The following is a 57671-nucleotide window of genomic DNA, read 5'->3' as shown; positions in this document are numbered from 1 at the left end:
ATTAAACTTTAAGGTTATAATAAAATATCATAGCAATTAAAGCGTAATTAATAAAAAGATTTGGGCAAAAGTATAGCTTTTTTTCGATTTATTAGCGGAAGAAGAAAAATAAATGAGTATGTTTTTTGTTTATGAACGAAAAGCCAGCGCCTAAACGGGCTGTTATTTAAATCAAATTCCGATAAACGACAAACATGAAAGAATAATTGATTAACTTTGTAACTTTAAAACGATGACAAAGGATATGATCGAGATCGTAGACTACGTTTCGAAGAAAATGATAACTTATTTTGATATGAGCTTAAAGAAGTGTAAAAAAGATATAACAGATACCGCAGAAAGACGACCGGAACCGAATAAACGCCCGTTCGTCAGCAAAACTATTCAGGCGGAAGTAAAGAAAGCGTGCGAAGTGATGGAGGAGGGAGGTATTATTCTTTACCCCACGGATACGGTTTGGGGCATCGGCTGCGATGCCACGAATGCGGAGGCGGTCAAGAAAATCTACGAATTGAAGCAACGGTCGGATGGTAAAGCCATGCTCATATTAGTCGACAGCGAAGTGAAAGTAAATTTCTATGTGAAAGACGTTCCCGCTGTCGCATGGGACTTGATAGACTACGCCACCCAACCCTTGACCCTTATTTACGACGGAGCGCGTAACTTGGCGGAAAACCTGATTGCCGAAGACGGAAGCGTAGGGATCCGGATTACTAAGGAATTATTTTCGAACGAATTGTGTTATCGTTTTCGGAAAGCGATCGTTTCTACGTCTGCAAATATCAGCGGCGAACCTGCTCCGGCTATCTTTGAAGAGATCAGTGAAGAGGTGAAGAATGCGGTGGACTATATCGTGAATTATCGGCAGAAAGAGAAAGGACGACCGAAACCGTCCGGAATCGTGAAAGTAGGGCAAGGAGGATTGGTAAGAATCATTAGACAGTAAGTAACCGATGGAACCTATTCCGGAAAGACAAAGCCTATTACAGCGCTTTATCCTTTGGCGTGAGAAACATATCAGTGAGAAGCAATTTATATTGTTCCTCAGCATATTAGTCGGGATTCTCACCGCGTTGACAGCCCGCTTCCTGAAAATGTTGATCGAGTGGATAGAACAGCTCTTGACACGGAACTTCGATATCACGGGCGGTAACTTGCTGTACTTGGTCTATCCTGTGATCGGCATCTTCCTGACGAGTTTGTTCATCCGTTATGTGGTAAAGGATGACATCAGTCACGGAGTGACGAAGATTCTGTATGCCATCTCCCGTCGTAAGAGCCGTATCAAACGGCATAACACCTGGTCGTCGCTGATCGCCAGCGCGATAACCATCGGCTTCGGCGGATCCGTCGGCGCCGAGTCGCCGATCGTGTTGACAGGTTCGGCGATAGGTTCCAATTTGGGAAGTTTGTTCAAGTTAGACCGCAAGACGCTGATGATCCTGGTGGGATGCGGTGCGGCGGGAGCCATCGCAGGGATTTACAAAGCGCCTATTGCCGGACTCTTGTTTGTCTTGGAAGTGTTGATGATCGATTTGACGATGAGCTCTCTGTTGCCGTTATTGGTAACGAGCGTAACCGCCGCTATCGTCTCTTATTTATCGATGGGTTCGCAGGCTCTTTTCGAGTTTCATCTGAACGAACCGTTTATATTGAGTCGAATTCCTTCGGTGATCGTCTTGGGGATCGTCTGCGGGCTTATCTCCGTCTATTTCACGAAAATGATGGATCGGTGCGAGAATGTGTTTCGCCGTTATTCCAATCCGTATGCCAAATTCGTTATTGGCAGCGTTACCTTAAGCCTGTTGATTTTCTTTTTTCCCTCGTTATACGGGGAAGGATATGAGACGATAGGCTTGTTGATGAAAGGCAAGTCGGAGGCGGATTGGGATATGGTGATGAATAATTCGCTCTTCTATGGAATCGATCATATACTGCTTATTTATTTAGCTTTGGTCGTGCTTTTGAAAGTTTTTGCTTCCAGTGCGACGAACGGGGCGGGAGGCTGCGGCGGTTTATTCGCTCCGAGCTTATTCTTGGGCGCTATCGCCGGTTTCATCTTCGCGCATTTCTGTAACCAATTCAATATCGGTCCGTTTACGCCGGAACAGAATTATACGTTGTACGGCATGGCGGGGATCATGACCGGCGTGATGCATGCGCCGCTGACCAGCACCTTCCTGATTGCGGAGCTGACCGGGGGTTATGATTTGTTTCTGCCGCTGATGATCGTGTCGGCAACGGCCTATCTGACCAATCGGGCGTTCCAGCCTCAAAGCATCTATGCCATACGCTTGGCCAAAAAGGGTGAACTGCTTACTCATCATAAGGATAAGGCCGTCCTCACCTTAATGAATATAGACAGCGTGGTGGAGACTGATTTCCTGAAAGTTTCGCCCGACATGGATCTCGGGCAGATGGTGCAGGTCATATCGCGGGCGAAGCGGGATCTGTTCCCTGTGGTAGATGCGAATGATAAGTTGTTGGGCATCGTCGTCATGGACGATATCCGGAACATTATGTTCCGACAAGAACTGTATCGCCGCTTCAAGGTAGAGCGATTCATGATTTCGCCGCCCGCGCGGGTCATCGTCAGCGATTCCATGAAGACGGTGATGAAGAAGTTCGATGATACGAAGGCATGGAACTTGCCAGTAGTCAAAGAAGACGGCACCTACGAAGGGTTTGTCTCTAAGTCGGAAGTCTTCGACGCCTATCGGCAAGTGTTGGTCGATTTTTCTGAAGATTGAAAAGATGGAAAAGAAAGCGCTGCGAATCGTTTACATGGGAACTCCCGATTTTGCCGTCGAGGGCTTGCGCCGTTTGGTAGAAGGCGGATATCACATCGTCGGGGTGGTTACGATGCCCGACAAGCCGGTCGGGCGACACGGCAGCATACTTCAGGCGAGCCCCGTCAAACGATATGCGCTCGCCCGAGGACTGAAGGTATTGCAACCCGAAAAGCTGAAAAGCGAAACTTTCATCGCGGTGCTTCGAGCGTTGGAAGCCGACTTGCAGATCGTCGTCGCCTTCCGGATGTTGCCCGAAATCGTCTGGAAGATGCCCCGCTTGGGCACTTTCAACCTGCACGCTTCCCTGTTGCCGCAGTATCGCGGGGCGGCCCCCATCAACTGGGCGATTATCAACGGCGAAAAAGAAACAGGCCTTACTACCTTCTTTTTGAAGCACGAGATCGATACGGGCGAAATCATCCGGCAAGTGCGCGTTCCCATTGCCGACACGGATAATGCGGGAATCGTTCACGACCGATTGATGGTCTTGGGCGGCGAACTGGTCGTGGAAACCGTCGACGCAATCCTCGCCGATACGGCCGTACCCATTCCCCAAATGCAGCCGGGCGTGGCGGAACTGAAACCGGCGCCGAAGCTTTTCAAAGAGACCTGTCGCATCGACTGGAGCGGAGGAGTGAAGCACGTTTACGATTTTATCCGGGGGCTGTCGCCTCATCCTGCCGCCTGGACGGAATGCTGTGCCGGCGATAAACGGCAGGAGTTGAAAATCTTCGAAGTGGAGAAACGCTTTGGCCCCGTCGACGCAGGAGTCGGAACCGTTGAAACCGATAACAAAACCTCCTTGAAAGTCGCTTTGAAAGACGGGTACCTGCACATTCTCTCTCTCCAATTATCAGGAAAGCGCCGGATGGAAATCGGCGATTTCCTTCGGGGATTCCGCCCGGGAGGGCCTCTCCGGATGGAGTAACGGGTGGAAGCGTGCATCTTGCTTGCCGCCTTCTTCCCGAGCCTGCCGAATATCTTTAAATTCCCTGGGCAGACTGTTTAAATTCTCTGCGCAGACAATTTTAATTCCCTGCGCACACAATTTAAATTCTCTGCGCAGACAATTTTTATCCGCTTAGGAGATAATTTCAGTTTTCCCAGATTACGAACCGTCTACATAGCAAGAGCGAAGGGCCTGTCTCAGGAACTTCGCTCTCAAAGTCTTGCATCATTAGTTGATTAGGCATCCATAGCGGTTTATCGAAGACTTTGTCAAGGTGTTTGGGAGGTATTCGGTTTGATATCGATCTTCCTCACCGCCTTTCCCGACGAGGTAGGGTAGGTAAGGAGAAATCCCTTTGTTTTGCTGCCGTACAGGGGCCTCGCGCTGCTGAGAGCGAACGAAGCCCACCTTTGACTCTCTTTGCCGCTCTCGTCTCCGTTGACGTGATGAAAGAGTTCGACGGGCAGGTAACCTTCGGGAGTGAGCACGGCGTCGGGTTTCATCGCCGCGTGAATGTCGTGCGCGACGGCTTTGCCTCCCATGAATCCGGTGTAGATGCTGTAATTGATATTCAGATGATTGGCGCTGACATAGGCGTTGACGATGCCGATCGGATCGTTTCCCAAGTGCCCGCTTTCGGCCGTGACGAGAAATTGCTTGGTAAGCACTTTCTGAATCTCGTAAATATGGATATATTTGCCGTTATGATGTTTGCCGGTGGCATCTATTCGGTAAAGGTAAAGGACGCGTTGCCCTATCGAATCGATCTTCTGTTGAATCAGCATTCGGCTGTTGGCGATATGCGAGGTGCCGTACGTATCCCCCTCGACGGTTATTTCCTTATTCCCGCCGATTGCCGTGATGGTGCCCAATTCGATGAAAGAAGAGCCGTCTGAGGAGTTTCCGCGTCCGTACGTATCGTTCTCGTATTTGCTGCACGAGTGAAACGACAGTCCGCCTATCAAGCAGAGAATGATTCCTATGTGATTGAGGTGCTTCATGATTCTTTTTTTTTAAAAAATTCCCGATCTTTCGAAATACTGCGCGACGGAAAGTTAAAACAGCTTAAAGAAAAAAAGTTTCTTAAGGTGTGCAGTATTTTTGCAAGGCTTACGTTATAATTAAGTGAACGTGTCATTAGTAATGAACGAAATAGAATTGGCAGAACGTTGCGGCAGAGGCGAGAGTCTGGCGCGTAAACAGTTGTACGACCTTTATGCCGGACAGTTGATGGCGATATGCCTCCGTTATGTCGGCGAACGGGAATCGGCGGAAGATGTTTTGCACGATGGGTTTCTGAAAATATTTCGCACGATTCACCATTTCACGTTTCGCGGGAAGGGATCTTTGTTTGCTTGGTTATCGAAAGTGATAGCGAATGAGGCCTTGAGCCATATCCGGAACGAAGCTCGCCTCCAGCAAGAGGAGATGCCCACGAGAGAGTTGCCAGATCTTCCCGACGAAGAGGAGGACCCCGACCAGATACCGAGAGATGTGCTGATGAGCTTTATCCGAGAACTTCCCAACGGCTACCGAACTGTATTCAATCTGTACGTATTCGAGGAGAAAAGCCATAAGGAAATCGCTTCGCTCTTGGGAATCACGGAACATTCGTCGTCTTCCCAATTTTACAGAGCAAGAATATTGTTAATGAAAAGAATAAAAAATTACAAGGGTACAATAAGAACATGAAACAGGATCAATGGACAGAACAATTGCGGAAACGGATGAAAGGTTACTCCGAACCTGTTCCCGAAGAGCTTTGGGATCGGTTGGAAAGAGAGCTGAATACTTCGGATGAGCCCGAATTTGTTCCGTGGTGGAAGCGATGGCAAGCGATTGCTGCCACCGTGGCGGTACTGCTGGTATCGTCGTTGGCTGTCTGGTTCTTCCGTTCTTACGAAGAAAACAGTCGAAAGACAGTTATGATGGAAGAAGCACGTACGGTGACGTCAGAACGAGTCCGTCCGGAGAAAGAATCCTCGCAGCCGCAAGAGGAAGTGACAGCCGCGAGGGAAAAGGCAATCGACCGGTTGGCTGCCGCCTTCCCCGACGATGAAGCCGTGAGGAGGGATGCGATGCGCCGGGACGAAAGTCGGGCGAGAGGAGAATCCTGGTCGGCCTCGGCAACGGATAAGGATTATCCCGTTGCGGCAGGAGGATCGACGGATACGATCGCAACGAATAATCGAGAAGAGGAAACCGCAAGGCGTCCGGCAGTAAAATCGGCCGAGGGTAACCGTACTTATTCGTTCAATCGTTCGAAAAAGACAACCGCTTATTCGAGTCATCCTCGCAGAAGCAGAGGGGGAAGCCATTGGGCGATCGGGATCAGCGCCGCTAACAGGTCGAGTTCTTATTCCTCCGTATCGGACGGATATATGCGTTTCTCCTCGGGGCAAAAGATCCCTGGCGGTCGGCAAGTGGATCCTGTCCATATCGGTTCGATAACCGGGACGGAGGGGGAATTGCCTCCCATAGGTCCCGCCTATTCCGCTACGAGTATGATTTATGCGAATAATCTGGGAACCGAAAAAGTATATTCGAATGTGAAACACAAGATGCCGGTAAGCGTGGGCGTATCTGTTCGTGTAGAATTGAATAGGCTTTGGGCGATCGAATCCGGCATTTTCTATACCATGCTTTCTTCAGAATTGCAATCCGGCAAGGAAACCGTTTACTATGAACAGGAACAACGTTTGCATTACATAGGAATACCTTTGAAGTTTAGCCGAACGATATGGAAGAACCGACATTTCGATGTCTATGCTTCGGTAGGCGGAGCGGTTGAAAAGTGCGCCTCTGGAGAGCTGAAAACCACCTACGTGATGGGGCAGGAGCAACATATAAAAAAGAAGAGCGACGATATTCGTATAAGCGAATTGCAGTGGTCGGTGGATGCAGCTGTGGGAGCGCAGTATAAGCTGACTAAAGAATTGGGCATTTTCGCCGAGCCGGGAATCGCTTACTATTTCGATGACGGGAGCAATGTTCAGACCATTCGGAAAGAACATCCGACGAACTTTCGTCTGCAGTTCGGCCTCCGATTGAATTTGGGAAAATAAAGACGGTATTTGTTCGTTTTTTAGGAAAATAGGGCTATTTTTGCTTTTGGAAACTGAATCCGGCTGATTATGAAACCTCTTATTTCCCCTTCCTTATTGGCTGCTGATTTCGCTAATTTGCAGCGCGATATCGATTCGATCAATCGAAGCGAAGCTGACTGGCTGCACCTTGACGTGATGGATGGCGTATTCGTACCGAACATCTCCTTCGGCTTCCCTGTGATGAAACGTATTGCCGAGCTGTCTCGAAAACCCCTAGACGTCCACTTGATGATTGTGCAACCGGAGAAGTTTATGAACGAAGTGAAAGAAATGAGAGCGATGACGATGAATGTCCATTATGAAGCGTGCATCCATCACCACCGGGTGATACAGCAAATCAAAGAGGCGGGAATGAAAGCGGCCATCACGCTGAACCCGTCTACGCCGGTGGCGATGTTATCGGATATCATTCAAGATCTCGACATGGTTTTGCTCATGAGCGTGAATCCCGGCTTCGGAGGACAGAAATTTATACCACACACTTTGACGAAAGTGAAAGAACTGAAAGACTTGATCGAACGTATGCATTCGAAAGCATTGATTGAAGTAGACGGCGGAGTGAATTTAGAAACCGGTCGCCAATTGGTGCATGCAGGTGCTGACGTCCTCGTGGCGGGAAATGCCATATTTAAAGCTCCGGATATGACGGATATGATTCATCGGCTGAAAAACCTGAAGGCCGAAGAATGAATCTTCTAAGTTCTCATCCCATTCTCCGGTTGACGATTCCTTTGGCGACCGGAATCTTTTTATCCGATATTTTCCTACGTTCTCGGCTATGTTTGCAAGCTCATGGCATTGCGCTGACCTTGCTTTTGGGTTTTCTGATCTACCTGCTGAGAACGAAAGGCTACCGGTATCGATGGCTATTCGGCGGGGTACTCTATACATTCCTGTTGATAACGGGCAGCTTGGTTACGCAGCTGAAATGGAAACAAACCGATTCTCATTGGCCGGATTATCAGGTTTATAAAGGTTTTGTTCTCGAACCCCCGGAAATAAAAGCAAAGACGGTTTCGTGTCTCTTGGAAACCCAGCGCCGAAAAGTATTGCTCCATATTGTGAGAGACAGCGCCTCTCTGTCGTTGAAGACCGGTGATGAAATGCTCTACTGCGCTAAAATAAGAAGGCCGAAGAATGCGGGAAATCCTTATGAATTCGATTATGCCGAATGGTTGTTGAGACAGGGAGTGAGCGGGACGGGATATGTCGTTTCCGGCAAATGGGAAAAGTTGCCTTCTCGTCACGGTTTATCGCTAAAACAACATGCGCTCGTTTTTCGACAAAGAATCGTCGAACTATTTCGAAGTTGGCACTACGAAGACGGCAATTTCGCCGTACTTTCTGCTTTGACAATCGGTTACAAAGAAGCGTTGACAGACGAATTGCGTGAAGATTTCGCTGTGGCCGGAATCAGTCATGTATTGGCCATATCAGGTTTGCATGTCGGAATCTTATGGGCTTTGCTAACCTTTTTATTTCGTCCTCTCGATAAAAGATCGGGCGGGCGGATCGTAAAATGGGCGCTTATCACTTCCATTTTGTGGGGGTATGCTTTCATCGCTGGTTTGGCGGCTTCAATAGTCCGGGCCGTAACGATGTGTATGCTGATAGAGTTGGGACACATTCGAAACAATAGCATATCGCATCTGAACATCCTGGCTGTCACTGCATTCTTCATGCTTCTTTATAATCCGTTTTATTTGTTTGATGTGAGCTTTCAATTGTCTTTCATGGCGGTGCTCTTCATCTTACTGTTTTATCGACCTTTGTTCAATTTGCTGCAGGTGAAGAACCGGTTGCTCCGTTATTTCTGGGGAGTTATTTGCCTATCCGTTACCGCACAATGGGGAATAGTTCCTCTGGTAATGCATTATTTCTCCAATTTTTCCGTTTATTTCCTGTTTACAAACTTGATCGTAGCGCCGTTAATTCCCGTTATTATGTATTTGGCGGCCGCTGCACTTGCCTTCTTCCCCATACCTCTTTTGTCCGATCTTTTCGTGTCGGGATTAAAATATGCCATTCGTTTATTGACCGGAACGGCGGAGTGGGTGAGCGGTTTGCCTTATTCATCCGTTTCGTCCGTTTTTTACACTTCGTTCGGAACGGTGGTGTTATATCTTCTTATTGTCTCTGCTTTCGTTTATATGGTCGATAGGAAAAGGCTCTTGTTCATTCGTTTTTTGGGCGCTGTTTTTATGGCTTCCTCTTTCCTGTTGTTACAGCGCGGGGTGGATGGAGATGCGAAGCGGACCCTCGTATTCTATCATATGAGAAATTGTCCGGCTATCCATCTGATCGAACGTGATGGGTCATCTTATCTGGTCGTAGGTTCTTCCGGTATGCAAAAGGATAGGTTTCGATATATTGCGAAGTCGTATTGGCGGCGGCGACATTTATTGCCTCCGCAGGCGATAACGGCAAACTATCGGGACGAGAATATCTGGACTGTCGACGGACTTATCTCCTGGCATGGAAAACTGATCGGCAGAATCGACGATGATTATTGGAAGAATAAGGAAACGGATTATCCATTGGATTTGGATATTTTATATTTGTGCAAAGGCTTTGAAGAGGATATGGTCTCTTTACGAAAATTATTCGATGCGAAGCAAATTGTCTTGGATGCGTCGATGAATGAATACAGGAGGAAGAGATTGAAGTCCGAATGCATCGAATTGAACTTGCCCGTATTTGATATCGCGGAAAAAGGTTCTTTCCAAATTTACTTATGATTCCCGAAAATATTGTATATTCGCACCTTAAAAACAGATAAAGATGTTATCACGGTTAATTTCAGAAGCAAATGTAAATTGTTTCGCGAGATGGTTGGAGGAAGCGGATCGCTTCGTCGTCGTCGCCCATGTTTCGCCGGACGGCGATGCTATCGGGTCTGCATTGGGATTGCAACATTATTTGGAATCGCAGGAAAAAACGGTGAATGTTATCGTTCCGAATGCTTTTCCCGACTTTCTGCGTTGGATGTCGGGAGCTAAAGATATTATTCGGTATGATAAGTATAAGGAGTTCGCCGACAAGCTGATTGCCGAGGCAGATGTGATATGTTGCCTCGATTTCAATGAGCTTTCCCGGATCGATGCGATGGCAGCGGGCGTAGATGCGGCGCATGCACGTAAGATCATGATTGATCATCATCTGAACCCGGCAGATTTCTGTCAGATCACTGTTTCTCATCCCGGAGCATCTTCGACTTCCGAGCTGGTCTTTCGCCTTATCTGTCGGTTGGGAGGGTTCGACGATATCACGAAAGAGGCGGCGGAATGTATCTATTGCGGGATGATGACGGATACCGGAGGATTTACCTATAATTCCAACGATCCGGAAATCTATTTTATTATCAGCGAATTGCTTTCGAAAGGAATTGACAAAGACGATATTTATCGCAAGGTTTATAATACTTATTCGGAAGGGCGTTTACGTCTGCAAGGGTATGTGCTTTATCATAAGATGCATGTTTTTCCGGGGTTCCGTGCAGCCTTGATCTACTTAGACCGTGCCGAACAAAAGCGTTTCCACTATGCCAAAGGAGATACCGAAGGCTTTGTGAATATTCCCTTGACCATCAAGAATATTGTTTTCTCCGCTTTTATTCGGGAAGATACCGAAAAAGAGGTGATAAAAATATCCCTTCGTTCCGTTGGAACTTTTCCATGCAATAAAGTGGCATCCGAATTTTTTAACGGAGGCGGCCATTTGAATGCCTCGGGAGGAGAATATTACGGGAAATTAGACGATGCGTTGACTTTATTCAAACAGGCTTTAGTAAAATATCAGGATTTATTATTGGCCCAAAAATAGTTATTTAAATATAATTGCACGAAACAGATGAGAGATTGATCGATCTATTTGCTAATTTTGGCAGGATTTAGTTAAAAAGAAAATGAGTAAGTGGAGAATAACATTCGTAATGTTCGTTTTATTGTTGGCAGGACAGGTATTTCAGGCTTGCAATAGGGATAAAACGTATGCGGAGTTGAAAGAGGACGAGCGAAAAGCTATTGACCGTTTCATCGATCTGCAACATATAAAAATCATTTCCGAAGAAGAGTTTTTGGCCAAGGATACGGCTACCGACGTATCGGCGAATGAATTTGTTTTGTTTAAAGGAAGCGGGGCCTATATGCAAATCGTGGAGCGAGGGAACGGCAAATTGATGGATGACGGTCGACATGAAATATTGGCTCGCTATAAATTGTCACGCATTTATAAAAACGGCATCGATTCCTTATATAGCTACAACCTGGCGGACCTGTATCCTGACGAAATGACCGTTCAAAAATCCGGGACGAGCTTTTCGGGGCAATTTACGACAGGCGTGATGCTTGCGCAGTATAGCGAAACGTCGCTTCCCGGAGGCTGGTTGATCCCTTTCAGGTACATTAAAACCGGTCGACTCAAGAGCGATAGAGCCAAAGTTCGGATAATTATTCCGCATACTCAAAACAATCTGATGTTTCAAAATTATGTTTATCCCTGTTATTTGGAAGTAACTTATCAATTAGGACGATGACACTTATAAAATCTATTTCAGGTATCCGCGGCACGATCGGTGGCCAGGTAGGGGAAAGCTTGAACCCCTTGGATATCGTTAAGTTTACCTCAGCTTATGCGACGCTGATGAGGAAGAATACGCACATGACGACGAACAAAATCGTCGTAGGTCGCGATGCCCGCATCTCCGGCGAAATGGTGAAGAACGTCGTATGTGGTACCTTGATGGGTATGGGCTTCGACGTGGTGAATATAGGGCTTGCGACTACTCCGACGACCGAGCTGGCCGTTACCATGGAAGAAGCCTGTGGCGGAATCATTCTTACGGCGAGCCATAATCCCCGACAATGGAACGCCTTGAAACTGTTGAATGAAAAGGGAGAATTTTTGAATCGCGAAGAAGGCGACGAAGTGCTTCGGATTGCCGAAGCGGAAGATTTTGAATTCGCAGATGTCGATCATATCGGGCATTATCGGGAAGACTCCACCTATGATCAGAAGCATATCGACCGCGTCCTTGCTTTAAAGCTCGTGGATGTAGCAGCCATCCGGAAAGCGAATTTTAGGGTGGCGTTGGACACCGTCAATTCGGTGGGAGGCATCATCTTACCTGAATTGCTGGAACGGTTGGGTGTAAAGACCGTCAAGACGCTCTACGGCGAACCTACCGGCGATTTCCGACACAATCCCGAGCCGCTCGAAAAGAATCTAGGCGATATCATGGGCTTAATGACTAAGGGCGGTTATGATGTCGCTTTTGTTTGTGATCCCGATGTGGACCGACTGGCGATTATTTGCGAAGATGGTAAAATGTACGGCGAGGAGTATACGTTGGTTACTGTAGCCGATTATGTGCTTCAGCATACGCCCGGCAATACGGTTTCCAATTTGAGCTCTACGCGCGCGCTGCGCGATGTGACTCGTAAATACGGAGGTGAGTATGCGGCAGCAGCGGTGGGCGAAGTGAACGTGGTGACGAAGATGAAGGAAACTCATGCCGTGATCGGCGGAGAAGGCAACGGAGGAGTGATTTATCCGGAATGTCATTACGGACGCGATGCACTGGTGGGTATCGCACTTTTTCTGAGCTATTTGTCCAAGAAACAGATGAGAGTAAGCGAACTCCGGGCTTCCTATCCGTCGTATTTCATGGCGAAGAACCGAATAGATCTTGCTCCCGGTACGAATGTGGAGGCTATTCTCTCGAAAGTGAAGGCGCTGTATAAACAGGAGGAGATCGACGATACGGACGGCGTAAAGATTGATTTCCCCGATAAATGGGTGCATCTTCGTAAAAGCAATACGGAACCTATTATCCGGATTTATTCAGAAGCGTCGACGGTGGAGGCCGCTGACGAAATCGGACAAGAGATCATGGAGCTCGTCAAAAGTCTGGTCGGGTAAACGACCTCTTTTAAGTCGAAGAATTAATATTCCGATAAAGTAGTTATCCAAACTTATCCGATGGGATCGCCTCCATCAGATAGGTTCGGAATAAAACCGACGCGGTTGTTTATCCCGTCGTTGGCGTCCGATAATCTGCTGACAAGGTTCCAACCTAAACGGCGGAATCTTTGATCTCAACGGAAGTATTTTTGACCTCAACGGTGCGGTTTTTGATTCCATCGGATACGTTTTTTCCCGCTAAAAATACGCCGGAGAGGATCAAGAAGCAACCCAAGAACGAGATAACCGTCATCGGTTCGCTCAAGAAAACGGCGGAAGCGATCATCGTACTGATCGGATTCAGATAAATGTAGTTCGTAGCGCGCAATGCTCCTAACTTTTTAATGATATAGCTCCACACCGCAAAGCAAATAAAGGAAGCGATAAGGCCTAAGAATAAAAAATTGAACAAAACCTGCGGACGGAAGAAACCCGATACGGGAAAATTCCATGGGCGAACGACAAACAGCGGAAGGACGGTGAGGAGACCGTAGAAAAATACTTTTCGGGTAATGAATACGGAACGATAGCGGTCGGAAAGTTTTTTGAGTAACAGACTGTAAACAGCCCAACTCAAGGAAGCGGTCAGAGCCAACGTGTCTCCTATCGGATTCAAGTTCAATACGAAATGTCCGTTGAAGATGACCAATCCTACGCCGATCAACGCCACGATCGAGCCGCCGATCAGCATTGGAGTAGCTTTCATTCCCCGATAAATGCACAAGGCTATTAAGGTGGCGAGCAACGGCGAAGAACAGACGATGAACGACACATTATTGACTAAGGTATACTTCAGAGCGATATTTTCGGTAATAAAATAAAGCGTTCCACCCGTAACACCCAAGAGCAACAGCAAACATTCGTCGCGGAAAGTATCTGCGAAAAGTTTGTGCGGAGAAATCGTCCATATACATGCATAGGCTATCAAAAAGCGGACGAAGAAAATCTCGTGCGCATCCAAACCCTGCTGCAACAAAACCTTCGAACTGATGAAAGTCGTTCCCCACAGTATCACTACAAGGATAGCGATAAGATGATAAATGAAAGTGCGTTCTCGCTTCATACCCGATCCGTATCAAATGCGGATGCAAAGGTACAACAAAATCGACAAATACTGCTTCGAATCCTGCTAAATGCCTGTCGTTTTTACACCTTTTACGTTCGGATGGGCGCGAGCAAATCACAAATCTGAGAGATAAATCGAATTTTCTGATTTAAAATAATTACCTTTGCCACACATAAAAGTATGAAATTCAAACAGCTATATACCAGCTTGTGCGTCGGTCTCTGCAGCCTGATAACGCCTTTCTTCTGGGCATTTGCCGAAGCGAAGGATTTTATTGTCGTCATCGACCCGGGACATGGCGGACACGACCCCGGCGCTATCGGAAAAAGAGGAAAGGAGAAAGATATCAACTTGCAGGTGGCGTTGAAGGTCGGGAAGCTGATCGAAACGAATTGTAAGGAGGTTAAAGTAATCTATACACGAAAGAAGGACGTGTTCGTCACATTGGATGGGCGAGCTGCCGTTGCCAATAAGGCTAAAGCCGACTTGTTCATCTCTGTCCATACTAATTCCGTGGCAAAAGGACGTACGATTCAGGGAGCCGAGACTTACACCTTGGGGCTTCACCGTACGGCCGAAAACCTGGAAGTGGCCAAACGGGAAAACTCCGTTATCCTGATAGAGAACGATTACCAACAGCGTTATGCCGGATTCAATCCAAATTCTGCGGAGAGTTATATCATTTTTGAGTTCGTGCAGGATAAAGACATGAAGAAAAGTGTCCGCTTGGCCACGCTGATCCAGCATCAGTTCCGCCATTCTGCACGTCGTATCGATAAAGGAGTGCACCAGGCAGGCTTCTTAGTCTTGCGTGAAACGTATATGCCCAGCGTTTTGGTTGAGCTCGGATATATCTCTACGCCTGCCGAAGAGGATTATTTGCTGTCGGAGGCAGGGACTTCGGCCATGGCCCACAGTATCTACAAGGCCTTTGTCAACTATAAATGCGAACACGATGCAGAGGCGGCATCTGAGACCGTTGCCGAAAAGCAGAACGTACGACCAGCGAACACGAAACCGACGCCGTCGTCTCGCCAAAGCGCTTCTTCGGATACGGCCAAGCCGGTGTTTAAGATACAGTTCTACGCCTCGTCGACGAAACTTTCTCCTAAGGATGCGAAGTTCAAAGGCCTTTCTCCCGTGAACTGTTATCGAGAAGACGGCCTCTATAAGTATACGTATGGCGAGAACACAGATTATAATAAGGTGTATAAAACATATAAACAAGTACGTGTCAAATTTAAGGATTCGTTCATCATTGCCTTCAGAAACGATGAAAAAATGGATATGCACGAAGCGATGAACGAATTTAAAAAGAATAGAAAATAATCAGTAAGAAGATATGAAAAAAGAAATCAAGATAGGGATCCTCACGATTACCGCATTAGGCATGCTGGTCTTTGGTATCAATTATCTGAAAGGCATTAATTTGTTCAAGTCGACCAATCATTTCTATGTGGCTTTCGACGATGTGGCGGGTGTCGCGCTTTCAAGTCCGGTTTTCGCCAACGGTTACCAGATAGGGTTGGTTCGAGACATTCATTTCGATTATGATCGCTTGGGGAAGATTATCGTGGAAGTGAAGACGGATAAAGCCATGCGCATCCCTAAAGGCAGTTATGCCGAATTGGTTACCGAAATGTTGGGCACGGTCAAAATGAATGTCTGGATGAACGCAGCGAATAAAACGGAGTTCTACGCTACGGGCGATACCCTTGCCGGCGTAGCCAATAAGGGCTTGATGGCCATGGCTTCGGAGGAGATGATCCCTAAGTTGAAGACCACCATGTCGAAACTCGACACGTTATTGACCTCGCTCAATCGACTGCTGTCCGATCCGGCCTTGCCGGCGACATTCGAGAATGCACGTCGACTGACGTCGAATCTGACCCTCACTACGACTAAGATAAATGCCTTGATGGCGAACGATATTCCACGTCTGACTGATCGATTGTCTGCCGTGGCGAATAATTTTGCAGTCATCTCCGATAATTTGAAAGAGGTCGATTACGCAGCTACGCTCCACAAGGTCGATTCTACGTTGTCAAACGTTCGGTTCCTTTCGGAGAAGCTCACCAGACGGGATAACAGCTTAGGCTTGCTCCTGAACGACGATGCCATTTATCAGCATCTCAATCGGACAGCTATTAATGCGGCTTCACTGCTCGAAGATCTGAAAACTCATCCGAAACGATACGTTCACTTTTCACTTTTCGGAAAGAAAGACAAGACAAATAAACTATTAAAATAGAATTTGTCTAAATAACGATGAGGTTTGAATAAGGAAAGAAGCTTTTAATACCAAAGTATTTAAGAAGGTTTTTCGTTCGGCCCGATAAAATGATTTTGGAGGGAGATAAACGGGTTCCTGAAAATGTAAATATCAAAATATCAGCTATTTTGAAGATATTCAATCTTTTTTTTATCCGCTTTTTTATGGTATATCATTAAGTGTTTGAAATTAAACGATTTATCATTCCTCTTTAATTTACAAGGGAAAAAAGATTTTTTTTTCTGAAATAAGATTTCGACATTTGTAGAGTAGAAGTTTCGCTTTATAATAGAAATCAATATGAATGAAAAGGAGCATGTCGTCTTATGGAATCGCTGTCTGAAGTATATGAAAGATAATGTTTCTGAGATGACTTTCAATACATGGTTTAAACCGATCATACCGTTGAAATGCGAAGGGAAGACACTGACGATCGGCGTCCCGAGTCCTTTCTTTATCGAATACTTGGATGATAAGTTCTTGAATCTGTTGCGCAGTTCCTTGTACAAGGAAATCGGAGAAGATGCGAAACTCATGTATCATGTGTTGACGGATAAGACAAACGGGATTACCGTAAATATTCCGGGAAGCGACCGTTCGATAGCCGTATCGACGAAAGCTGTCACAAACGGGAACAAAACTCCGGACCTTTTCAATGCTCCGGTTCCGCAAGATTTGGATCCACATTTGAATCCGAATTATAATTTCGAAAACTTCATTAAAGGAAGCAGCAATGAATTTTCCCGTACCGTCGGCGAGACAGTGGCGCAATATCCCGCCAAGACGTTCAATCCGTTATTTCTGTACGGGCCTACGGGAGTGGGTAAGACCCATCTCGTCAATGCTATCGGCACGAGGATGAAAGAACTGTATCCGGAGAAACGAGTCTTGTACGTCTCTGCCCATTTGTTCCAAATCCAATATACGGATGCCGTACGTACGAACAACGCGAATAATTTCATCAATTTCTACCAGAGTATAGACGTATTGATCCTGGACGATGTGCAGGAATTTGCCGGAAAGACTCAAACGCAAAACACGTTTTTCCATATCTTTAACCACTTGCACCAAAACGGAAAACAATTGGTCATGACTTCCGATCGGACTCCTGCGATGCTTCAGGGCATGGAAGACCGTCTTTTGACCCGCTTTAAATGGGGATTGGTTGCGGAACTGAACAAGCCTGACTTGGAATTGAGAAGAAATATCCTTCGCGACAGGATACGTCGCGACGGGTTAGATATTCCTGAGAATGTGATCCACTATATTGCAGAGAATGTGGAAGAGAGCGTGCGCGAACTGGAGGGAATCCTTAATTCGCTCCTTGCGCAATCCATCATTTTCAAGCGCGATATCGATTTGAGTCTGGCCGAACGGATTGTCCATAAAGCGGTGAAGATGGTGAATAAGGAAATAACCATCGAACAGATCCTTCGAAAAGTATGCAGCCATTACGGAATGGACGAAGCTGTCGTTCACACGAAGAGTCGGAAGCGAGAATTGGTGCAGGTACGCCAGGTGGCCATGTATTTGGCAAAGAAACATACCAATAGCTCTACGGCGAAGATCGGCCTGCTCATAGGGAATAAAGACCATGCGACCGTATTGCATTCCTGTCGGATCGTAGAGAATCAGGCGCAGGTCGATAAAGCTTTTAAAAACGAATTGACGGAAATAGAATCTTCTTTAAAGCAATAACTCCGCTCCTCGCTCTATGCGAGAAAACCTTGCCTCTTCAGCGTGCGGAGCAATTGTTCCGACATGAGTTCGTTGTCCGCTTTCCGGTAACGAATGTCCGTAAAGACTTGCGCTAATGTTTCTTTTCCGTTTTCTTCGATGAATTGATGATTCTCCGGTAAAGTCTCCTTGAAATGATATATCCGGTTTATGTCTTCGGCGGTATAGTCGTGATAAATCTCCTCATGGATAAGTCCCTCCGCCGGTAAACGGTCGGGCTGAACGGGATTTTCATTCGGATAACCCACGGTGATAGTCGCTACAGGAACGACCAAGGGTGGCAATTTCAACAGTTCGATGATCGGATCTGGATTATAGATGGTCGTTCCGATGTAACAAATACCCAACCCATTTGCTTCGGCTAACGTACAGAAGTTCTGAACAACCAATAGCGTATCTGACATGGCGTTCAAGAACGACATGAAGTTATCGTATCCCGGCGCCGCCTTTCGCTCTATGCACCATTTGCTGAAACGGTGAAAATCGGCGCAAAAGGTCATGACGACCGGAGCTTCGGTGATCATCGGCTGATCGAAATGTGCAGGAGCTAGCCTCTTCTTCATCGTCCGATCCCGGGTGATAACGACGCTGTAGAGTTGCATGTTGCCCATCGTAGAAGCTCGGAACGATTCTTCTAATAATCCTTTCAACACGGTCGAAGGAATCTCTTTATCCGTATATTTGCGAATAGAACGGCGGTTTTTTATAAAATCCAAATGTTTCATCTGCTTATCGTTTGATGACAAAGATAACCATAATCGAAAATAAATGGATGGCCGATGCGATAAAAAAGTCTAAAATGAATCGCAGTAAAGCAAGAGAAATGGATAGAAAAGTGCGTCCGGAACAAACGAAGGATGATCGAAAAAGGAAGACGGGACGTTTTACTCGGTTTCCGAAAAAGAAAATTTTGATGTCTATTTGAAAAGTATTCTTGTTTGATTATCAGTATCTTATTATGTTGAAAGAGAAGACTTTTTCAGATTCGGATAATTAATTGTCGATTTATTTTGCAAATAAAAAAAACATCTATAGTTTTGTGCAATCATTCAAAACGACATAAACGAAACTTCTACAAAGCGATTGTTTATGTTTTATTTTCTTTATACATAAAAAAGTGGAAAGACAAACTTATACTTACGAGGAAGCTTTTGAAGCTACCCTCGATTACTTCGAGGGCGATGAATTAGCCGCTCGTGTCTGGGTAAACAAATATGCCATGAAGGACTCTTTCGGACATATCTATGAAAAAACGCCGACGGATATGCATTGGCGTATAGCTAACGAGCTGGCGCGTATCGAACAGAAATATCCTCATGCCCTGAGTGCGCAAGCGCTTTTCGACTCGATGGATCATTTTCGTTATATCGTGCCGCAAGGCAGTCCGATGACCGGTATCGGCAATGATTTTCAGATCGCTTCGCTGTCCAATTGTTTTGTGATCGGTGTCGAGGGAGCTTCTGATTCGTACGGGGCTATCATGCGGATGGACGAAGAACAGGTGCAATTGATGAAACGACGCGGAGGGGTCGGACATGATCTGTCGGACATCCGTCCGAAAGGTTCTCCTGTGAAGAACTCGGCGCTGACGTCTACGGGCTTGGTGCCGTTCATGGAAAGATTCTCCAATTCTACGCGGGAAGTTGCGCAGGACGGGCGACGCGGAGCCTTGATGCTGACCGTATCGATCAAGCACCCGGATTCCGAATCTTTCATCGATGCTAAGATGACGGAAGGAAAGGTAACGGGAGCGAATGTCTCCGTAAAGTTAGACGACGAGTTTATGCAAGCTACCATGAGCGGAAAACCGTATCTGCAGCAGTATCCTATCGACTCTCCGACTCCGAAGTTGACCAAAGAGATCGATGCGGGCGCCTTGTGGCGCAAAATCGTTCACAATGCCTGGAAGTCGGCGGAGCCCGGCGTCCTCTTTTGGGATACGATTATCCGCGAATCGGTTCCCGACTGTTATGCGGATCTGGGATATAAGACCGTTTCGACGAACCCGTGCGGTGAAATTCCTCTCTGTCCGTACGACTCCTGTCGGTTGCTGGCTATCAATCTGTATTCGTACGTGAAAGAGCCTTTCACCCAGGATGCTCGTTTCGACTTCGACCTGTTTAAGCAGCATGTGGCCTTAGCCTTGCGCATGATGGATGATATCATCGACTTGGAAGAAGAGAAAATCGACAAAATTCTCGCCAAGATCGCTGCAGACCCCGAGAGCGACGACGTGAAGGCTACCGAACGTCAGCTGTGGGAAAAGATCAAGAAGAAGACGGCTCAAGGCAGACGTACGGGTGTGGGCATCACTGCCGAAGGCGATATGATCGCCGCTATGGGATTGCGTTACGGTACGGAGGAAGCTACCGACTTCGCCGAGCGCATTCACCGAACGATAGCCGTCGAGACCTATCGCGCCTCGGTCGAAATAGCTAAGGAACGAGGCGCTTTCGCTCTCTACGACAGTAAGAGAGAACAACACAACCCCTTCGTGATGCGGATTAAGAATGCTGACCCTGCGCTTTATGAAGAGATGCTGAAGTACGGCCGACGCAATATCGCCTGCCTGACCATTGCTCCCACAGGAACGACGAGTCTGATGACGCAAACCACATCCGGTATCGAACCCGTCTTCCTGCCGGTTTATAAGCGCAGGAGAAAAGTCAATCCGAATGATGAAAAAGTACATATTGATTTTGTCGACGAAACGGGCGACGCCTTTGAGGAGTACATCGTTTACCATCAGAAATTCCTGAAATGGATGGATGTCCATGGGATCGACAGAAACAAACGCTATACACAGGAAGAACTCGACGATTTGGTGGCGCGCTCGCCGTATTATAAAGCAACGGCCAATGACGTGGACTGGATGGAAAAAGTGAAGATGCAGGGCAGAATTCAGCAATGGGTCGACCATTCCATCAGCGTTACCATCAATTTGCCGGCGACGGTGGACGAAGAACTGGTTAACAACCTTTATATCGAAGCATGGAAATGCGGTTGCAAAGGGTGTACAGTATATCGCGACGGCTCTCGATCGGGTGTCCTGATTTCAACAAAAAGCGACAAAAAAGAACGTTTCCCCGAATGTAAACAACCGGAAGTGGTGGAAGTGCGGCCGAAGTCGCTGGAAGCGGACGTGATCCGTTTTCAGAACAATAAGGAGAAGTGGGTCGCATTTGTCGGCCTGCTCGACGGGCGTCCTTACGAAATCTTCACTGGTTTGCAGGACGACGACGAAGGAATTCTGCTTCCGAAATCGGTCACCAAAGGGCGGATCGTCAAGAATATCGATGAAGACGGTTATAAGCATTACGATTTCCAATTCGAGAACAAGCGCGGCTACAAGACGACCATCGAGGGACTGTCCGAGAAGTTCAATAAAGAGTACTGGAACTACGCCAAACTGATCTCGGGCGTGCTCCGCTGGCGGATGCCGATCGACCGCGTAATTAAATTGGTCGATTCGTTACAATTGGACAGCGAAAACATCAACACGTGGAAGAACGGCGTGGAGCGGGCGCTGAAGAAATATGTGATGGATGGTACGAAAGCCGAAGGGCAACAATGCCCCAATTGTGGATACGAAACCCTGGTCTATCAGGAAGGCTGTCTGATATGCAAACACTGCGGCGCTTCCAAATGCGGGTGATCGCTTGCCGAACTGCGCGGAGAGGAGGCTGTTTCCTTTTTAAGGAGGCAGCCTTTTCGCTTCTGATAAATAATGAATGATAGAGGTGCCGCATCCCTCCGACATACCGATCGGGACGAGTATCGTTCTCTATCCGCTTCGATAACCTATCCTGAACCGGCGAAAGAGGAGGTATTTACTCGGAATCGTTCTGACCTGCGACAGGTTCAATCATTTTCCGAACGGAATTGCCCCGACCTGCGACAGGTTTGATCGTTTTCCGAACGGAATTGCTCCGACCTGCGACAGGTTTGATCGTTTTCCGAACGGAATTGCTCCGACCTGCGACAGGTTTGATCGTTTTCCGAACGGAATTGCTCCGACCTGTGCCAGGTTCGATCGTTCTCTGAACGGATTTCTTTCTGCTAAGTCTGAAAAAGAAATGAGAATACCGTGTAAAAAGAAGAATAAAGTTACCCAAACACTTGGGATTATCGTTCTTTTTCCTCTCTTTTGTGCTCCCGAACCCACGGACGCGTCAACATGTAGTAGAATGGCTCGATAACCTTTGAAAAGGAAGGAAAATATATGAAAGCGATAGCGATGTTTATTGATATGAAAGGACTACGGATCCATGCGCGACATGGCGTGGACCCGCAGGAGCGAAGGGTAGGTGCCGACTTTCTGATCGACCTCCGACTGAAGACGGACTTCGCGCGGGCGGCACAAATCGACGAGTTGGACGGTACGATCGACTACGCGACTGTTTATGAAGCGGTAACCGATGAGATGAGAACGCCCTCGAAGCTGTTGGAAAATGTGTGCGAGCGGATCGCCGCCCGACTGTTTGCTACGTTCGAACGTGTCGAGGAGATCGAACTTCGTCTCCTCAAAGAGAATCCGCCTATGGGGGCCGATTGCAGGGAGGCGGGAGTGGAAGTCCGCTATATCCGGTGAGGTTTATCCGTTGAGCTTCAGTTGAGAGAACCGTTTCTTCCTGCTTATGTAGAACTTGCGGAGTATGCTGAAAGAGGTGTATTCGGGAACCGGTTCGTCCGACGAGGAAATCAAATTCTTCGCCCGTTCGGAAGCGAAGGTGTAGCGGATCTTCTGAAAGTCTTTCCGTGCCTCGAAGACGGCGGCGGCGTTTTTCTTTTGCCCTCTCAAGAAAAAGATGAAGGCGGCGAGCGGATCGAAGACGGCGCGGAAGCGTAGCACCTTTACAAGCTCGCTGTCGGGCAGATTCTTGTACAGCATCAGCAGGTTGTTTCGGAAATTCAGGTAGGTCTTTCTCGGATTTTCTCTCTTCAGGGTGGAAGCCCCCAGATGGTAAACTGTACTTTCCGGAAGGCAGACGATACCTTTCCCCCTATTCCTCAAACGCCAGCACAGGTCGATCTCTTCCATGTGGGCGAAAAAACGGTCGTCCAAGCCGTCTGCCGATCGATAGTCGGCCAGACGAATGAACAGGGAGGCTCCCGAAGCCCAGAGAATCATGGCAGTCATATCGTATTGGCCGCGATCCTTTTCGATGGCATCGAAGATGCGTCCCCGACAGAATGGATAACCGTAACGGTCGAGGTATCCTCCGGCAGCGCCGGCATACTCGAATATTTTTTTCCCTTCCTCTTTGGCCGTTCGGCTCAAGATCTTCGGTTGGCAGGCTGCTACGTTCGGGTGAGTGTCCATATATTTCACCATCGGTTGCAGCCATCGGGGCGTCACCTCCACATCGCTGTTAAGCAGTACGACGTATTCGGCGTTGATCAATTGCAGCGCTTTATTGTATCCTCCGGCAAATCCGTAGTTCTTATCGAACACGATCTGCCGGATCGAGGGAAATTCGTTCTTCAGCAGAGCGAGCGAACCGTCGGTCGAGCCATTGTCGGCCACGCAAATCTCCACATCTCCCTGTTCGATTTCCGAGAACTTGCACACGGAGGGCAGGAACCGGCGGAGCATTGCTTCTCCGTTCCAATTTAAAATGACTACAGATACCTTTTTCATAGTATTTCACCTGATAACGCCGTTTCGGCCGCGTTGAATCTTCCTAAGCGAACCCGAACGAGCCGATTGTCGAGTGTATGGCGATGAGCTATTTCTACGCGGATATAGTTGTCCGTGAATCCGTGCATCGGCCTGCTGACTTTTGCTTTTTCAGCCAGGATGACAGCTTCTTTTCCGATATGTCGCTCGTAAAACGCATGCGTCTTTTCTTCGGAAAGGGCTAATAGTAGCTGGCTTCTTCGATGCTTCTCTTCCGGGGGGACGACGTAATCGATTTTCAGCGCCTGGGTACCCGGCCGTTCCGAATAGCTGAATACATGGAGTTGCGTCACCTCCAGGCTTTCGACGAAGCGGTACGATTCTTCGAAGTGAGCTTCCGTCTCGCCGCGTGTTCCTACCATTACGTCGACGCCGATGAACGCATTGGGTATCCTTTCTTTGATCTTCCGAATCTTATGGGCGAACAGGGCGGTGTCATATCGGCGGTGCATCAATTGCAGCACGTCGTCGCTTCCGCTCTGCAGTGGGAGGTGAAAATGCGGCATGAAAGCGCGCGAGCGGGCTACGAAGTCTATGATTTCGTCGGTCAGTAAATCCGGTTCTATGGAAGAGATGCGGTACCGGTCGATTCCCTTCACCTTATCCAGTGCTTCGATCAGATCGAGGAACGATTCCTGGGTCGTTTTTCCGTAATCGCCGACGTTCACGCCGGTGATTACGATTTCTTTTCCGCCCTCTGCGACGGTCTGTTCCGCTTGGGCGACGAGCGATGCAATCGTTCCGTTACGGCTCCTGCCCCGTGCGAACGGAATAGTGCAATATGTGCAGAAGTAATCGCAGCCGTCCTGTACTTTCAGGAAATAGCGGGTGCGGTCTCCTCGCGAGCAGGAAGGGATGAAGGTGCGGATTTCCTTCAAATCTGAGGTGATGACTTCGCCCACTCGACGTTTTTCCAAGTTATTCAAGTGAGTCAGAATATCTCCTTTCTGATCCGTGCCCAATACGATGTTTACGCCGTCGATATGCGCGACGGTTTGCGGATTCAGCTGTGCGTAACAGCCTGTTACTACGACGAAGGCGCCGGGATGTTCGCGCGTCAGCCTATGGATGGCCTGACGGCATTTCTTGTCGGCCACTTCCGTCACCGAGCAGGTGTTGACCACGACGATATCCGCCTTTTCCCCCTTACGGGCGGTTCGGATGCCTGCAGCCTTCAGCGTGGTTCCTATGGAAGATGTTTCCGAAAAATTAAGTTTACATCCTAAGGTATAATAAACCGCTGTCCTGTCTTGAAATATAGCCGTATCAACCATGCTGCTGAGTTTTACTGCACAAAGTTAAACAAAATATGCCGGAATCTTTTTATAATAGAATAATTATATCTATGTTTGCACATTATTCGTTTATTTGTGCAATGGTTAAGGAGAATTTCATTAAACTATACGAAAACAGCTTTAGAGAGAATTGGGAATTGCCTTGTTATACGGATTACGGCGAAAGTTGCTCTTATACCTACGGACAGGTGGCAGAAGAGATCGCCAGGTTACATTTGATCTTTCAACATTGCAGTCTCAGGCGCGGAGAGAAAATCGCACTGATCGGGAAGAATAACTCGCACTGGTGCATCTCTTATCTGGCGACCGTAACGTATGGGGCTATCATCGTGCCCATACTTCAGGACTTTAAACCGAACGATGTACACCATATTGTCAACCACGCGGAAGCCACTTTCCTCTTCGTCAGCGATACGATCTGGGAAACTCTGGAACAGGAGGCGATGGGAAATCTCCGGGCTGTATATTCTTTGAACGATTTCCGTTGTCTGTACCAGCGCGACGGCGAAACGATTCAAAAATTCATCGATACGCTTCCGCAGGTCATGCAACAGACCTATCCCGACGGCTTTCACAAGGAGAATGTCATCTATACGGAGCTGTCGAATGACAAGGTGATGGAGATCAATTATACTTCCGGAACTACCGGGTTCAGTAAAGGAGTGATGCTGACGGGGAATAATCTGGCGGGGAATACGGTCTTCGGTATGAAAACGAAATTATTGCAGCGGGGAGAAAAGAATTTGGCCTTCCTCCCCCTGGCGCATGCCTACGGTTGCGCATTCGACTTTTTAGTCGCCACTGCCCTCGGGACACATGTCACCCTATTGGGAAAGGCTCCGGCTCCGAAAATCTTATTGAAAGCGTTCGAAGAGATCAAACCGGATCTGATCATTACCGTTCCGCTGGTGTTGGAGAAGGTATATAAGAATATGATCCTTCCGCTGATCAATAAACGGCAGATGAAGTTCGCCCTGAACATCCCGTTGCTGAATCATCAAATCTACGCCCAGATCCGCAAAAGGCTCATAGATGCCTTGGGGGGTAGATTCAAGGAGGTGATAGTGGGCGGAGCAGCCATGAATCCTGAAGTTGCCGCCTTCTTCACGAAAATCAAATTCCCTTATACGATCGGTTACGGGATGACGGAATGTGGCCCGCTCATCAGCTATTCCTGGTGGGAAGATTATGTTCCCGGCTCATCGGGAAAAATTCTGGATCGGATGGAAGTGCGTATCGATTCGAACGACCCTTATCAGGAAACCGGCGAAATTCAAGTGCGTGGCGAGAATGTAATGAAGGGTTATTTCAAAAATGAAGAAGCGACCCGCGACGCCTTCACCGAAGACGGCTGGTTAAGGACCGGAGACTTAGGCACGATAGACAAGGATCATCATATCTTTATCCGCGGTAGAAGCAAGTCGATGATTTTGAGTTCCAACGGGCAGAATATCTTTCCCGAAGAGATCGAAGCGAAGTTGGACAACTTGCCTTTCGTTTTGGAGAGCCTGGTAATCGAGCGTGACAGGAAACTGGTCGCTTTGGTATATCCGGACTATTCGAATCTGGATGCTGTCGGTTTGAACACGCCGGAGGATATCAAGGCCATCATGGATGAGAATCTGAAATCGCTTAACGCCTTGGTAGCTAACTACGAACAGGTAAGCAAAATCAAATTGTATCCCACGGAATTTGAGAAAACACCCAAGCGAAGTATTAAACGTTTTTTATATAATAGTATCACGAATGAGTAGAAGAGATGTTGTCAAACATGTGGCTTTAACATTTTTTATATGATAAAGGCGGAAATAATCAAAAAAAAATGTTCCCGATCGAACAACCTGTCAGAAAAACTATATACCTTTGCACCGTTTTTAAAAACATATGATTATAGGTTTAAAAAGCAAAGGAAATGAAAAAATTGGTATTTATGTTCGTAGCATTCGCAGCTATTTCACTCGCATCGTGCGGAAACAAAGCTGCTAAGAGTGAAGAGAATGCAGATTCTACCAAAATGGTAGAAGAAACGGTTTCAGTGATGGAGGAAGTGGCTGCTCCCGCTGATTCCACTTCAGCTGCCGCTCAATAAGTCGGTATCCATAGCTGAAAATTCGAAGTCTGTTGAGTAAAACTCTGCAGGCTTTTTTGTTATCCTTCGATCCCCATTCTCTTCCCTCGTCTTGCCGAATCTTTCGGCGGATCGGAGAGGGGTGTCTCCTTTTGATTTTTTTGTTCACAGCCGCGCAAATGTTATCCGAAAACTCGTGGAAAGAACGTATTTTTGTCATTATCTTTACGACGTGAAACAAATAACCATTTAAACGTACAACTCATGACAGATATGGAAAAAGGAAAGGTTCTCGTAGCCGACAAAGCGATCGAATATGTAGACGGAGGGGTGGTCTCGAAAGAATTGGTACACACGAAAGCGGGCAGTGTGACCCTCTTCTCCTTCGACCAAGGACAACAGTTATCGGAACACAGTGCGCCTTTCGACGTCCTGTTGAATATCCTCGAAGGCGAACCGGAAGTGATGATCGACGGTACAGCCCATCATCCCAAAGCGGGCGAAATACTCATTATCCCGGCCAATCATCCGCACGCGGTGAAGGCCGTAACCAAATTCAAGATGCAAATTACTATGCTAAGAGGTTGAAATAAAACGAACGACGAATGAAAGAATTAAAGATTAAACGTGCTTATCTGCCTGCGGAAGAGGATGACGGTTATCGGATCCTAATCGACAGGCTGTGGCCGAGAGGTATCTCGAAAGCAGATCTCCGCCTCGATGAATGGAGAAAAGAAGTGACTCCTACGACAAGTCTTCGTAAATGGTTCGCTCATAAGCCGGAGAACCTGCCCGAATTCGCTGCGGAATATGTAGCGGAACTCGATCGCAATCCTTCCGCAGCGGAGTTTGTCCGACATTGCAGAGAACTGCTTGGTTCGGGCAATGTAACGCTCCTATACGGCGCTAAGAGCGAAACGTGCAATCATGCGGTTATTTTGAGAGATTGGATGCTGAGAAAAATGCAATGACCTGGCAGCGCATAAAAATTGTCTGCACAGGAAATTAAAATGTCTTATCAGAGAATTTGGTGGTATTCGACTTTCGGAAAGGGGCTATGCTGCTGGACCCCGAGTGATAGAAAAAGCAACTGTGCCAAAACATTCGTTTCGACACAGCTGTTTATCCTGTATTCGGCGACAGCAGATCAATCTTCTGCCACTACCTTGAACGGTATGTCTACGGTAATATCTCTGTGAAGTTTGACGTGTGCTACATAATCGCCGACTTCCTTTACCGCGTCCTTGATCACAATTTGTTTACGGTCGATCTTGTGCCCCAGCTTTTCTAATTCATCGGCAATTTGGATGTTAGATACAGAGCCGAAGATCGTACCTGTGGAGCTCACCTTTGTGGCAATGGTCAGCGCCACCTCTTTCAACTGTTCGGCTACCGCTTCGGCATCCTTTTTGATCTTTTCCAATTTGTGGGCGCGCTGTCTCAGTTCTTCTTCCAAAACTTTCTTTGCCGAAGGAGAGGCGATGACGGCTTTACCGGTAGGAATAAGATAATTGCGTCCGTAACCGGATTTTACCTTTACGATATCGTTTTTGTAGCCCAAATTAGCTACGTCTTCTTTCAGAATGATTTCCATGCTTATTCCTCCTTTTATTATTTCATCAAATCAGTCACGAATGGGAGTAACGCCAGGTGGCGCGCTCTCTTGACCGCAATGGCTATGCGACGCTGGAACTTCATCGAAGTGCCTGTAAGGCGACGCGGAAGGATCTTTCCCTGCTCGTTCAGAAATTTCTTCAGGAATTCCGGATCCTTGTAGTCGATATACTTGATGCCGTTTTTCTTGAAGCGGCAATATTTCTTTTTCTTCACATCTACCGAAGGCGGAGTTAAATATCTGATTTCCGATTGTACCTGTGCCATAATTATACCTCCTTATTTGATTTTAAACTTCTTCTCTTTACTGCGTATTCTATAGCGTATTTCTCCATACGGATGGTTAAGTAGCGGATTACTCGCTCGTCGCGGCGGTAATTGACTTCTAACTTGGCGATGGTTTCCGGTTTTGCCTGGAACTCTATCAGTTGATAGAATCCGGTGGTTTTGTTCTCGATGGGGTAGGCCAATTTCTTGAGTCCCCAATTTTCTTCGTTGATAATCTCGGCGCCTTCGGAGGTAAGAATACCTTTGAATTTTTCTACCGTCTCCTTCATCTGATCGTCAGACAAAACGGGAGTTAAAATGAAAACGGTTTCGTATTGATTCATTCTACTTTTTAATTAATTGGTGAAATAAAAATTTTTAATAGTGCCTGCAAAGGTAGTTATTTTCTTCCAATGCGCAAATCCTTATCTTGATATTTTTATCGCCTATATCCTTTTTTATTCTTTTGCGGGCAAGGCTGGGAGGCTGTCTTCGATTTTCGCAGAAAGATTGGTGACATTTTCGTTTTTTTCTTCGAATTATTTCATCGATTACAAAATATTGCTTTAATTTGTAACTCGGAATCATTATAATAAATATCATATACACATGAAAAGCTTACTTAAGAATTTAGGTTTGATTATGATTGTAATCGGTGCCCTTATATTGGTCGGCATTTTTATTACGGGCAGTTCCGCTGTTAACGATAACAGTGTTTTAGGCGGTTCTATCGCGTTGATCATCTTGGGTCTGATCGTTTACATCGTTCTCAACAGACGGATTGCTGATTGATAGAGGTAGCAGTTATAAAAGGCCTGGGATCTTGATCTCAGGCCTTTTTATCATGACGGGTATTGACATTTATTCGATTTCGGGCGTAATCAGCTTGTAGCCTTTGCCGTGAATATTGATGATTTCTACCGATTTGTCGGCACGGAGGTGCTTGCGCAGCTTGGTAATGTATACGTCCATGCTTCGGGCATTGAAATAATTGTCGTCGATCCAAATGGTTTTCAGGGCGAAGTCGCGCTGAAGGATTTCGTTTGCGTGGGCGCAAAGCAGGCCTAATAGTTCCGATTCCTTTGTGGTGAGTTTGACGCTCTCTTCTCCGAGGCTCAATAATTGTTTTTGGGTATCGAAGACGAACTGTCCGATTTTATATACGTTACGTTCTTTAGAGCGTTTCCCGCGGACGCGGCGAAAGATCGCTTCGATGCGGAATGTCAACTCTTCCATGCTGAAGGGTTTGGTGATATAGTCGTCGGCTCCTATTTTGAACCCTTCTAAAATATCTTCCTTCAGCGTTTTCGCCGTGAGGAAGATCACTGGAATTTCGGCATTAGCCTGTCGTATTTCCTGTGCCAGGGTGAAGCCGTCTTTTTTGGGCATCATCACATCCAAGATGCACAGATCGTACTTGTTCTTCAGGAATGCTTTGTATCCTGCGTCGCCATCAGGATAGAGGTCAGCCGAGTAGTTCTTTGCTTGCAGATACTCTCTCAACAACATGCCAAGATTCTCATCATCTTCGCACAATAAGATTCGTAATTTCTCGTCCATATTATTCATTTTTTAATAAAGGTATTACTATGATGAATTTTGTTCCTACTCCCAATTCGCTTTCCGTACGGATGGTTCCGTCGTGATCTTTGATAATTTTCTGAACATAGGCCAGCCCTAAGCCGAATCCTTTTACATCGTGCAGATTGCCCGTGTGAACCCGATAGAATTTATCGAATATCTTCTTCAGGTTTTCTTTCTTTACGCCGATGCCATTGTCCTGTATGGAGATATATAGCTTGTTCGATTCGTCCCATGTACGGATGTTCAGTTGCAGGTTGCGATCCGGATTGCGGTATTTGACGGCGTTGTCCAACAAATTGAATATGACATTGGTAAAATGCATCTCGTCTACGAAGATATAAGGATTCGTCGCTGCCAGATTCGTCGCAATTGCCCCGTTATATTTCTCTACCTTTAAGGTAAAGGTATTGACCACCCCTTCGATCAGTTTGTTGGCATCGAGTTCTTTCTTTTTCAGTACGGCTTTCTGACGTTCGAACATCGACATCTGCAATACTTTCTCGACTTGGAAACGCAGTCGTTTCGTCTCGTCGTTGATCACGCCTGAAATATGTTTAAACATGGCCGGCGACTTGCCTATTTCCGTATCCTGTAACATCTGTGCGGCTAACGAAATGGTCGATATCGGGGTTTTGAATTCATGCGTCATGTTGTTGATGAAATCGTTCTTTATCTCCGTCAGTTTTTTCTGTCGGAAGATGATATAGATGGTAAAGATGAAAGTGATCAATAGCACGACGGTAAAGATGATAGAGGGGATCATGAATTTCACCGATCGGAAGATGTATCTGTCCAAATCGGGGAAATGAATGTTGACGAAGCCTATTCTCGCCGGCGGGTCATTCTTGAATAGTTCTTGGGTGAACGTGTTCCGGCTGCCTTCGTTGGTATAATCCAGGCAACGATATACTTCTTGACCGTCGCGGTCGGTAACGGTGAAATGGTATAATATATCGATGCCGTTATTCAGCAATTCCGTCTTCAGGAAAGAGTCCAGCTGTCCGAAGTTGATTCGTTTGTTCAAGGGTTTATTGCTTGCCGTATACAGGATATTGTATATGACTTCGTCCAGTAGCGCCCGTTGATAGACATATCGTTCTTTCAGGATATCCTGCAACGTTTTCGAGGTCTGAGGGATATTTTTTCCCGTCGAAATGATAGCCTTCGGGATCATGGAAGGTCGGTTGGTAATGATATTGAACTCGAAAGAAGAAATGCCGCCTAAGCCGTCGTTCGTCGATACTAAATATTGACGGTGGATGGTGGTCGTATCTTTGGCTACGGAATCGTTGATGATTTTCGACAGGCGCGCCGCCCGTTCGGTCGCATCCACATCGGCTTCCAAGTATTTTTTGGTCTCAACCAATTCAATATTCTTGCAGGCCTGGGCCAAACTGCGTTTGACAGACTCTTCGAATTGTTCCTGACGCATTCTCACTATTTCCTCGATGTAGCTTACTTGTAGGTAAAGCAGTACGAGGAAAGAGAGCCCCATTACAATGCCTAATATTAAAATGGTTGATTTTTTCATGAAGCAAAGGTACCATTGTTACTTCCATTATGCTAAATTATTTCTATAAAAATCCTAATTATTTCTTGTAATTTAACGAAATAAAGTTTTTTGATTGTTAATTCGTTAATTAAACGAGGGGCTGGTTTCTTACGCCTGCCCCTCTCTGCATACAAGTCGTTGCAATTAGAACTTATTCTTCTTTCTCTTCCTGAGCTTCGAATTCTTTAATCAGATGATCCTGAATCTCGCCGGGAACGAGTTCGTAACTTGAGAATTTCATCGTAAAGGAAGCGCGTCCGCCCGTCAATGAACTTAAGGAAGTGGAATAAGACGACATTTCCTTTAACGGGACTTTCGCAACCAATTTTTGATAGCCTTTTTCGCTGCTCATACCCATAATCATGCCACGACGACCTTGCAGGTCGCCCATGACGTCTCCCATGTATTCATTTGGAACGAAGACTTCGACATCGTAAATAGGTTCCAGAATCTTCGGCCCGGCATTCTTGAAGGCATTGCTGAAAGCATGGCGACCTGCCAGCATGAATGAGATTTCGTTCGAATCGACCGGATGCATCTTGCCGTCGTAAACGATTACTCGAACGTCGCGGGCATAAGAACCGGTCAGCGGGCCCTGTTCCATACGGCTCATGATTCCCTTGAGGATGGCGGGCATGAAGCGAGAGTCGATGGCACCACCCACGACACTGTTGATGAAAATCAATTTGCCGCCCCATTCCAACGGGATTTCCTCTTTGTTTTTTACGGCAGTTTTGAACTCTTGCCCGTTGAATTTGTAGAGGGTGGGATCGGGCATGCCCTCGGCGTACGGTTCTACGATCAGGTGGACTTCGCCGAATTGCCCTGCGCCTCCCGACTGTTTCTTATGCCGGTAATCCGCTCGCGCTATTTTCGTAATCGTTTCGCGATAGGGGATGCGCGGCTCCACATATTCGGCCGAGATGCTTTCGTTATTTTCGAGACGCCATTTCAATGTGCGCAGGTGAAATTCTCCCTGCCCGTGAACGATGGTTTGACGCAGTTCTTTCGACTGTTCGACCACCCATGTCGGATCTTCTTCGCGCATCTTGTTCAGCGCCATCATCATCTTTTCCATATCCGCCTCGTTGGTCGGTTTGATTGCGCGGGAGTATTTGGAGTTGGGGTATTTGATAAAATCGAACTGGTAATTGCATCCTTTTTCATTGAGGGTATTGCCTGTCTTTACATCTTTCAGCTTGACGGTGCAACCGATGTCGCCGGCATGCAATTCGGGCACGGGGATGCGAGTGGCGCCTGCGCAGACGAACAGTTGCGCGATGCGTTCCTTCGAACTCCGATCCGTATTCTCCAAGTCGGCTCCCTCCTTGATCGTTCCGCTCATCACCTTGAAATACTGTACGCCGCCGATGTGGGGTTCGATACCCGTTTTGAAAAAGTAGAGAGAAGTCGGCCCGTTCGAGTCGGGTGCTACGGCCTCGCCTTTGGTGTTGGTTACCAGCGGCATGTCCGAAACGAAGGGAACGACGTTTCCTAAGAATTCCATCAACCGGCGGACGCCCATGTCTTTTTTGGCGCAGACGCAGAATACGGGGAACATGCCACGGCTGATCAAGCCTTTGCGGATGCCTTCGCGCAGTTCGTCTTCCGTCAGCTCTTCGGATTCGAAGAACTTCTCCATCAACGATTCGTCGTGTTCGGCGGCGGCCTCGACCAGGGTCTTATGCCATGCGGTCGCCTTCTCCATTTCCGAAGCGGGGATCTCTTCGATGATGGGAGCGCCGCCCTCCGGTTTCCACGAATATTTCTTCATCAGTAGAACGTCGATGAGTTCATGAAAATCGGGCCCTGTCTGAAGGGGATATTGAATCGGTACGATGCCGGGGCCGTAGCTTGTTTTCAGCTGTTCCAATACTTGGTCGTAGTCGCACTTATCGTTGTCTAACTGATTGACCAGGAAGATGACCGGCTTGTTCAGCCGTTCCGTATAGCGGAAATGGTTTTGCGTTCCCACCTCGGGACCGTACTGTCCGTTCAACAGCAGTACGGCGGCATCCGTTACATTCAGTGCGGTAATGGCCGCCCCAACGAAGTCGTCGCTTCCCGGACAGTCGATAATATTTAATTTCTTATTGTTCCATTCGCAATGGAAAACGGTTGAGAAGACGGAATAGCCGTATTCCTGTTCGACAGGGAAATAATCGCTGACGGTATTTTTCGATTCGACGCTTCCGCGACGTTTTATCACGCCACTCTCATAGAGCAATGCTTCTGTGAGGGTGGTCTTTCCCGATCCGTGATTGCCTAAGAGGGCAATGTTTTTGATTTCGTTCGTCTGATAAATTTTCATGATATCTATGGTTTAAATATGATTTATCGGGTATGGTTCGCATCCCGTTTAAAAAGCGGCTCGCAAATTAGGAAATAATATTTATATTCCCAACGAAACGAGTGTATTTTTAAATAGAAAGTCGTTTTGGTTCGGAAAAACCGTTATCGATCATCTGCTTTCGAACGAGAAGTGCTGTCGGTTTTGGCAGAGGCGCTATCGGTTTTGAAAAGAAAGTATGTACGGTTCTAAAAGTAGGACGGCGATTTTTATAAATTTGTCGCAAAATTGGAAACGATGGCAGGCATTTATCTACATATTCCCTTTTGTGCGCGCAGATGTACGTACTGCGACTTTTATTCGACGACGCAGCACGAAAAGAAAACGGCCTATGCGGAAGCTCTCTGTAAGGAGCTGGAGCGAAGGAAAGAGTATCTGCGCTCCGAGCCCGTCGAAACGATCTATTTCGGCGGAGGGACGCCCTCGCAATTGGACGAGGAGCAGCTCTCGCGCGTGTTGAATACTATATATAAGGTATATGCAGTGGTTCCGGATGCCGAGATAACCATCGAGTGCAATCCCGACGATTTGACGCGGGATTATGCGGCCATGCTCCGGAGGCTTCCGTTCAACCGGTTGAGCATGGGTATTCAGACTTTCGACGAGTCGATGCTGCGATGGCTTCGTCGGCGTCATACCGCTTCTCAGGCTGTCGAGGCTTATCGAACGTGCAGGGAGATCGGTTTCGAGCGTATCAGCATCGATTTGATGTACGGTTTACCTCAGGAAACGGAGGCACAATGGGCGAACGATTTGCAGCGTGCCGTCGCGTTGAGACCGGAACATCTTTCGGCCTATCATCTGATTTATGAGCAAGGGACTCCGCTGTGGAAACTTCGGGAACGGTGCCGGGCGGAAGAAATTCCGGAGGAACTCAGCGTGAGGCTCTTCGAAATGCTCTTGGATCGATTGGGTGAGGCTGGATATGAGCATTACGAAATCTCCAATTTCTGTCTTCCGGGCTATGAATCGCGGCATAATTCGGGTTATTGGACGGGCGAGCATTACCTTGGTTGCGGCGCGGCGGCTCATTCCTTCGACGGCATTTCGCGCCAGTGGAATGTGGCTTCCATTGACGCCTATATAAAGGGGACGGAGGAGGGAGAGCTGAACTTCGAACGCGAAGCACTCGACCTCTGTACCCGCTATAACGATTATGTCGTTACCGCCCTCCGAACCCGATGGGGAATGGATCTGAAACGATTGCGCGAAACCTTCGGAGAGGCGCTTTACCGGTACTGCCTGGAAATGGCCGAGCCTCATATCGGGCGACAGGTATTGGCCGTTACGGACGGCGCGCTGCATCTTACCCGCGATGGGCTCTTCGTTTCCGACGGGATTATGAGCGATTTGCTGTGGATGAAGGTTTGACCGGAATAATTACCTTTTATAGTTTATTAACTAAAATAATTAGTGATATAACTAAAACTTATAGTTTATTTGTGGCAGAAATAGATGTCACCATGAAATCGTTAACAGCAAAAGAAGAGGAGGCAATGAACTTTTTTTGGGAGAAAGGTTCGATGTTCGTAAAGGATCTGCTCGAGTGGTATCCCGATCCGAAGCCCCACGTGAATACGGTTTCTACCGTTGTTCGCGGATTGGACGAGAAAGGATTCCTGACGCATAAAACGTATGGCAATACCTACTTGTACGAAGTAGCTATCACGCGGGACGAGTTCCAGAAAGGTACGTTGAAGAACGTGATTCTCAAGTACTTCAATAATTCGTATCTGGGGGCCGTCTCGTCCCTGGTCAAGGAGGAAGCGCTTTCGATAGACGATTTGAAACGGTTGATACGGGAAGTGGAAGAGTCGAACGGAGAAAAGTGACGGCTATGGGAGCATTTTTCGTATACATACTGAAAGCGGCAGTCTGTCTGGCGGCGTTTTATTTGTTTTACAAGCTGTTATTGAGCAGGGAAACCTTCCATCGGTTCAACCGTTTCGCCTTGTTGGGCATCGTTGCGGTGTCGTTTATCGTGCCTTGTGTCGAGTTGACCGCCCATTATTCCACCGAGATAAGCCGTTCGTTCACTTCCTTGGAAAGGTTTATGGAGTATTCGTCCGTGGACGTAGAGGCGGCAGCAGCTGCGGTGCCGGCTTTCCGCCGGCAGGGTCTGATATTGTCCGTGTATGTGCTGGGAGCGCTCTTTTTCGCCGTTCGGCAAGGCTGGTCCATGCATCGGATGTATCGTCTGCTGCATCGGGGCGCGTGCGTGAGAGGGGAAGACGGCGTGAAGATCCTCGTTTATGAGGGAGAAATAGCTCCTTTCAGCTGGATGAATTACATGGTCGTTTCGAGGAGAGATTACGAAGAGCATGCACCGGCCATTCTGGCTCATGAGAAGGCGCACATTCGCAAGAAGCATTCTTATGATATCCTGTTTGTCGATATCTGCATGATACTGCAATGGTTCAATCCGGCGATATGGCTGTTGAAACGGGAATTGCAGAACATTCACGAGTACGAAGCGGACGAAGCGGTGCTCAAACGGGGAATCGACGCCAAGAATTATCAGTTGTTATTAATAAAAAAAGCTGTTGGCACACGGCTCTATTCGATGGCCAACAGCTTCAATCACAGTTCACTTAAAAAACGAATTACTATGATGTGTAAAAAAAGATCGAACGCGTGGGCGCGACTGAAGTACGTGTATGTACTTCCGTTGGCAGCAATTGCTGTCGCTGCTTTTGCCCGCCCGGAAGTTTCGTCCGAGTTGAATGAAATTTCCAGCAGCAAAGTTATGGAATTATCCGAGTTTGTCCAAACGGAAAGTGCTAAAATTGTCGAAGCGAAGAAAGATACCGACGTGGTCTTTCAGGTAGTGGAAGAGATGCCCGAATTTCCCGGAGGTATGGAAGAGCTCTTCAAGTTCATGTCAACGAATCTCAAGTATCCCGTGTCGGCCCAAAAAGCCCGCAAACAGGGACGTGTCGTTATACAGTGCACCGTGGAAAAAGACGGCAGCCTTTCGGAGGTGAAGGTAGTCCGCAGCGTGGATCCGGACTTGGATGCCGAAGCGGTGCGGGTGGTCTCCGCCATGCCGAAGTGGAAGCCCGGCCGACAACGGGGACAGGTCGTCAGGGTGAAATATGCGTTGCCCGTGATTTTTAAATTGTAATGAAAAAACGGATGAGACGGGATAATCCGTATTCTCTTGAATTTTAGCGCAGGAACCGAACGGGGACCTGTCGAAAAGGCGTCTCCGTTTAACTTTCGGTACGTCTGAGAATGCCGAAAGTAAAAAGCCCCTGCCGTCTACGTTCCGGACCTCGCCGGACACGTCGGATAACCCGTCGTCTACGTTCCGGACCCCGCCGTCTACGTCCCGGACCTCGCCGGACACGTCGGATAACCTCAAATTTGACGTTCCGGACCCTGCCGGATACGTGGGATAACCTCGAATTTGACGTTCCGAACGTATCCGGATAGGTTGTACAACCTATCCGACGGGATAAACAACCTCGCCGACGGGATTCGGGACGTATCCAGCTACGTTCCGGACCCCGCCGTCTACGTTCCGGACCCCGCCGTCTACGTTCCGGACCTCGCCGGATACGTGGGATAACCTCAAATTTGACGTTCCGGACCTCGCCGGATATGTGGGATAACCTCGAATTTGACGTTCCGAACGTATCCGGATAGGTTGTACAACCTATCCGACGGGATAAACAACCTCGCCGACGGGGTTCGGGACGTATCCGGCTACGTTGCGGACGTATCCAGCTACGTTATGGGACGTATCCAGACACGTTGTGGGACGTATCCGGCTACGTTATGGGACGTATCCGGATCGGCTTTATTCTTCGTTGGAAATGAGACCGAAGTTTTTCAAGGAGAAGAAAAATAGTCTGTTATTTCTTTTTGCTGATCGGGGTGAAACCAGCGTATATGGGCGTCCCGCTTAAGCCAGGTCATTTGTTTTTTGGCGTAGATGCGGGTATTTCGTTTCATTTTTTCAATGGCGGTTTCCCAGGTCCAGGTACCGTCCAAATAGGCGAAGAGTTCTTTATAACCAACGGTATTCAGGGAATTCAGGTCTTTATAAGGATACATCCGACGGACTTCGTTCAACAGTCCTTGGGCGATCATTCGGTCGACCCGTCGATGGATGCGTTCGAACAATTCCCCCCGTTCTCTTTCGAGGCCTGCTTTTATAATGCGGAAAGGGCGTTGTTTGGTGGCGCCGGTGAGAAAGGAGGAATATGGCCTGCCCGTCATGTAGCAGATTTCCAGGGCATGAATCACCCGTTTCGGATTTTTCCGATCTACTCTTTCGTAATGGATGGGATCGAGAAGTTTCAATGTCTCGCAAAGTTTCTCGAGCCCTTCTTGCTGGTATTTCTTCGTCATCATCCGGCGGGTATCCCCGTCTACCGAGGGTATTTCGTCGATACCTTTGCAAACGGCATCGATATACATCATGGAGCCTCCCGTGAGCAGCACCGTATCTTTCGTTTGAAAGAGCCTTTCGAGCAATTGCAGCACCTCTTCTTCGTATCGGGCGGCGCTGTAATAGTCGGTCAATTCCAATGTACCGACGAAATGGTGCTTTATGCTCGCTAATTGTTCTGCGGTGGGTGCAGCCGTTCCGATCTTCAACTCCTTATAAATCTGTCGGGAATCGGCAGCGATAATCTCGGTCTGAAAATGTTCGGCGAGGGCGAGGCTCAGTTCGGTCTTTCCCACCGCCGTAGGTCCGGTAAGAACAATGAGTTTTTTTATTTTTTGTCTCTTTTAATAGTCGGAATTGGTATATGGATTTCCCTCGCTGATATCGAAGCTTTCCATATCGATATCGTCCTCGTTGAATTCTCTGTCTCCGTAAAGTTCTTCATCCAAATCGTCTCGTATCTGGCTATCGGTCAGGGTTTTGGCCATGATCTCGTCAAAGTCGACGGTCTGTTTCGGAGCATGTCCTTCTTTCCGTGAGCAGACGGGTTTACGCAATGCTTTTCCCGTAATGATTTCCGTCAGTTCTATAAACAGCGAACGATCGGTCAGCGGATCGAATACGTAAATCAGCTTCTGTTTTTCGTCTTCCACCAAGTCGCTGATTTTCGTGTGTTTCATGAGGAAGATGTCTTCATCCCAACCGTGTCCCATATCTTCCAACGTGATTTCTTCCCGTTTTTCCCAATCGTCTTCACAGATGAAGAATGAAGTCAGTTGGTCGTCTTTGTAATCACAGGCTTTCTGTATGGCTTTGTGGAAGTCATAGAAAGTAGCGTCAGCATCTATTTGGATTATTCTGACGAAGTTATCTGTTTCGTCGGAGAGGATTGTAAATTTGTAAATCATACTTTTATGATTAATAGATCGGATACTGTAGCCATTTATTTGATGATGCCTCTTTCGGATTTTTCAATGAACGAGATGATATAGTCGATTTCCGGACTCATCGGTATTTCCCGTCGCACTTCATGCAGGGCGTCGGAGACGTTCATGCCGCTTTGATAGATAAGGCGATAGGCGTTGTGGATGTTCTCGATCAGTTCGTTCGAAAATCTATGACGGCGCAAGCCTATGAGGTTGATGCCGGAATACTCGATGGGTTCTCTTCCGGCGATGATGTAGGGAGGGATGTCTTTGCTGAAACGACATCCGCCCTGTATCATGACAAAACTGCCGATATGGCAGAATTGATGCATCAGCACATTGGCGCTGACAATGGCGTCGTCATCGATAACGACTTCCCCGCCCATCTTGGTGGAATTTCCGATAATGCATCGGTTTCCGACGATCACGTCATGTGCTACGTGAACGCTTTCCATCAACAGATTGTCGTTGCCGACGATAGTTCGACCTTTCGCCGATGTGCCGCGATTGATCGTGACGTTCTCACGGATCCGGTTATTGTTCCCGATTTCGGCCGTCGTCTCTTCCCCGTGAAATTTTAAATCTTGGGGGATGGCGCTGACGACCGTTCCGGGGAAAATGACGTTTCCGTTTCCGATACGGGCGCCGTAAAGGATATTTACGTTAGACATGATGACGTTGTCGTCACCGATGACTACATTTTTGTCTATAAAAGTAAACGGACCAATTTCCACATTTTGTCCGATTTTCGCTTCTGGATCGATATAAGCTAAAGGGCTGATCATCGTTTTTTAAATTTATTTTTTAGTAATTTGGGCTGTGAATGTCGCTTCACAAACAATTTTTTCTCCCACGAATCCGTAACCTTTCATGGAGGAGATGCCATGCCGGATGGGAGCCAGTAACTCCACGCGGAAAATGAGGGTATCGCCGGGAATGACTTTCTGTCGAAACTTGACTTCGTCGATCTTTAGAAAGTAAGTGGAATATCGTTCCGGTTCGTCCAACGAATTTAAAACCAATACGCCGCCGCATTGAGCCATCGCTTCGATCTGCAGTACGCCCGGCATAACCGGTTCGGTAGGGAAGTGCCCTTGGAAAAACGGTTCGTTGGACGTCACGTTCTTCACGCCGACAATATAATTGGCTCCCATCGCGATGATCTTATCGATCAACTGGAACGGATAGCGGTGAGGAAGCAACTGGCGGATGCGATTGACATCCATGAGCGGCGTTTCGTTGCAATTGTAGTTAGGCGCTTGAATCTCGTGGAGGCGGATTTCTTTTCTCATCCGGCGGGCGAACTGATTGTTGATGGTATGTCCGGGACGGGTTGCGATGATCCGGCCGATAATGGGTTTTCCGATCAACGCCATGTCGCCGATGATATCCAGCAGTTTATGGCGGGCGGGTTCGTTATCCCAAACGAGGGGTTTGTTGTTGATATACCCTAGTTTCGTCGCATCCTTATGAGGGACTCCCATCACGTCGGCCAATTTGTCGTAGTTGGCCTGCGTCATTTCACGTTCGTAGATGACGATGGCGTTGTCCAAATCTCCGCCCTTGATGAGGCCGGCATTCAACAGCGGTTCGATTTCACGGACGAATACGAATGTCCTGGCGGCGGCGATTTCAGTGGCGAATTTTCTCATATCCTCCAAGGTGGCGAACTGATTGGACAGGATGCCTGAATCGTACGAGATCAATGCGTTGATGCTGAAACTGTCGTCGGGTAAGACAATGATCGACGAACCTTTTTCTTCGTCTCGAAACTCAATCTTCGATTTGATAATATAGAAGTCCTTGATGGCTCTTTGTTCTTCTAAGCCGACGCGGTTGATATGTTCGATGAAATATTTTGCGCTACCGTCTAAAATGGGGAATTCCGGACCGTTTACCTGAATGAGGCAGTTGTCTACGCCGGAAGCGTATAAAGCCGCCATGGCGTGTTCGATAGTGCTTACTTTAACTCCGTTTTTTTCTAAGACGGTGCCGCGCGTGGTATCCACTACGTTCTCGGCTACCGCATCTATAAGGGGTTGGCCGTCGAGGTCGATTCGCTGGATTTTATATCCGTGGTTGTCCGCTGCCGGATTGAATGTCACCGTCAAGTTCACTCCTGTATGAAGACCTTTTCCGTTGAGAGAGAAGCTTCCTTTTAACGTTTGCTGTTTCAACATCGGGTTTACTTGTTTATTTGCTGTTTTAGTCGTTCTATTTCTTTTTTCAGATCCTTGATTTCCTTTGCCGTTTCAGGAAGATGTTTAAAGTAGATGAATGATTTTACAAAGTTTTTCGAGTCGATGGCGGGAGAACCGATAATCGTTTCTCCGGATTTTACGTTGCCGGTAATGCCGGCTTGTGCACCGCATTTGACTTTGTCTCCTATTTGAATATGGCCGGCTATGCCGACTTGGCCTCCGAACATGCACCACTCTCCGATTTGGGTCGAGCCGGCGATGCCTCCTTGCGCTGCCATCACCGTATTACGGCCGATTTCTACGTTATGGGCGACTTGTATTAAATTGTCTAACTTGGCACCTTGATGAATGATCGTAGCTCCCATGGTGGAACGGTCCACACAGGTGTTGGCCCCGATCTCGACATCGTCCTCGATCAAGGCTATACCTATTTGCGGAATCTTATCGTATCCGTTTTCATTGGGTGCGAATCCGAAGCCGTCCGCACCGATCACGCATCCGGCGTGCAGAATGCAATTGTTTCCTATGCGGCAGTCGTGATAAACGGTTACGTTGGGATACAAAATGGTATTGTTGCCTATGAGGACATGTTCACAGATGGTGACATGAGGGTATACGAGCGTGTTATCTCCGATTTCGGCATATTCTCCGACGGATGCAAAGGGGCCAATGTAGACATCTTTTCCGATCTTCGCCGTAGCGGCAATCGACGCCAGGGGATCGATACCCTTGAGCTTAGGTTTACTCGACTCATAGAGGTTCAGCAATTGTGCTAAACCTTCGTAGGCGTTTTGTACTTTTATCAATGTCGTATGAATCGGCTGTTCGGGCTCAAAGTCTTTGTTGACCAGTACGATGCTTGATTTGGTCTGGTAAATGTAGTGCGTATACTTTGGGTTGGATAAAAAAGATAATGCGCCGGGGATACCTTCTTCTATTTTGGTAAAGGTATGGACCTTTGCATTTTCGTCGCCGATAATAGTTCCTCGAAGATAGGTGGCAATTTGTTTGGCTGTAAACTCCATCATTACGTGAATACTTTAAAATCTCAATCGTATTTGTCTATGCGATAAGACATCATACGTGAATTATGCAAAATAAGTTCTTTTTTTTTATATTACGGTAAGAATCATCAATTATTTAAGCTATTACATCCTTTTATAACGAATTATCCGACGTTTCGACGGTCATACAAGGCGCTTTAATTGTCGCGCCATCTGGGCTTGCACTTCTTTTGCGGCCATGTTTGCCGCTTGGGCGAAGCGAGGAGATCGATCCGCATAGATGATAGCTCTGCTCGAATTGACGATCAATCCGCATTGCTTGTTCATGCCGTAGTGACAAACCTCTTCCAAAGACCCGCCTTGGGCGCCGATTCCCGGAACCAAGAGAAAATGATTGGGAATAATTCGGCGAACGGCTTCAAAAGCACGACCTTGCGTGGCGCCGACCACATACATCATATTCTCGTCACTGCCCCAAGCTTGCGATTTACGCAGTACCTTTTCGAAAAGGTATTCTCCGTTTTTGTCCGCTGTAAGCTGGAAATCGTGCGAACCTTTATTGCTCGTTAAGGCCAACAGGATAACCCATTTCCCCGGATAGGTCAGAAAGGGAGAAACGCTATCTTCGCCCATATAGGGGGCTACGGTCACGGCGTCGATATTCATCTCTTCGAAGAAGCTCTGCGCATACCTGGCGGAAGTATTTCCTATATCTCCGCGTTTGGCATCGGCGATGATGAAATGGGTAGGATATTTATCTTTCAGATAACGGATCGTCTTTTCGAAAGAGATCCACCCTGTTATTCCCCTGCATTCATAAAAAGCCAAATTCGGTTTGTATGCAAGGCAATAGGCTGCCGTTGCATCGATGATTTCTCTGTTGAATGTAAAAACGGGATCCTCATCCTTTAACAAATTTGCAGGGATCTTTTGCATGTCCGTGTCTAATCCGATGCAAAGAAAAGACTCCTTGCGCACGATGTTTTCGTATAACTCTTGTCTGTTCACGGCTCTTTATTTTTATTCTCGCATTAAAGTTCGCTCTCTTTCATCCGTTCCGTATTTTCTGCGACGATTAAACGATCGATGCAATCTTGTATTTCTCCGTCCATGAAAGCATTCAAATGATAGATCGTATAATTGATACGATGATCGGTGACTCTGCCTTGCGGATAATTGTAAGTTCTGATTTTGGCAGATCGGTCGCCTGTAGAAACCATGGTCTTGCGCTTGTTGGCAATATCGTCTATGTATTTTTGATGTTCTCTGTCGTAGATGAGCGTACGCAGTCTGGACAGAGCCCGTTCTTTATTCTTCGGCTGATCGCGCGTCTCGGTACATTCTATTAAGATTTCTTCTACAGTGCCCGTATGGGGATTTTTCCAATTATAGCGCAGGCGTACGCCCGATTCGACTTTGTTCACGTTCTGTCCGCCGGCACCGCCGCTTCGGAAGGTGTCCCAATGTATCTCGCCTTCATTGATAGAGACTTCGAATGGTTCGGCCTCCGGGAGCACGGCCACGGAGGCGGCAGAGGTATGTACCCGCCCCTGTGTTTCGGTCGTAGGGACTCGCTGGACGCGATGCACTCCTGATTCGTACTTTAATGTCCCGTAAACCTTATCTCCGGCGACGGAACAGATGATTTCCTTATAGCCTCCTGCAGCTCCTTCGTTCGCATTGGATATTTCCAACTTCCAGCCTTTCGTTTCGGCATACTTGGCATACATGCGGAACAAATCTCCCGCAAAGAGGGCAGCTTCGTCTCCGCCTGTGCCTGCACGGATTTCGAGGATGGCATTCCGCTCGTCGGTGGGATCTGCAGGGATCAGTTGCAGTTTGATTTCTTCTTCGAGTTGCGGAATACGTTCTTCGCACGTAGCTAACTCGTCGCGTGCTATTTCTTTCATTTCCGGATCTTGTTCTTCAATAAGGATTTGTTTGGCTTCGTTCCATTCTTCGAGACAGTGGATGTATGCTTCTCTCATTTTCATCAGTTTGTCCAAATCCTTGTACTCTTTCGTTAATTTCACATAGCGCGGCTGATTTGCGATGACCGACGAATCCGTAATCAGTGTGGATACTTCTTCGTAACGGGGAAGTAATCCGTTCAGTTTCTCGAGTATGTTCTTGTCGGTTGTCATGGATAGTGGAATTCTCCAAATTCGCTTTTGATAATTAGTTCTTTCCGTTTGCTCTCTTCGATCCGACCGACCACTCGCGCATCGATACGGAAAGAGTTGCTGATTTCGATAACCTTTTCCGCGTAGTCGGGCGAAAGAAACACTTCTAACCGATGCCCCATATTATAGACCTGGTACATTTCGGACCAATCGGTTCCGCTTTGTTCTCGGATCGTCTTGAACAATGGGGGAAGAGGAAAAAGGTTGTCCTTGATTACTTTGCAGTTTTCTCCTACGAAGTGCATGACTTTGGTCTGGGCACCTCCCGAACAATGCACCATTCCGTGAATCTGCGGACGAAGTTCGGTCAATAGTTTCTTGACTACAGGAGCGTAGGTACGAGTGGGAGAGAGCATCAATTTTCCCGCGTTCAGAGGGCTGTCTTCCACTTCGTCGGTGAGTTTCAGTTTGCCGCAGTAAACCAATTCTTCCGGAACGGCGCTATCGTATGTTTCCGGATATTTTCGGGCGATATATTGGGCAAATACGTCGTGTCGGGCGGAGGTTAATCCGTTACTCCCCATTCCGCCGTTGTATGCGCTTTCATACGAGGCTTGTCCGAACGAAGCCAATCCCACGATCACATCTCCTGGACGTATATGGGCATTGTCGATGACCTCGTTCCGTTTCATGCGGCAGGCGACGGTAGAATCCACGATGATGGTCCGCACCAGATCCCCCACGTCGGCCGTTTCGCCTCCTGTTGTGTATACGCCGATACCCCATTTCCGCAGTTCGGCCGCTAATTCGTCGGTGCCGTTTATGATCGCAGCGATCACTTCTCCGGGAATGAGCATTTTGTTCCGTCCGATCGTAGAAGAGACCAGTATGTTGTCGACGGCTCCGACACAGATCAAATCGTCGATATTCATGATCAGCGCATCTTGTGCGATGCCTTTCCATACGCTCAGGTCGCCGGTTTCTCGCCAATATGCATAAGCTAATGCCGACTTCGTTCCGGCTCCGTCGGCGTGCATCACATTACAATACGCTGGGTCGTCGCCTAAGATATCCGGTATGATTTTGCAAAAGGCGTTGGGGAAAATGCCTTTATCTATCTTTTCGATAGCCTGATGCACATCTTTTTTCGAGGCGGACACCCCCCGTCGCATGTATCGTTGGTTACTCATGAGCGTAAATATATCTTTAGGACGCAAAGTTAATCATATTTTTCTTTTCGGCCTTGTGTTTTAGAAAGAATTGCGTCTCGTCATTTCAAGATAGTGCCGACCAATCGCTCTCTCCCTTCCTTGTCAATCAGGTATACCCAATAGAACCCCTCGTGGAGTTGTTGGATATTGAAAGAGTTCGCATAGTCGATTCGCAAGACTTCGTGCCCCGTAGGGGTAGCGATGCGTATGTAACGAACATCCTTTACGTGCGGGAGCGTTACCTGGTCTCCGTCGTTCAGTATGGGCAAGTCGTCTTCCGATGCCTTATTCAGTTCTAAGGGAACGCTCTCGTTGCCGAATCTGTCGGCGGCTGTTACGCACAGGTATCTTTTTAACAGCCAGGGCTGGGAGGGTTTGTATGGATAATGATTCGTCGGCAGGTAAGTTGTTATGAGATTCTTCGGATTTCGTATATCGACGGGATAGGTGTCCGAGCCGTACAAGTGATAGGTTACGGGTTGATTCGAGTTATCGATCGACGGATTCCAGGAGAGCATCAGATGACCCTCTTTCGTTCTCTTTACCGAGGGATGGGTGGGGGCATCCGGAGCGATACGGTCTATCCATGTCATGGGCGGGATTAAGGCCGGATAAGCATAGGTGTTTTCCGTCAACTCGTCCCATATTTGCTTCGTATTATCCAGCACGAAGCGATTCCGGAAATAAGCTTGACCGTCGAGACCGATCTCCCGGATGAAGTTTACCTGCCGGACGATTTCGTCTAACGGCCAGTCTTGTTCGGAAGGAGAAAGAAAATAAACGCCCAACCCCGGAACGATCCACCGGTTGTTCTTGTGTTCTTTCCAGTCGAGGGCAAAGGGGTAGAAATCGTTTTCTTTAAAATACATCATGGGGAAGAGGGCGTCCTGAATCCCTTCTTTCAACCATTGCTGCGCCTCTTGATAAACCGTATGCAGTGCGTTCCACCCTCGGGAAGTGTATCGACGGGTATCCCGATACTTGCCGATGGGCGAACTGCTTACTTTCACCCAGGGCTTTAATGCTTTGACATCTTGGTAAAGGCGTCTTACGATGGTTGTAATATTGTTTCTTCTCCAGGCGGTGAAAGGCATTCCGCGACCATATTTCTTAAAAGTATCTTTATCTGGGAAACTGCTGGCACGTTCCGGATAACGGATGTAATCGAGGTGTACGCCGTCGATATCGTATTTCCCGACCAACTCGCAAACCAACTTGGAGAGATATTCTTGCGTAGATGGGTTTCCCGGATCCAAATACCAGGTCCCTCGGTAATGTTTGCAGAGATCGCGTCGTTTCCGTACGAGCGATTTTTTTCCTGCCGATTCGACTTGCTGATCGTTGCCGATTGGGACGGTAACCATCCACGCGTGGATCTCCATGCCGCGCTTATGGCATTCCTCGATAGCGAAAGCGAGCGGATCGTATCCCGGATCCTTTCCCGCATGGCCGGTGAGGATCTCTGCGAAGGTCTCGATATCGGAAGGGTAGAGCACGTCTCCCCGTATTCGCGTCTGGAGCAGCACCGTATTGAAGTGCGCGGATTGCAATTTGTCCAAGATGCGGCACAGTTCGTTCTGTTGCTTTCTGACGCCTGCAGCATCGATTGCTTTCGCTTGGGGCCAGTCCATCCCGTTTAGGGTGGTGAGCCATATCGCGCGGATCTCGTACTTCGGTTGGGCGGAGAGGGGCAGGACAACCGAGAGAAAGTATATAAAGTATGTGATGAAAACAAAGCAACGTATCATTTTTTCTTTATTTTGGTCACAAAGATAAAAACTTATCATTTAAAATGTTACTTTTGCTGCATTCATTGTGACGAATCAAATAAACGGGAAAATGATCAGTTTTATCCTTTCTTTGGCGGCATTGGTCTGGGGGTATCTGTTCTATGGAAAAATTGTCGAACGGATATTCGGGCCCGACGACCGAATAACACCTGCCGTTTCGAAGGCCGACGGCGTAGATTTCATCGTCCTTCCGAATTGGAAGATTTTCATGATTCAATTTTTAAACATTGCAGGTACGGGGCCTATCTTCGGAGCCATAATGGGAGCTTGGTACGGGCCGTACGCTTATCTGTGGATCGTGCTGGGCTGTATTTTTGCCGGTTCGGTTCACGATTATTTGAGTGGCATGCTTTCCGTGCGCCATGAGGGTGCAGGGCTCCCTCGATTGGTCGGCGATTATTTAGGCCGTGCCACAAAGAACGTTATGTTGGTTTTTTCCATCCTCCTCTTAATGATGGTAGGGGTGGTGTTTGTGTACAGTCCGGCAATCATTTTAGAAGATATCTGGGGCTCCAAACTGTTTTGGATCATCGCGATCTTCGCCTATTATATCGTCGCGACTATGCTCCCTATCGATAAGATTATCGGTAAGATTTATCCGCTGTTCGCGTTTTCTCTCTTGTTCATGGCGATAGCCTTGATGATCGGGCTGTTCGTCAAATGGCCCACAATCCCCGAACTTTGGGACAACGTCGAGGCGATGAATTTGAATATGCCGTCGGAGATGCTGGGTGAGAACTCGTTTATAGAGAAAAACCCGCTCTTTCCCTGTATGTTCATCACGATTGCATGCGGTGCGATAAGCGGTTTTCACGCCACGCAGAGCCCTTTGATGGCGCGATGCATAAAAAGCGAGCGAGTCGGCCGCCCGATCTTCTACGGAGCCATGATTACGGAAGGGATAGTGGCTTTGATTTGGGCTGCCGTGTCCATGTATTTCTTTTACTACGGTGGATGGCGCGAGGTGATCGATGCTCAGACCGTTCAAGAATTCCTGAACCGGTTCCATGCGGAAAGCCCGAAAACCTTGATTCAATCGTTCAGCGCTCCCACGGTGGTCAAGTTGGTTTGCGAAAACTGGTTGGGCGTCGTAGGCGGCATCCTGGCCCTGTTGGGTGTCGTCGCCGCTCCCATTACCAGCGGCGACACGGCATTCCGTAGTGCCCGGCTGATCATTGCCGAGTTCATCCGTTTGGAACAGCACAGCATCGCCAAACGTTTGTATATTTGCATACCGATGTTTGTGGCCGCTATCGCCTTACTGGTTTGGCAGCTGTCGAATCCCAACGGATTCAACGTGATTTGGCAATATTTCGGCTGGGCTAACCAGACGTTGGCGGTATTTACGCTGTGGACCATTACGGTCTATTTGGTACAGCAGCGAAAACCTTTTGTGTTTACACTGCTCCCAGCCTTATTCATGACGTCGGTCTGCTCCACGTTTCTGTTCGTATCCAATCAAGCTTTCGGCTTGGGAACGATGGGGTACGGTTTGGGCGGTGCGGCTTTGCTCCTCGCGGCGGTATGGTTCTTCGGTTGGTATCGGAACTCAATTGCCATGAGGGCTAACGAAAGAAATGGATAGTATTCATTTGCTAAATATACGAGATTATGAAGAGAAAACTGTTTTTGTTGATATGGGCGGTCATGATGACCGTCGCGGCTAATGCTCAATTCGAGAAAGATACTTGGTATCTTGGTGCTTCTTTGACCAGTTTGAATTTATCTCATAGTAAAAACGAAGGTACCCGCTTCGGCGTGGAGGCTCTCGGAGGCGCTTTCGTGTGTGACGGCTTGGCACTTTTAATCAGTTTGAAAGGCGATTGGGTCAAGTACGGCATCGACGAGACGAGTCTCGGCACCCAACTTCGGTACTACTTGCAATCCAACGGTCTTTACGGCGGTGTCGGCCTGAAGTATAAGCATCTCTCTGGCGATATGTCGAAAGAGAAGAATTTGGTGTTTTTAACGCCCGAAGTGGGGTATGCTTTCTTCTTGGGGAGGAATGTCACCGTCGAACCGGCCGTGTATTGCGACGTGTGTACGAAAGACTTTTCGGACTGGAGTAAATACGGGCTGAAGATCGGGTTCGGTTTCTATTTCAAATGACGATCATATTTTCCTTTACCGTAGTCAAAAAATATTAATTCTCTGAACACACGATTGCCGGGGAGCCTGTCGGTAAAGTTTACGTCGTTGCGACGGCGGGCGGATTGCCGTATCAGAAGCAGTACCCCATGCCGAGATTCAGGTAAATGGGATACATGGCGAAGGCGATGGTATCGAAATTTTTCTGAAAGATGTCGTTGAATCCCCACGTGAGGTCGGCAAATAACTTCCAGCGGTTCTTCATCCTCCAATCCGCCCCCGCTTGCGTACCCCATGAGAAGCGACGCAAGTCGTGACTGAAATCGTAGATGGCGATAGCTCCGTTGGTGAAGTTGATCTTATTGCCGGTCGGATTGCCTTCTCTCAAATACCCGTCGTATACCTTTCCGTCGAATTTACCACTGAGCAGGTAGGAAGCGAATAATCCCGCTTTTACTTCGACGTGTCGATTGATTCGATGGGTTGCCAGTAGCGGAAGGGTGATATAGACGTTTTGAATCTTGGTTTGAACACCTCCCGTCCAATTGCCTTTCAACCGATTCCCGTCGTTGCCGATAATCTCCATGCTGTAATTCTTGGTGGTAGCCTTGGCCGCCATGGCTTTGCTTTCTATCCGGAGGCCTGTCGTCAGGCCCCATCGCTGTACTCGGTCCCACCATTTGGTTATATTCGCTTCGATGGTCAGTGCCAGATTCGGGTTATAACTTTCGATACTCCGGATTTCGTTGGGAATAGGCAGGGGCGCCGTTCCTCCGATATTGAATCCGGCTTTGATTTCGTATTCCCATCCGTCGGGCGATACGGTATTGCAAGAAGGTTGCGCGTGGGGCTGTGCGACAAGCTGTAATGACAGCAACCAACAGAGAGGAAGTAAGATATGTTTTGTCATGACAATCAGTTATTATTTACCAGCTCTTCATAGTCGATATGCAGTTCGTCCACCATCAAGGTACTTTCGGGAGCGCCTCGGAACTGATCTCCTTCCTTGCTCGAGGAGAGTATCACGGCGATACTGTATTGACCGTTGAGCAATTTGCTTATGTCGACAGGTTTACCGTAGCTGTCGTAGTCGAACTTCACGCTGAAGCGAGTCCATTCGTTGGTCTCTTTTCTGTCGGCAATTCTGGCCAACGCCATCATATTCTGATGCCGGAAATTATTTTCGGCCAGATGGCCGTTCATGTAGGGCACGGCGTTTGTTTTCTCGAAGAAGATGGCATAGATGTCGAATTCGTCTTTCCGGTCAGTGTATTGGCCGTCGGCGTAGAATCGAGGTCCGGCTTTATATTTGTAATAACCGCTCAATCGAATGGGTTTATAGTAGAAAGTCGTCCCGAAATTCGTTGCACTCAGCGCATCGGATAGGGCGTTCAATATGTCGAACTTTCCCATGAACAGGTTTCCGGCAGCGATGGGTTTGTTTACCATCTGTCCCAGACTTCCGGTACTTCGGGTAACTAATGTTACACAGTTCCCCGATACTCCTCCTTCGCTCAGGAAAGTGGGAAAGTCGGCAGGCTTATTCGCATTGCCGGTTACGGCATAGCCTTGGTTCCCGCTTGCCCACGTCAAGGTGGTATAGCCTTGGGCTTCTTCGAAAAGGATGTGATATTTGTTTTGTACCTCTGCGGTTTCGAAATGGTATTGTGTCGGGATGCTTCTCGTAACGGGGCGGTGGATGATGAGCACGTAAGTGCGGTGCCAGTTGCCGTCTTCGGAAGTGACGGTATAGCGTACCGGTGAGCTGAAGTCGTGTGTCGAACCGCTTTCCGGCGAGATGGTCGCCCCCGGAGTAAGTTCGAAAGAGGGGGATAGAGCGGTCAGATCCGTACCGTTGTTTACCGTTATATAAATGGGATAGGCGTTCAGGCTTTCGTCTAAAGGACGGGTGTAGTCGATATCGGTCGACAGGATGGTTCCTTCGGGCAACGAACATTTTACGATGTCGGCTTCGGCATTGGGCGCTTCGTGCCTGATGCAGGAGGCGAAGAGAAAACTTCCCATCAAGATGGAAACAAATAAATTCTTTAATTTCATGTGGTTGATCTTTTCCAAAACGAGAGCAAAGATATATCTTTTCAGTGGAAAAAAAGCCTTGAAATTTTGTTTATTTTAAAAAATATAGTTATCATTGCCCCGTCATTAACCGAAAAACGCAGATGATCTACGCCGTTCTCACGATATCCGCTTCCCTTTCTCCTCGCCGGGCTGCCCGGGTCGAGGCGGTGAGAAGACGTGTCGCTCCGTTTACCCCCCCCCGTTAATATTTTTTAACTTTATATGTTTCCTGCGGGCCGTGGGCCCCTGGAGGTTCTGCTTCCCGCCTGTGCCGTCGTGTGCGGGGATGGGTCGTGCCGTCGTTGCGGAGACGCCAATGTCCGGCGGGGTAGACCGTATTCATCGAGTTCAATCACAACTGTTTTTATAATTTAATTTTTATTTTATGGAAAAGAAGGACAAGTCCCTCAATCTCTGCAGAGCCGCCGAAGGCCAGTACGCGTCTCCTCAAATCGAAGTCATCGAAGTAGAAACCTCTCAGGTGCTTTGCGGAAGCACCAACCCCCTGCCGGGACTGCCGGGAGAAGACTGGTAATGTAAAACCTATTAAAACGTAAAGACCATGAAGATGAAATTGACTTTTGCAGCCCTTGCCCTGATCGCGGCCGGCTGCTCTAACGAAGAACTGACAGAGGCTGTGCAAAACGGCCAGGACAGCAACGCGCGTGTCATCACCCTGCAAGCCGCCATGCCAGAGACTACGGACGAGGCGCCCGCCACCCGTGTCACGTACGAGAGCGACGGCGCCACCGTTTCGGGCGTCGTGATGACGTGGAGGAACACAGACAAGTTGCAGCTCTGCTTCAAGTACGGCGGCAGGTACTACCACAAAGAGGCGGCCATCGTGCCGAGCAGCATCAGCGCCGATCGCAAGCAGGCAACGTTCACCATAGAGATTCCTGCCGCAATCCCCGCCTCCGCTGCTTTCGACTTCTACGCCGTTTACCAGCAGAACCGCAGAGGTAAAAGTGCCAGCGGCTGCTTCTACCCCGGCACGCCGAACTACAAGTTTGAATGGGGAGAAGAACAGAATGTCACGCTGGATCACACAGGATCAAATGCATGGAATAACGGCATCATCAACTCCGTACTGCTCTACTCCCGTACGAACGTGACCCAAGCCAAGCTGGGCACGCTCAAGCTGGACCTTGCGCATACGGGATGGATCATGGCGGTCCACCTGATCAATGCCAGCGGGGCAAAGGTGGATTTTCCAGAATATGTTTGGATGAAGTACCCCACAGAATCTGCCTCCTCCTTTATCTGGAACGGCCTTCCAGAAAGTTATGCCGTGAAAATGGACGTGACTACCGGTACGGTTACCTCTACTTCTTCGGATTGGGAGAGAAAGGCAGGCATTTATTTTGTAGTCAATCAAGCTGGTTATCCTCTTTACAGAGGGAGGCTTGGTATCGGCAGCACCAGGATACTCTACCGCTGGGTGGTCAGCACGCCTCAAATCGAGCAGATGCAGGCGAGAATGAAGCTGCCAGGTGGCACCACGGAGTATTCCACCAACCTCCTTCCCGCCAGAACGGTGCAGAACGGCAAGGTGTACCACGTCTTCCTGAAATGGGATGGCACTAACCTGACGCTGACCAAGCGGGACGGCACTCCGTATTAAAGGTCTCTCCCTCTCCCCTCCCCCATAGGGAGGGGAGAGGGAATAGACAAGACGGCGGCGTCTCCGGTGATGCGGGGCGCCGCCGTTTGTTTTCAGAACTCCCGGAGACGGCTGCCGACGCACGGGCGTTTCGCCGCCCGCTGCTGTAGCCGCAGAGCCGTCCCTCGGTGGCGCATTTCTCCGTATCGCATGAAGGCTGTCCGATAAATGGGGGCGAAAAAAAAAGAGGTATGGCAATATTTTATTCAAAAGAAACATCAAAAACGGAGGAGAAAAAAGTAAGCGGCTGCGGCATAATTTTAATTTTGACACAGTCGCTTTTTTATTACAGAATGCCTTGCGCCATCATAGCTTTGGCTACTTTCATAAAGCCAGCGACATTCGCCCCTTTCACATAATTGACGTATCCGTCGGCTTCCGTGCCGTATTGTACGCAGGCTTCGTGAATGCTCTTCATGATACCGTGTAACCTCGTATCCACTTCTGCCGCCGTCCAGCTCAAGTGTTCGGCGTTTTGCGTCATTTCCAATCCCGAAACCGATACGCCGCCTGCGTTTGCCGCCTTTCCCGGCGCATACAGGATCCTGGCTTTCTGGAACACGTCGATGGCTTCGGTCGTGCAAGGCATATTGGCGCCTTCGCTTACGGCGATCACGCCGTTGTCGACTAGTTGACGGGCGGCTTCTTCGTCGATCTCGTTTTGCGTGGCCGAAGGCAAAGCGATCTCCGCTTTCTCGCTCCAAGGTTTGGCTCCGGCTACGTATTTGACACCGTATTTCTCGGCATATTCACGGATTCTGCCGCGATAGAGATTTTTCAATTCCATGATATAATCCAGCTTCCCTCGGTCGATCCCCTCCGGGTCATAGATATACCCGTCCGAATCGCTCATCGTCACGACCTTCCCACCTAATTGAATGACTTTTTCTACGGTATACTGGGCTACATTGCCCGAACCGGATACCAAACACGTCTTTCCCTTGATATCGAGTCCTTTCGTGTGCAACATTTCCGTAAGGAAGTATATATTGCCGTAGCCGGTAGCTTCCGGGCGGACCAAAGATCCTCCGAATTCACGGCCTTTACCGGTGAATGTGCCTGAAAATTCGTGCGACAGTTTCTTGTACATGCCGAAGAGGTAACCCACCTCGCGTCCGCCGACGCCGATGTCACCGGCAGGAACATCTTCTTCTGGTCCGACGTAACGCCAAAGTTCGGTCATGAAAGCTTGACAGAAACGCATGATTTCGGCATTCGATTTTCCGCGGGGGGAAAAATCCGAACCACCTTTCGCTCCGCCCATCGGAAGGGTAGTGAGCGAATTTTTGAATGTTTGTTCGAATGCTAAGAACTTCAGGATACCCAGGTTGACCGAGGCGTGATATCGAATGCCGCCTTTGTACGGACCGATTGCATTATTGTGTTGGATGCGGTATCCCATATTGGTTTGAACGTCGCCTTTATCGTCTGTCCATGTCACTCGGAATTGATAAATCCGATCGGGGATACATAATCTTTCCACCAGGTTCGCCTTATCGAATTCGGGGTGTTTGTTGTACGCTTCTTCGATACTGTTCAGTACCACTGCTACTGCCTGATGATATTCAGGCTCATTCGGAAATCTTCTTTTCAGATCTTCCAATACGTTTGCTGCATTCATAATAACTTTAATTACTTAGTTTGTATTTTTGTCGTCGCAAAAGTAAAACGGAAAATAGATATATGCAACAAATTTCTATAAAAAAGTGATTATATGTATCAATTTATTCTGTAATCAGGGTTGTTTGTGTGAAAAATGATAGTTTTGCGGAAGTATATTTCTGTCGTTCGGACGGAACAGCTTGATAGGACTTTTATCCTCTTTTATCTTTTAAATACTGGTATAGAGGGACGAATACCATAGCGGCCGAAATGAGAACGGTCAAGAGGAGGGGGCCGTCGATCTTCGGGACTGATATGAGGACGATAAAACAACATATTGCCCATACGAGGGCAATGAGAATAATTTGTGTGAGGGTTAATTTTCTTCGCATATAGTTAGATAAAAGGTATACGACCATCCTCAGATAGCCGTATACCTTCGGGTTTTAATGAATGGCTCGCTTTTTTTTCTCTACATATGCATCGATGGCGGCGACGGCCGTTATGTTGACGATGTCGCGGACCGAAGCTTCGTGATCGGTGAAGTGGATCGACTTGTTCAATCCCATCTGAATGGGGCCGATGATCTCCATGTCATTACCCATACCTTGGATGAGTTGGTAGGTCGCATTAGCCGAAGTCAGATTCGGGAAGACCAATGTGTTTACTCTTTTTCCTTGCAACCGAGTGAACGGATAAACCTCGTCGCGCAATTCTTTATTGAGTGCAAACTTCACTTGCATTTCTCCGTCGACGGCTAAGTTCGGATATTCTTTCTGCAAATAGTCTACAGCTTCGTGAACTTTTACCGGACTGCCTACCGAATCGGAGCCGAAATTGGAGTAGGAGAGCATAGCGATGACAGGTTTATGGTTGAAGAATTCGACGGCCTTGGCCGATAACTTTGCGATATCTATCAATGTTTCCGTATCAGGATGACGGTTGATCAGCGTATCGGCGATGAAGAACGTTCCTTTTTTCGAATTCAGGATATGCATCGTACCGAAATGATTGAATCCCGGTTGAATCCCGATGACCTCTTTGGCTACTTTGATCGTATTGGAATATTTGGTATACAGTCCGGTGATGAAGGCGTCGGCTTCGCCCGTCTCGACCATCATCATGCCGAAGTAGTTCCGCTCGAACATCTTATCGTTGGCTTCCTGGAAATTCGCACCTTCGCGGGCTCTTTTTTCAGCCAAGAGATGAGCGTATCTGACGCGCCGTTCTTCTTCGTTGGGATGACGCAGGTTGACGATTTCTATTCCGTCCAGATTTAGTTCCAGTTGCTTTGCCAATTTAGCGATGGCCTCGTCATTGCCTAACAAGATAGGATGACAGATGCCTTCTTCTTTGGCCGATACGGCGGCTTTCAGCATTGTAGGATGAACGCCTTCCGCAAAGACGACACGTTGGGGATGCCGACGAGCCGTATCATACAATTGTCGGGTCAGTTTGCTCTCTTGTCCCATCAGTTGACGCAAATGGACGCAATAGCCTTCCCAATCGGTAATGTGTTTACGGGCGGCTCCCGATGCCATCGCCGCCTTTGCCACAGCGATGCTGACTTCCGTGATCAGTCGCGGATCCACCGGTTTTGGAATGAAATAGTCGGGGCCGAAAGTAAAGTTGTTGACATGGTAAGTTTCGTTCACCACTTCCGGTACCGGCTCTTTGGCCAGATCGGCGATGGCATGGACCGCCGCCAGTTTCATCTCTTCGTTGATCGCTTTCGCCCGCGTATCGAGGGCGCCTCTGAAGATATAAGGAAATCCGATGACATTATTGATCTGATTCGGATAATCCGAACGGCCTGTCGACATCAGAACGTCGGGACGGGAGGCTTTGGCTTCGTCGTAGGAAATCTCCGGAGTCGGATTGGCCAATGCAAAGACGATCGGGTTCTTTGCCATGCTCCGGATCATGTCTTGCGTCAGGATGTTTCCCTTTGATAAACCGAGGAAAACGTCGGCGCCCCGCATCGCCTCTTTTAACGTGTGAACATCCCGCCGGTCGGTCGCAAACAATTCCTTGTTCGGCGTCAGGTCCTGACGGTCGCTTGTGACGATTCCCTTGCTGTCGAACATCAGAATATTTTCTTTTCTGGCTCCCAATGAAACGTACAACTTGGTGCACGAGGTGGCTGAGGCACCGGCTCCGTTGACCACGATCTTCGCATCTTCGATCTTTTTCCCTGCTACTTCTAAGGCATTGATCAGGCCGGCGGCCGAAATGATTGCCGTTCCATGCTGGTCGTCGTGCATAACTGGGATATCCAATTCCGCTTTTAAACG

At 47.9% G+C, this 57671-nt stretch carries 51 protein-coding genes (1 of these 51 cut by a window edge); 27 read left to right on the top strand and 24 right to left on the bottom strand.

Features of this window, described 5'->3' with window-relative positions; all coding sequences use genetic code 11:
* Positions 1-244: 244 nt before the first annotated feature.
* From BN102_RS05415 to fmt, 3 genes are read left to right on the top strand one after another with little or no spacing between them, the layout of a single operon-like run.
* Positions 245-946, top strand: a complete 702-nt coding sequence (locus BN102_RS05415; protein ID WP_019208086.1) for an L-threonylcarbamoyladenylate synthase — start codon at positions 245-247, stop codon at positions 944-946.
* Between the two features lie 7 nt (positions 947-953).
* Positions 954-2750: a chloride channel protein gene (locus BN102_RS05410; RefSeq protein ID WP_019208085.1), complete on the top strand. Its 1797-nt coding sequence runs from the start codon at positions 954-956 to the stop codon at positions 2748-2750.
* A gap of 4 nt (positions 2751-2754) precedes the next feature.
* A complete protein-coding gene (gene fmt / locus BN102_RS05405) occupies positions 2755-3720 on the top strand; it encodes a methionyl-tRNA formyltransferase (protein ID WP_019208084.1) in 966 nt (321 codons plus the stop codon).
* Between the two features lie 290 nt (positions 3721-4010).
* Here the strand turns inward: fmt and BN102_RS05400 are convergent, their stop codons facing one another.
* Positions 4011-4742 (bottom strand): NigD1/NigD2 family lipoprotein, encoded by a 732-nt coding sequence (locus BN102_RS05400; protein WP_019208083.1) that lies wholly within the window; start codon positions 4740-4742, stop codon positions 4011-4013.
* A gap of 142 nt (positions 4743-4884) precedes the next feature.
* Here BN102_RS05400 and BN102_RS05395 point away from each other — a divergent pair, with 142 nt between their 5' ends.
* The 7 genes from BN102_RS05395 to glmM all read left to right on the top strand — a co-directional run bounded on the left by BN102_RS05395 (position 4885) and on the right by glmM (position 12767).
* Positions 4885-5433 (top strand): RNA polymerase sigma factor, encoded by a 549-nt coding sequence (locus BN102_RS05395; RefSeq protein ID WP_021311429.1) that lies wholly within the window; start codon positions 4885-4887, stop codon positions 5431-5433.
* Positions 5430-6806: an outer membrane beta-barrel protein gene (locus tag BN102_RS10540; RefSeq protein ID WP_019208081.1), complete on the top strand. Its 1377-nt coding sequence runs from the start codon at positions 5430-5432 to the stop codon at positions 6804-6806. Before BN102_RS05395 ends, BN102_RS10540 begins: the two co-directional genes overlap by 4 nt.
* Before the next feature lie 66 nt (positions 6807-6872).
* Positions 6873-7538, top strand: a complete 666-nt coding sequence (gene rpe / locus BN102_RS05385) for a ribulose-phosphate 3-epimerase (protein WP_035455964.1) — start codon at positions 6873-6875, stop codon at positions 7536-7538.
* A complete protein-coding gene (locus BN102_RS05380) occupies positions 7535-9586 on the top strand; it encodes a ComEC/Rec2 family competence protein (RefSeq protein ID WP_019208079.1) in 2052 nt (683 codons plus the stop codon). Before rpe ends, BN102_RS05380 begins: the two co-directional genes overlap by 4 nt.
* Before the next feature lie 43 nt (positions 9587-9629).
* Complete coding sequence (locus BN102_RS05375) at positions 9630-10670, top strand: DHH family phosphoesterase (RefSeq protein WP_021311437.1); 1041 nt, start codon at positions 9630-9632, stop codon at positions 10668-10670.
* Between the two features lie 82 nt (positions 10671-10752).
* Positions 10753-11382, top strand: coding sequence for a BamK family beta-barrel-assembly machinery protein (gene bamK / locus BN102_RS05370; protein ID WP_035455967.1), 630 nt, complete (start codon positions 10753-10755; stop codon positions 11380-11382).
* Positions 11379-12767 (top strand): phosphoglucosamine mutase, encoded by a 1389-nt coding sequence (gene glmM / locus BN102_RS05365; RefSeq protein ID WP_019208076.1) that lies wholly within the window; start codon positions 11379-11381, stop codon positions 12765-12767. The genes bamK and glmM overlap by 4 nt, the downstream gene beginning before the upstream one ends.
* Positions 12768-12921: 154 nt before the next feature.
* On the opposite strand, the gene BN102_RS05360 is transcribed toward glmM, so the two are convergent.
* On the bottom strand, positions 12922-13872 hold the full coding sequence (locus BN102_RS05360) for a DMT family transporter (RefSeq protein WP_019208075.1): 951 nt from the start codon (positions 13870-13872) through the stop codon (positions 12922-12924).
* A 183-nt stretch (positions 13873-14055) separates the two neighbouring features.
* Between BN102_RS05360 and BN102_RS05355 the strand changes: the two genes are divergently transcribed.
* The 3 genes from BN102_RS05355 (at position 14056) to dnaA (ending at position 17845) form a co-directional block, all read left to right on the top strand.
* The gene (locus BN102_RS05355) at positions 14056-15204 is read left to right on the top strand and encodes an N-acetylmuramoyl-L-alanine amidase family protein (RefSeq protein WP_019208074.1); all 1149 of its coding nucleotides are present in this window, start codon (positions 14056-14058) and stop codon (positions 15202-15204) included.
* 13 nt (positions 15205-15217) lie between these two features.
* Positions 15218-16126, top strand: coding sequence for an MlaD family protein (locus BN102_RS05350; protein WP_019208073.1), 909 nt, complete (start codon positions 15218-15220; stop codon positions 16124-16126).
* Between the two features lie 321 nt (positions 16127-16447).
* On the top strand, positions 16448-17845 hold the full coding sequence (gene dnaA / locus BN102_RS05340; protein WP_019208071.1) for a chromosomal replication initiator protein DnaA: 1398 nt from the start codon (positions 16448-16450) through the stop codon (positions 17843-17845).
* 14 nt (positions 17846-17859) lie between these two features.
* Here the strand turns inward: dnaA and BN102_RS05335 are convergent, their stop codons facing one another.
* Positions 17860-18600, bottom strand: coding sequence for a nitroreductase family protein (locus BN102_RS05335; RefSeq protein ID WP_035456014.1), 741 nt, complete (start codon positions 18598-18600; stop codon positions 17860-17862).
* 401 nt (positions 18601-19001) lie between these two features.
* Here BN102_RS05335 and BN102_RS05325 point away from each other — a divergent pair, with 401 nt between their 5' ends.
* Positions 19002-21539, top strand: a complete 2538-nt coding sequence (locus BN102_RS05325) for an adenosylcobalamin-dependent ribonucleoside-diphosphate reductase (protein WP_019208068.1) — start codon at positions 19002-19004, stop codon at positions 21537-21539.
* A 567-nt stretch (positions 21540-22106) separates the two neighbouring features.
* Positions 22107-22475, top strand: coding sequence for a dihydroneopterin aldolase (gene folB, locus BN102_RS05320; RefSeq protein ID WP_019208066.1), 369 nt, complete (start codon positions 22107-22109; stop codon positions 22473-22475).
* 3 nt (positions 22476-22478) lie between these two features.
* On the opposite strand, the gene BN102_RS05315 is transcribed toward folB, so the two are convergent.
* Entirely contained in the window at positions 22479-23525 is a 1047-nt protein-coding gene (locus BN102_RS05315) for a glycosyltransferase family 2 protein (RefSeq protein WP_019208065.1), read from the bottom strand.
* Positions 23522-24838, bottom strand: coding sequence for a tRNA (N(6)-L-threonylcarbamoyladenosine(37)-C(2))-methylthiotransferase MtaB (gene mtaB / locus BN102_RS05310; protein WP_019208064.1), 1317 nt, complete (start codon positions 24836-24838; stop codon positions 23522-23524). Before mtaB ends, BN102_RS05315 begins: the two co-directional genes overlap by 4 nt.
* A 101-nt stretch (positions 24839-24939) precedes the next feature.
* Here mtaB and BN102_RS05305 point away from each other — a divergent pair, with 101 nt between their 5' ends.
* The 4 genes from BN102_RS05305 (at position 24940) to BN102_RS05295 (ending at position 27898) form a co-directional block, all read left to right on the top strand.
* Positions 24940-26613, top strand: a complete 1674-nt coding sequence (locus BN102_RS05305) for a long-chain fatty acid--CoA ligase (RefSeq protein WP_019208063.1) — start codon at positions 24940-24942, stop codon at positions 26611-26613.
* Between the two features lie 158 nt (positions 26614-26771).
* Positions 26772-26948, top strand: coding sequence for a PG1828 family lipoprotein (locus BN102_RS11010; RefSeq protein WP_019208062.1), 177 nt, complete (start codon positions 26772-26774; stop codon positions 26946-26948).
* Between the two features lie 243 nt (positions 26949-27191).
* Entirely contained in the window at positions 27192-27515 is a 324-nt protein-coding gene (locus BN102_RS05300) for a cupin domain-containing protein (RefSeq protein WP_021311456.1), read from the top strand.
* Positions 27516-27532: 17 nt separating this feature from the next.
* Complete coding sequence (locus BN102_RS05295; protein WP_019208060.1) at positions 27533-27898, top strand: DUF488 domain-containing protein; 366 nt, start codon at positions 27533-27535, stop codon at positions 27896-27898.
* A gap of 176 nt (positions 27899-28074) precedes the next feature.
* Here BN102_RS05295 and rplI read toward each other — a convergent pair whose 3' ends face one another.
* The 3 genes from rplI to rpsF are packed head-to-tail and all read right to left on the bottom strand — an operon-like array spanning position 28075 to position 29152.
* Positions 28075-28521 (bottom strand): 50S ribosomal protein L9, encoded by a 447-nt coding sequence (gene rplI, locus BN102_RS05290; protein WP_019208059.1) that lies wholly within the window; start codon positions 28519-28521, stop codon positions 28075-28077.
* A 17-nt stretch (positions 28522-28538) separates the two neighbouring features.
* On the bottom strand, positions 28539-28808 hold the full coding sequence (gene rpsR / locus BN102_RS05285; protein ID WP_019208058.1) for a 30S ribosomal protein S18: 270 nt from the start codon (positions 28806-28808) through the stop codon (positions 28539-28541).
* Positions 28809-28810: 2 nt separating this feature from the next.
* A complete protein-coding gene (gene rpsF / locus BN102_RS05280; protein ID WP_019208057.1) occupies positions 28811-29152 on the bottom strand; it encodes a 30S ribosomal protein S6 in 342 nt (113 codons plus the stop codon).
* A 265-nt stretch (positions 29153-29417) separates the two neighbouring features.
* Here rpsF and BN102_RS05270 point away from each other — a divergent pair, with 265 nt between their 5' ends.
* A complete protein-coding gene (locus BN102_RS05270) occupies positions 29418-29600 on the top strand; it encodes a hypothetical protein (RefSeq protein WP_019208055.1) in 183 nt (60 codons plus the stop codon).
* Positions 29601-29669: 69 nt separating this feature from the next.
* Here the strand turns inward: BN102_RS05270 and rprY are convergent, their stop codons facing one another.
* The 3 genes from rprY to BN102_RS05255 form a co-directional block, all read right to left on the bottom strand.
* Positions 29670-30368 (bottom strand): response regulator transcription factor RprY, encoded by a 699-nt coding sequence (gene rprY / locus BN102_RS05265; RefSeq protein WP_021311438.1) that lies wholly within the window; start codon positions 30366-30368, stop codon positions 29670-29672.
* Position 30369: 1 nt separating this feature from the next.
* Positions 30370-31923 (bottom strand): sensor histidine kinase, encoded by a 1554-nt coding sequence (locus BN102_RS05260; protein WP_035455977.1) that lies wholly within the window; start codon positions 31921-31923, stop codon positions 30370-30372.
* Positions 31924-32095: 172 nt separating this feature from the next.
* Positions 32096-34255, bottom strand: coding sequence for an elongation factor G2 (locus BN102_RS05255; RefSeq protein WP_019208052.1), 2160 nt, complete (start codon positions 34253-34255; stop codon positions 32096-32098).
* Positions 34256-34531: 276 nt separating this feature from the next.
* On the opposite strand from BN102_RS05255, the gene hemW reads away from it, so the two are divergent.
* The 3 genes from hemW to BN102_RS05240 all read left to right on the top strand — a co-directional run bounded on the left by hemW (position 34532) and on the right by BN102_RS05240 (position 37418).
* Positions 34532-35665 carry a radical SAM family heme chaperone HemW gene (gene hemW, locus BN102_RS05250; RefSeq protein ID WP_019208051.1) on the top strand — a complete coding sequence of 378 codons (1134 nt, stop codon included), beginning with the start codon at positions 34532-34534 and terminating at the stop codon, positions 35663-35665.
* Between the two features lie 92 nt (positions 35666-35757).
* A complete protein-coding gene (locus BN102_RS05245; RefSeq protein WP_019208050.1) occupies positions 35758-36126 on the top strand; it encodes a BlaI/MecI/CopY family transcriptional regulator in 369 nt (122 codons plus the stop codon).
* Between the two features lie 5 nt (positions 36127-36131).
* Positions 36132-37418 (top strand): M56 family metallopeptidase, encoded by a 1287-nt coding sequence (locus BN102_RS05240; protein WP_036787462.1) that lies wholly within the window; start codon positions 36132-36134, stop codon positions 37416-37418.
* A 710-nt stretch (positions 37419-38128) separates the two neighbouring features.
* Here the strand turns inward: BN102_RS05240 and miaA are convergent.
* The 9 genes from miaA to BN102_RS05190 form a co-directional block, all read right to left on the bottom strand.
* Entirely contained in the window at positions 38129-39022 is an 894-nt protein-coding gene (miaA, locus tag BN102_RS05230; protein ID WP_035455980.1) for a tRNA (adenosine(37)-N6)-dimethylallyltransferase MiaA, read from the bottom strand.
* A gap of 12 nt (positions 39023-39034) precedes the next feature.
* The gene (locus BN102_RS05225) at positions 39035-39598 is read right to left on the bottom strand and encodes an IS1096 element passenger TnpR family protein (RefSeq protein WP_019208045.1); all 564 of its coding nucleotides are present in this window, start codon (positions 39596-39598) and stop codon (positions 39035-39037) included.
* Between the two features lie 35 nt (positions 39599-39633).
* Positions 39634-40401 (bottom strand): acyl-ACP--UDP-N-acetylglucosamine O-acyltransferase, encoded by a 768-nt coding sequence (lpxA, locus tag BN102_RS05220; protein ID WP_019208044.1) that lies wholly within the window; start codon positions 40399-40401, stop codon positions 39634-39636.
* A 12-nt stretch (positions 40402-40413) separates the two neighbouring features.
* Positions 40414-41796 carry a bifunctional UDP-3-O-[3-hydroxymyristoyl] N-acetylglucosamine deacetylase/3-hydroxyacyl-ACP dehydratase gene (locus BN102_RS05215; protein WP_019208043.1) on the bottom strand — a complete coding sequence of 461 codons (1383 nt, stop codon included), beginning with the start codon at positions 41794-41796 and terminating at the stop codon, positions 40414-40416.
* A gap of 5 nt (positions 41797-41801) precedes the next feature.
* Entirely contained in the window at positions 41802-42842 is a 1041-nt protein-coding gene (lpxD, locus tag BN102_RS05210) for a UDP-3-O-(3-hydroxymyristoyl)glucosamine N-acyltransferase (protein ID WP_035456017.1), read from the bottom strand.
* 162 nt (positions 42843-43004) lie between these two features.
* The gene (gene pyrF, locus BN102_RS05205) at positions 43005-43829 is read right to left on the bottom strand and encodes an orotidine-5'-phosphate decarboxylase (RefSeq protein ID WP_036787338.1); all 825 of its coding nucleotides are present in this window, start codon (positions 43827-43829) and stop codon (positions 43005-43007) included.
* Between the two features lie 23 nt (positions 43830-43852).
* Positions 43853-44965 (bottom strand): peptide chain release factor 1, encoded by a 1113-nt coding sequence (prfA, locus tag BN102_RS05200; protein WP_019208040.1) that lies wholly within the window; start codon positions 44963-44965, stop codon positions 43853-43855.
* Positions 44962-46134 carry an AIR synthase related protein gene (locus tag BN102_RS05195; RefSeq protein WP_019208039.1) on the bottom strand — a complete coding sequence of 391 codons (1173 nt, stop codon included), beginning with the start codon at positions 46132-46134 and terminating at the stop codon, positions 44962-44964. The genes prfA and BN102_RS05195 overlap by 4 nt, the downstream gene beginning before the upstream one ends.
* A gap of 80 nt (positions 46135-46214) precedes the next feature.
* Positions 46215-47903: a glycoside hydrolase family 10-like protein gene (locus tag BN102_RS05190; RefSeq protein ID WP_019208038.1), complete on the bottom strand. Its 1689-nt coding sequence runs from the start codon at positions 47901-47903 to the stop codon at positions 46215-46217.
* Positions 47904-47994: 91 nt separating this feature from the next.
* Here BN102_RS05190 and BN102_RS05185 point away from each other — a divergent pair, with 91 nt between their 5' ends.
* Both BN102_RS05185 and BN102_RS05180 read left to right on the top strand, forming a co-directional pair.
* Complete coding sequence (locus BN102_RS05185) at positions 47995-49530, top strand: carbon starvation CstA family protein (RefSeq protein ID WP_019208037.1); 1536 nt, start codon at positions 47995-47997, stop codon at positions 49528-49530.
* 26 nt (positions 49531-49556) lie between these two features.
* Positions 49557-50054, top strand: a complete 498-nt coding sequence (locus tag BN102_RS05180; protein WP_019208036.1) for a hypothetical protein — start codon at positions 49557-49559, stop codon at positions 50052-50054.
* Positions 50055-50166: 112 nt separating this feature from the next.
* Here BN102_RS05180 and BN102_RS05175 read toward each other — a convergent pair whose 3' ends face one another.
* Together BN102_RS05175 and BN102_RS05170 are read right to left on the bottom strand one after the other, a co-directional pair.
* Positions 50167-50943, bottom strand: coding sequence for a porin family protein (locus BN102_RS05175; RefSeq protein WP_019208035.1), 777 nt, complete (start codon positions 50941-50943; stop codon positions 50167-50169).
* Positions 50944-50948: 5 nt separating this feature from the next.
* Positions 50949-52091, bottom strand: a complete 1143-nt coding sequence (locus BN102_RS05170; RefSeq protein WP_019208034.1) for a PCMD domain-containing protein — start codon at positions 52089-52091, stop codon at positions 50949-50951.
* Between the two features lie 406 nt (positions 52092-52497).
* Here BN102_RS05170 and BN102_RS10895 point away from each other — a divergent pair, with 406 nt between their 5' ends.
* Positions 52498-52647 carry a hypothetical protein gene (locus tag BN102_RS10895; protein ID WP_019208033.1) on the top strand — a complete coding sequence of 50 codons (150 nt, stop codon included), beginning with the start codon at positions 52498-52500 and terminating at the stop codon, positions 52645-52647.
* Positions 52648-52674: 27 nt separating this feature from the next.
* Positions 52675-53736 carry a hypothetical protein gene (locus BN102_RS05165; RefSeq protein ID WP_019208032.1) on the top strand — a complete coding sequence of 354 codons (1062 nt, stop codon included), beginning with the start codon at positions 52675-52677 and terminating at the stop codon, positions 53734-53736.
* A gap of 325 nt (positions 53737-54061) precedes the next feature.
* Here BN102_RS05165 and BN102_RS05160 read toward each other — a convergent pair whose 3' ends face one another.
* A complete protein-coding gene (locus BN102_RS05160; protein ID WP_019208031.1) occupies positions 54062-55396 on the bottom strand; it encodes an NADP-specific glutamate dehydrogenase in 1335 nt (444 codons plus the stop codon).
* 427 nt (positions 55397-55823) lie between these two features.
* A protein-coding gene (locus BN102_RS05155; protein WP_019208030.1) for an NADP-dependent malic enzyme crosses the window boundary here: on the bottom strand, positions 55824-57671 show its 3' portion. 444 nt of this gene lie beyond the right edge of the window; the window shows 1848 of its 2292 coding nt (coding positions 445-2292); its start codon lies beyond the right edge, outside the window — the gene reads right to left on this strand; it ends in the stop codon at positions 55824-55826.

Origin of the sequence: Phocaeicola abscessus CCUG 55929 (genome assembly GCF_000312445.1) — a bacterium.
GTDB lineage: Bacteria > Bacteroidota > Bacteroidia > Bacteroidales > Bacteroidaceae > Phocaeicola > Phocaeicola abscessus.
The sequence above is the reverse complement of the archived record's forward strand: the minus strand, read 5'-3'. Positions and strand labels throughout refer to the sequence as shown.

Coding starts and splice junctions, on each gene's coding strand:
- BN102_RS05350 (WP_019208073.1), top strand. CDS start 15,218: ATGAAAAAAGAAATCAAGATAGGGATCCTCACGATTACCGCATTAGGC.
- BN102_RS05245 (WP_019208050.1), top strand. CDS start 35,758: ATGAAATCGTTAACAGCAAAAGAAGAGGAGGCAATGAACTTTTTTTGG.
- fmt (WP_019208084.1), top strand. CDS start 2,755: ATGGAAAAGAAAGCGCTGCGAATCGTTTACATGGGAACTCCCGATTTT.
- lpxD (WP_035456017.1), bottom strand. CDS start 42,842: ATGGAGTTTACAGCCAAACAAATTGCCACCTATCTTCGAGGAACTATT.
- BN102_RS05300 (WP_021311456.1), top strand. CDS start 27,192: ATGACAGATATGGAAAAAGGAAAGGTTCTCGTAGCCGACAAAGCGATC.
- rprY (WP_021311438.1), bottom strand. CDS start 30,368: ATGGACGAGAAATTACGAATCTTATTGTGCGAAGATGATGAGAATCTT.
- BN102_RS05270 (WP_019208055.1), top strand. CDS start 29,418: ATGAAAAGCTTACTTAAGAATTTAGGTTTGATTATGATTGTAATCGGT.
- BN102_RS05190 (WP_019208038.1), bottom strand. CDS start 47,903: ATGATACGTTGCTTTGTTTTCATCACATACTTTATATACTTTCTCTCG.
- lpxA (WP_019208044.1), bottom strand. CDS start 40,401: ATGATCAGCCCTTTAGCTTATATCGATCCAGAAGCGAAAATCGGACAA.
- rpsR (WP_019208058.1), bottom strand. CDS start 28,808: ATGGCACAGGTACAATCGGAAATCAGATATTTAACTCCGCCTTCGGTA.
- BN102_RS10540 (WP_019208081.1), top strand. CDS start 5,430: ATGAAACAGGATCAATGGACAGAACAATTGCGGAAACGGATGAAAGGT.
- BN102_RS05170 (WP_019208034.1), bottom strand. CDS start 52,091: ATGAAATTAAAGAATTTATTTGTTTCCATCTTGATGGGAAGTTTTCTC.
- BN102_RS05240 (WP_036787462.1), top strand. CDS start 36,132: ATGGGAGCATTTTTCGTATACATACTGAAAGCGGCAGTCTGTCTGGCG.
- BN102_RS05295 (WP_019208060.1), top strand. CDS start 27,533: ATGAAAGAATTAAAGATTAAACGTGCTTATCTGCCTGCGGAAGAGGAT.
- prfA (WP_019208040.1), bottom strand. CDS start 44,965: ATGACAACCGACAAGAACATACTCGAGAAACTGAACGGATTACTTCCC.
- BN102_RS05400 (WP_019208083.1), bottom strand. CDS start 4,742: ATGAAGCACCTCAATCACATAGGAATCATTCTCTGCTTGATAGGCGGA.
- bamK (WP_035455967.1), top strand. CDS start 10,753: ATGAGTAAGTGGAGAATAACATTCGTAATGTTCGTTTTATTGTTGGCA.
- BN102_RS05175 (WP_019208035.1), bottom strand. CDS start 50,943: ATGACAAAACATATCTTACTTCCTCTCTGTTGGTTGCTGTCATTACAG.
- BN102_RS05355 (WP_019208074.1), top strand. CDS start 14,056: ATGAAATTCAAACAGCTATATACCAGCTTGTGCGTCGGTCTCTGCAGC.
- BN102_RS05380 (WP_019208079.1), top strand. CDS start 7,535: ATGAATCTTCTAAGTTCTCATCCCATTCTCCGGTTGACGATTCCTTTG.
- BN102_RS11010 (WP_019208062.1), top strand. CDS start 26,772: ATGAAAAAATTGGTATTTATGTTCGTAGCATTCGCAGCTATTTCACTC.
- BN102_RS10895 (WP_019208033.1), top strand. CDS start 52,498: ATGGAAAAGAAGGACAAGTCCCTCAATCTCTGCAGAGCCGCCGAAGGC.
- BN102_RS05305 (WP_019208063.1), top strand. CDS start 24,940: ATGGTTAAGGAGAATTTCATTAAACTATACGAAAACAGCTTTAGAGAG.
- BN102_RS05415 (WP_019208086.1), top strand. CDS start 245: ATGATCGAGATCGTAGACTACGTTTCGAAGAAAATGATAACTTATTTT.
- BN102_RS05260 (WP_035455977.1), bottom strand. CDS start 31,923: ATGAAAAAATCAACCATTTTAATATTAGGCATTGTAATGGGGCTCTCT.
- BN102_RS05160 (WP_019208031.1), bottom strand. CDS start 55,396: ATGAATGCAGCAAACGTATTGGAAGATCTGAAAAGAAGATTTCCGAAT.
- BN102_RS05360 (WP_019208075.1), bottom strand. CDS start 13,872: ATGAAGCGAGAACGCACTTTCATTTATCATCTTATCGCTATCCTTGTA.
- rpsF (WP_019208057.1), bottom strand. CDS start 29,152: ATGAATCAATACGAAACCGTTTTCATTTTAACTCCCGTTTTGTCTGAC.
- BN102_RS05185 (WP_019208037.1), top strand. CDS start 47,995: ATGATCAGTTTTATCCTTTCTTTGGCGGCATTGGTCTGGGGGTATCTG.
- BN102_RS05255 (WP_019208052.1), bottom strand. CDS start 34,255: ATGAAAATTTATCAGACGAACGAAATCAAAAACATTGCCCTCTTAGGC.
- BN102_RS05215 (WP_019208043.1), bottom strand. CDS start 41,796: ATGTTGAAACAGCAAACGTTAAAAGGAAGCTTCTCTCTCAACGGAAAA.
- BN102_RS05410 (WP_019208085.1), top strand. CDS start 954: ATGGAACCTATTCCGGAAAGACAAAGCCTATTACAGCGCTTTATCCTT.
- hemW (WP_019208051.1), top strand. CDS start 34,532: ATGGCAGGCATTTATCTACATATTCCCTTTTGTGCGCGCAGATGTACG.
- BN102_RS05315 (WP_019208065.1), bottom strand. CDS start 23,525: ATGAAAAAGGTATCTGTAGTCATTTTAAATTGGAACGGAGAAGCAATG.
- rplI (WP_019208059.1), bottom strand. CDS start 28,521: ATGGAAATCATTCTGAAAGAAGACGTAGCTAATTTGGGCTACAAAAAC.
- BN102_RS05375 (WP_021311437.1), top strand. CDS start 9,630: ATGTTATCACGGTTAATTTCAGAAGCAAATGTAAATTGTTTCGCGAGA.
- mtaB (WP_019208064.1), bottom strand. CDS start 24,838: ATGGTTGATACGGCTATATTTCAAGACAGGACAGCGGTTTATTATACC.
- folB (WP_019208066.1), top strand. CDS start 22,107: ATGAAAGCGATAGCGATGTTTATTGATATGAAAGGACTACGGATCCAT.
- BN102_RS05225 (WP_019208045.1), bottom strand. CDS start 39,598: ATGATTTACAAATTTACAATCCTCTCCGACGAAACAGATAACTTCGTC.
- BN102_RS05195 (WP_019208039.1), bottom strand. CDS start 46,134: ATGAGTAACCAACGATACATGCGACGGGGGGTGTCCGCCTCGAAAAAA.
- BN102_RS05180 (WP_019208036.1), top strand. CDS start 49,557: ATGAAGAGAAAACTGTTTTTGTTGATATGGGCGGTCATGATGACCGTC.
- BN102_RS05165 (WP_019208032.1), top strand. CDS start 52,675: ATGAAGATGAAATTGACTTTTGCAGCCCTTGCCCTGATCGCGGCCGGC.
- dnaA (WP_019208071.1), top strand. CDS start 16,448: ATGAATGAAAAGGAGCATGTCGTCTTATGGAATCGCTGTCTGAAGTAT.
- glmM (WP_019208076.1), top strand. CDS start 11,379: ATGACACTTATAAAATCTATTTCAGGTATCCGCGGCACGATCGGTGGC.
- BN102_RS05395 (WP_021311429.1), top strand. CDS start 4,885: ATGAACGAAATAGAATTGGCAGAACGTTGCGGCAGAGGCGAGAGTCTG.